The sequence below is a fragment of the Sphingomonas sp. LC-1 genome (assembly GCF_025371035.1).
GTDB classification, from domain to species: Bacteria; Pseudomonadota; Alphaproteobacteria; order Sphingomonadales; family Sphingomonadaceae; genus Sphingomonas; species Sphingomonas sanguinis_E.
On the sequence record NZ_JANZXB010000014.1, the window covers coordinates 1 to 54,575 of the forward strand.

Sequence of the window (54,575 nt, forward strand, 5' to 3'; positions counted from 1 at the left end):
TTCGGTCGCCTCAAGGACTGGCGCCGCGTCGCAACCCGATACGATCGCTGCCCTACCGCCTTCTTTTCCGCCATCACCCTCGCTGCCACCGTCATCTTCTGGCTGTGATCAACGAGTCCTGACCCTAGCAAATTGTAACTTACAACTAGGTAAAGCGATAAATATTGTAGTAATCTTTTGCACTCGAGTTTATAAGATGAGCCATGGCATATCATAACTATGCTTCGGACTCGCTTGTGCAAAAGCTGAGTGCCGGAGGCGCTAAGCTTTCCGGCGCTCAATATATCTATAATGAGAATGAAGCGGTCCAGAAATTTGAAGGAATAGTTTCTCAAGTAAATGAGATAATTAACGGACTTTTTACATTCGCAGAAATTCGCGGTAATGTAAAATTTGCTGTTGCTGGCAAAAACTACTCGCCTTTTCAGGTTTCTTGCCTTGGTAATGATGATTTTGTTATTCTTATTGATCACGACGCATTTTGCTATCTTGCGAATTTATGCGCGCGAGTTCAAACGCTTGAGCCTCTGGCAAAATTCGTAAACGCTGAACAGAAAGTAATTAATCGCGATTATAAGGGGAAGTATCTTCTTGATATTGCGAAAGATATTGCTTTTTATCCTGAAAATATCTCAGAAGTGATATCGGGATATGTTCATATGACCATATTCCAAGCCGCACTTATGCATATCATAGCACATGAGTATGCTCATATCTTGCATGGCCATTTTGATTTTTTAAACTCTACGGAATTTCTAAAATTTGCAGAGAATGATGAAGACAAGGCGCTGACGAGGCGAGCGTTGGAGATGGACGCTGACAGTTCGGCTGCTTCTGCTGTCTTCGACATGTTCGAATCTTTTATACATGGTAGGATAATTAGAGGTGATTGGATTGACGGTGTCGACGATAAATTGATTAGATCGCATTATCTGACCGGATCATTTCTTTCTGTGATATATCTGGAATGTTTATCGTCAAATCTAAATCCCAAATATCATCCAATTGGATTTGCGAGATTTCTTACGATTTCAGACGTTTTGCCGTTCATATCAGTGGGATGTCCTTTGAGCACGTCAAATTAATTGAGGGTGCTCGTAGTCATATCGCGGAATCTTTTGCAATCTTAAGTGGGGGGCTGGAACATCTCTGGCATCCTATGGCGGCAGATACTATCATTTATGAGGATGGGAAAACGCCTGTTGCCCTTTATACGGGCATGGGCATTGCGGAGGGGTATTCGCACATTGATCCCTTGCTTCGGCGCTGGTCACGCATAAGACCCGAACTTGCAATCTTTCAACGTGGCGGAACGCTGGCTCCGGCTCAGGCTGAACCGATTTAGCAACATGCAAAATGTGATCGGAAATACTGCCGGGAAGGATTCGGTGTTTCTATGTCGACGAACATTTAGACGGGTGTAAAGCGGGACACTCGCTGGGAGCCCCGAATAGAAAACGGCCCGTTCTTCCCATCGGAAGAACGAGCCGTTTCTCTCAAGCCGTAAGGCAGATCAGCGAGCGCTGGTCTCGACGCCCGCGCCCAGTGCGCCACGGGCTTCGTCGGTCGTGAAGGCGACCTGGGTGTTGCCGGTCGTGCCGGTCACGCGGTGGCCCTTCACGACGAAGCGGAACGGCTCGGCGCCGGGATAGCGGCGGCCTTCGATGACGGCATGGCCGTTCTCGGTCGAACGGGTGTAGACATAGGTGCTGCCCTCATGGACGAAGCGCTGTTCGCCTTCGGAGGCGATTGCGCCAACGGCGGGGACGGCGGCAACGGCAGCGGCCAGGATCAGGATGGTCTTGCGCATGATCGAAACTCTCTCGCTATAGGGCGTGGAGCCGGATCAGGTCCTCTCGCGCGTTTTCGCGCTTAACTTTCGTATACCGAATTATTGCATCGCAGCATGAGCCGCAACTGCAAAGGGTTTCAGGGCAATTGCATTCGGCGCAATCGCTGCGTGCGGCGGCCAAGGCATGATTTGAAGCGAGGCTCCGATTTCGCTAGAGCGCAACGCTTTGCTACCCCGATCGGACGATGTGATGACCCTCTACACCCGCTTTGCCGCGCATATTGATGCGGCGCTGGACACGCTGGTCGCCGCCGGCACGCTGCCCGGCGGGCTGGATCGCCGCAATGTGACGGTCGAGCCGCCGCGCGATGCGTCGCATGGCGATCTCGCCACCAACGCGGCGATGGTGCTGGCCAAGCCCGCCGGCACGAACCCGCGCGCACTGGCCGAGGCGATCGCCGCCGAACTGGGCAAGCTGGACGAAGTGGACAGCGTGTCGGTCGCGGGGCCAGGCTTCCTCAACATGCGGCTGACCGATGCGGCATGGCGCGACGAGCTGGCCGCGATCCCGCAGGCTGCGGGCGATTATGGCCGCTCGACGCGCGGGAATGGCGTGACGGTCAATATCGAATATGTCTCGGCCAATCCGACGGGCCCGATGCATATGGGCCATTGCCGCGGTGCGGTGGTGGGCGATGCGCTTGCCACGTTGCTGGAGTTTGCCGGTCACAAGGTGATCCGCGAATATTATGTCAACGATGCGGGCGGCCAGGTCGACGTGCTCGCCCGCTCGGCGCATCTCCGCTACCGCGAGGCGCTGGGTGAGACGATCGAAATTCCCGAAGGCCTGTATCCGGGCGAGTATCTGAAGCCGGTGGGCGCGGCGCTGGCCGCCGAGTTCGGCGACCGTTACGTGTCGGCGCCTGAGAGCGAATGGCTGATCCTGTTCCGCACCCGCGCGGTGGCGGCGATGATGGCGATGATCCGCGAGGATCTGGCGCTGCTGGGCATCCATCACGACCTGTTTTCCTCCGAGGCCGAGTTGCAGGCGGCGGGCAAGCCCGAAGCCGCCGAGGCGGAGTTGCGCTCGCGCGGTCTGGTCTATGACGGCGTGCTGGAGGCCCCCAAGGGCGAGACGCCCGAGGATTGGGAGCCGGTCGAGTTGCCGCTGTTCCGCTCCAGCCAGTTCGGCGACGATCAGGATCGCCCGATCAAGAAGTCGAACGGCGCCTGGACCTATTTCGGTGCCGACCTGGCCTATCACTATCAGAAGGCGCAGACCGCCGATCAGCTGATTGACATCTGGGGCGCCGACCATGCGGGCACCGTCAAGCGGATCGTCGCGGCCGTCGAGGCGCTGACCGGCGGCAAGACCAAGTTCGACGTCAAGTTGGTCCAGATGGTCCGCCTGCTGCGTGGCGGCGAGCCGGTGAAGATGTCCAAGCGCGCGGGCAATTTCGTGACGCTGGCCGATGTCGTGCGCGAAGTCGGCAAGGATGTGGTGCGCTTCACCATGCTGACCCGCCGCGCCGACGCGCAGATGGACTTCGACTTCGCCAAGGTGGTCGAGGCGTCGAAGGACAATCCCGTCTTCTACGTGCAATACGCCCATGCCCGCATCGCCTCGCTCAAGCGCCGCGCGGCCGAGGCGGGGATCAGCCTTGAGAATGGCGGTGCCGCCGATCTGTCGCTGCTCGATGCGGAAGATCTGGGTCTGGTGAAGCTGGCGGCGCAATTCCCGCGCATCGTCGAGACGGCGGCGGCGGCGCGCGAACCGCACCGAATCGCCTTTTACCTTTACGACTTGGCCGCTGCCTTCCACGCGGCGTGGAATGTCGGCAACGATCGCCCCGATCGCCGCTTCCTGATCGCGGAGAATCCCGACGTCACGCGTGCGCGTCTTTTCCTCAGCGATGGGATCGGGCAAATCATTCGTAACGGTTTGGCGCTCATGGGTGTCGAAGCGGTTTCGGAGATGAAGTGATGGCGAACGAGATGGACCTGCGCGGCTATGACCAGGACGAGGATCGTCTTCCCTGGCTGGAAACGGTCGAGCCGGACGAGCCGGAGGGGGTTGCCATCGGCAAGGTCGTGGCGCTGGTCATATTGGGCCTGGCGTTTCTCGCCGCCATCGGCTTCGGCCTGTACAAGTGGCAGGCCAATCGCGCGGCGGCGGATGGCGGTGGCGCGCTGATCACGGCGCCCGAAGGCGATTACAAGGTCCGTCCGTCCGATCCGGGCGGTCTGAAGGTCAAGGGCGAGGGCAATACGGCCATCGCCACCAGCGCGGGCAAGCCCGGTGGCAATGGCGCGATCGATCTGCGCGCGGTGCCCGAAGCGCCGATGAACGGCACGCGCGTCGTCCAGAAGCCTGCCGAGCCCAATGGCGGCCGCAACGCGGTGGCGCAGGTACCCGAATCGGGCGGCAAGCTGGTCGCTCCCGCGCCCGTCACAGCCGCCCGTGCCCCCGCCGCCACTCCGACCGGCAGCGGCGCGATGGTGCAGCTTGGCGCCTATCCCAGCGAGTCCTCGGCCAATGCGGCCTGGGATCGCTTCTCCAAGCGCTTTTCCTATGTCGCGGCGCTGGGCAAGGTGGTTCAGCCGGTCGCGTCGAACGGCAAGACCCTGTACCGCCTGCGCGTGAACGCCGGGTCGGCCAACCAGGCCGCCGACATTTGCGGTCGCCTGCGCGTGGCGGGCGAAAGCTGCTTCGTCGCGAGCTGATCGATCACGCCCCCCGGTCCGCATCGGCGGGCGGGGGGCCGGAGTGTGCATCCATGATCCCCGTCATTTTCGGCCTGTCGGGCCCCGTGCTCACCCCCGACGAGCGCGCCTTTTTCGCGTCGGTCGAACCGGCGGGCTATATCCTGTTCAAGCGCAACATCGTCGATCGCGTGCAGTTGCGGGCGCTGACCGACGCATTGCGCGCGCTGGCGGGGCGCGACGATCTGGCGATCCTGATTGATCAGGAAGGGGGCCCCGTCGCCCGCATGAAGCCGCCCCACTGGCCCGCTTTTCCCGCCGGTCCGGTCTTCGCCAGACTGTACGAGGCCGCACCCATGTCGGCGATCCAGGCGATGCGCGCCAATGGACAGGCACTGGGCCTGATGCTGCGCGAGGTGGGTATCACCGTCGATTGCGCGCCGCTGCTCGATGTCGCGCAGGCCGATACGACCGAGGCAATCGCCTGTCGGACCTATGGGGCCGAGCCGATGCAGGTCGCCGCGCTGGGTCGCGCGATGCTGGAGGGGCTGGCGGCGGCGGGTGTGGTCGGGGTGGTCAAGCACATGCCCGGCCATGGACGCGCGCTGGTCGATTCGCACCATCTCCTCCCCACCGTCACCGCGAGCGAGGCAGAGTTGGAGGTCGATCTCGAACCCTTCCGTACGCTGGCCAGCGCACCGATGGGCATGACCAGCCATATCGTGTTCGAGGCCTGGGATGCCGATCGTCCCGCGACCCTGTCGCCGGTGGTGATCGATCGCGTCATCCGGGGGCGGATCGGCTTTGACGGCCTGCTGATGAGCGACGACATCGACATGAAGGCGCTGAGCGGCACGGCGGGCGAAAAGGCGGCGGGAGCGCTGGCGGCCGGGTGCGATGTGGTTCTCGATTGCTGGGCGCGGATGGACGAGATGGTCGAGATTGCGGGCCGCGTCCCGGCGATCGGCGACGCGGCCCGCATGCGCCTGGACCGCGCCATGGCGAGCGTCGGCGCGGGCGAGGGGGATTTTGCCGAATTGATCGCCCGTCGCGACGCCCTGCTGGCGCTGGCGGGGTAAGCCGCCGATCCTTCCGCCGACGCGGGGGGCGGCGCTCCATCGTCATCGCCTCGCGATGCCACCTTCCAGCGGCGACAGAGGGGATTTTGTCGGTCGCCCCCATCTCGCGTTCCACCCATATCGCCGCTAGGGTCCCGCATCATGACGGGGGAACAGCTGACGCTCGATCTGGAGGGGTGGGAAGGGCCGCTGGACCTGCTGCTGTCGCTGGCCCGCTCGCAAAAGGTCGATCTGCGACAGATTTCGATCCTCGCTCTGGTCGAACAATATTTGCGCTTCGTCGATCGGGCGGGGCGGATGCAGTTGGAACTGGCCGCCGATTATCTCGTAATGGCGGCGTGGCTGGCCTATCTCAAATCCTCGCTGCTGCTTCCGCGCCAGCCGGAGGAAGAGCCTGATCCGGAAGACATGGCGCTGCGCCTGCAACTCCGCCTCGAACGGCTGGCGGCGATGCGCGAAGCGGGGGCGCGGCTGATGGCGCGGGACCGGCTGGGCCGCGACGTCTTCCCGCGCGGCGCGCCCGAGGGGCTGGCGGTACAGCGCAAGGCGATGTGGCAGGCGGAGCTTTATGATCTGATTGCCGCCTATGGCCGGATCAATGCCCGGACGCGCCCGGTGATGCATGTCGTGGCGGATCGGCAGGTCATGACGCTGGAGGCCGCGCTGGAACGGGTCTCGATGCTGGTCGGCAGCCGGGTGGAGTGGTCCGCGATCGAAACCTTCCTGCCCGATGGCAGCGAGAGGTTGAGGCGATCCGCGCTCGCCTCCAGCTTCCTCGCGGTGCTCGAACTCGCACGACAGGGCAAAGTCGAGTTGCGCCAGGCCGCACCCTTTGCCCCGCTGATGATCCGGCAACCGGCATGAGCGGGATCGACCCGACCGTTCGGGCGGTGGAGGCGGTGCTGTTCGCCTCGCCCGAGCCGATGGGGATCGATTCGATCCGCGCGCATGTCGGCGTCGGCCAGCGCGGCGGCGACATACGATCGGCACTCGAGACGCTGGAAGCGCAATATCGCGGGCGCGGCATCGTGCTGGTCCGGCGGGCTGATCGCTGGCATTTCCAGACCGCGCCCGATCTGGCGCATCTGCTTCGGCGCGACCGGGAGGAGACGCGTCGCCTGTCGCGCGCCGCGATCGAGACGCTGGCGATCATCGCCTATCACGAACCGGTCAGCCGCGCGGAGATCGAGGCCATTCGCGGTGTCGCCATTTCCAAGGGGACGTTGGACGTTCTGATGGAGGCGGGCTGGGTCCGTCCGGCGGGTCGACGCGAGGTGCCGGGGCGGCCGCTCATCTATGCGACGACGCCCGCCTTCCTTCAGCATTTCGGGCTGACCAGTCGGCGCGACCTGCCGGGGATCGAGGATTTGCGGGCTGCGGGCCTGCTCGATCCTGTCGATCTGGCGCTGGAGCGAATGGGCGACGACGACCTGCCCGACAACCCGGCGGAGTCGCAAGGCGAAGCCCGGAAGGCCGATTGATCGCTTTCCTTTGCGTCATGGCCGCGTCACAATGCCTTGCCACGGCTTTGGCATGTCCGCTGACGGCCGTTCGCATCGCTCAACCATTGCCGCTGGCGATGCCAAGGCCTAGATAGACTATAGATTCCTAGGAGACGCGCCATGGGCAGCTTCAGCCCGATTCACCTTCTCGTCCTCGCGGTCGTCGCGATCCTTCTGCTCGGCGGTGGCCGGTTCTCCAACCTGATGGGCGATGTCGCCAAGGGTGTGAAGAATTTCAAGAAGGGCATGGCCGAGGAAGACGAGACGCACGCCAAGCCGTCCGCCCGCATCGAGGCGCAGAAGTCGGCTGAGCCCGCCTTCGACCGCGATGGCGAGCGCGTGCGCGACGATCGCTGATCCGGTTCGCCTTCTAACACCGGATCTCCATGTTCAACATCGACTCGAGTGAGTTCCTGCTGGTCGCCATCGTGGCGCTGGTCGTGATCGGTCCCAAGGATTTGCCCAAGGCGATGCGGGTCGTCGGCTATTGGGTGGGCAAGGCGCGTGGCGTCTCGCGGCAGTTCCGGCAGGGCTTCGACAATATGGTGCGCGAGGCCGAGCTGGAAGAAATGGAAAAGCGCTGGGCGGCGGAAAATGAGCGCATCATGCGTGAACATGCCGCCGACGCGCCGCCCACTTCCCCGCTCGTCGACACGCCTTCCGCTTCCGAGGCCACCGTCCAGGACGGGGCAAGGACGGAGCATGGGGACCATAGCGACCAACCGGTCATGGTCGAAAAGCCCGTGGTCGCCGCTGCGCCGGTCGAGACCGCACCTCATGCCCCGCGTCCCAATGAGGGGGCGGCGTCGTGAGCGACGATCATGACGAGATCGACGCCAGCCGCGCGCCCTTGCTCGACCATCTGATCGAGCTGCGCCGGCGCCTGCTCTATTGCATCGTCGCGATCGCCCTGGGCTTCGGCGTATCGATGTATTTCTCGGAGTCCATCTTCGGCTTCCTTGCCAAGCCGCTGCTCGCGGCGGGGCAGGGCAAGCTGGTCTATACCGAGATTTTCGAGGCCTTTTTCGTTCAGGTGAAGGTGGCGTTCTTCGCCTCGGTGATGATCGCCTTCCCAGTCATCGCCAACCAACTGTGGCAATTCGTCGCGCCGGGGCTGTATCGCAAGGAAAAGCGGGCCCTGCTGCCCTTCCTGCTGGCGACGCCGGTGCTGTTCCTGATGGGCGCGGCGATGGCCTATTATATTGCCATTCCGATGGCGCTGCACTTCCTGCTGGGCTTTGACGGCGTGGTCGGCGGCGTGCGGCGCGAGGCGCTGCCCGCCATCGGCAACTATCTGTCGTTCATCATGCAGTTCCTCTTCGCCTTCGGTCTGGCGTTCCTGCTGCCGGTGCTGCTGATGCTGCTGGAGCGGGCGGGGATCGTCACGCGCAAGCAGCTGATCGGCGCGCGGCGTTACGCGATCGTGGCGGCGACGGCGATCGCGGCCGTGTTGACGCCGCCGGACCTGATGTCGCAGGTGCTGCTCGCGGTGCCGCTGATCATCCTGTACGAGCTGGCGATCATCGGCATCTGGTTTACCGAGCGCTCGCGGGCAAAGCAGCTGCCGGACGAGGAAGCCGACGCGACGGCTTGATCGCCTCGGTTTTTTTTGAAAAGGGGCTCGACAAACGTCGGGGCCCTTTTTCTTTGTGATGAGAGCGGGGCTTGGCCTTCGACGTCGCTCGGGCTGAACGACTTTTGGGGGCATGAGCGCTCCGCGTCGCGCTGTTCCGCCTGAGCGACGTCGAAAGACATGGGAAGAGCCCTCGAACATCGCCCACCCCCGAAGGCTCCCGAAAAAGGAAAAGGGCCCCGACGCTGTCCGTCGAGACCCTTTGCCGTTCAGCCGGGTGAGTGGCTTATTTGGCGTCGTCCGCCGTCTTGGCGACGGTGTTGCCCGCCGAGCTGACGTCGCGGCCCACGCCCTCTACGGTGTTGCAGGCGCTGACCAACAACGCACCGGCGACGATCGCCAGACCCATGAGCTTACGCATTCTCTGTCTCCTCTACGAAATCCGTCTCGGCCCAATGCCTCAACACGGCATTCGTTCCGGTGCTGTCACGGACGACGGAGGCTGTCGCTTAAAAAAGATTAAGGCCTGGAAGCGTCACCGGGGGGGGAGGGTGGACGCTTCCAGGCCTATGGCTTGGACAGCGAGAGCGGGGGGGCATAAGTTCGCTATCCGAAGAGCAGAACCCATCGCCGGGCGGTCGGTTCCCGGCATTTTCCCGCAATCGCGAATCTTTTTCGAAAAAATTCAGTCGCGCCCGACGATCGGTACGGCAATCTCATAAGCGCCGGTCAACGGATCGTGATGCAGCGGTGCGCGAAGCTGCCGAGCCAACCCTTCCATCACCCGGCCATAGCGCTTGCCGATCAGGTGACGAAGCTCGTCGGTTTCCACCAGCGCGCGCGAGACGACCCGGACGACCGCGCGCCCTTCCTGCTCGGCCGGCTTGATCGCGACGCGGATCTGGGCCGCAGGGTCGCAGTTCATCGCCAGTTCGATCGTCTCGGTCACCAGAAAGGCGACCGCGACCGCCACGTCCTGATTGACCAGCAAGGGCGCGACGTCGAGCGAGATGCCGATCCCGGCGGCATTCTCCGGCGCGGTGGCGCGAATATTGGCCGCCAGCTCGCCTATCATGGTCCGCAGGTTCAACCCGCGATTTTCCTCCAGTTCGGCAAAGTGATGGCGATGTACCACGGCCAGCGCGTCGACTCGCCGCTGGATCGAGGAATAGGCGGCCATCGCCTCCGGCCCGGTCGCGCCGCGCGCATGGAAGTTGATCAGGCTGGAGATGACCTGAAGGTTGTTCTTGACGCGGTGATGGACCTCGCGTGTCAGCTTGGTCTGGCGGACCAGCCCTTCGGCCAGCCCTGCCTCATGGGTGGCCACGGTCCGGGTGATCGCCTCGAAGGTATCGGCCAGATCGCGGATTTCCTGCGCCGGTGCGGCCTCGACCCGGCTGATGTCGAGAACCTCGCCGGGTTGATAGGCGGCGACGATCCCCCGCAACTGGCGCAACGGGCGGATCAGCAGACGGTCGACGACGAACCACCCGATCAATACTGCCGCCAGCCACATCAGCAGCGGAAGGGCGAGGGCGACGATCAGCGAGGAGGTGATGGGCGCACTGGGGGCCGATGTGCGCAGGACGAGACCGGCAATGCCCAACTCGGTGCGTATCGACTTCACCCGTTCCAGCGGCCCGCGCTTCTCGCCCTGTTCCAGCAGCAGCGATTCGCCGTCCAGCTCCAGGGCGGAGACGATCGGGTCGCTGTGATTATTCTGTTCGATCAGCGACTGAAGGAACGGCAATGGGAAGAAGGCACGCGCCTGGGCCCGGCCACCCTGATGCGCGACCGACAGGACCAATCCGTTGCCGGGCAAAATGTCGGCGCCGATCGGGGAGCCGTCGACAGGCATCGGCACGGCGGAGGGCAGGGGCACGCCGCACAGCGTCCGTCCCGAGCGATCGGTGATCAGGAATCGCGCGCCGGTCAGCGATTGCTGGGCGAAGACGCCCTGCGCCCGCGCACAACTGGGCATGTCGAGCGGGTCCTGGCCCATGGCGCGCACCGCGACGCGCAGCGCGGTCATGTCGCCCATCAATTCGGCAGCGATGGCGCGCGCATCCTCATTAGCGGCGATCCGCAACCGGCCGCTGGCCTCGCTATCGGCAAGTCTTGTCGTCTGGAGCGTGGCGAAGACCGCGATGGCGGCCAGGATCAGCAGGGTGCCGCCGAGCACGAGCACCAGCTTGGCACCCGTCGTCAGGCGGGGCGGGGCGGGGCGGAGGCGTTCGACAGCCTCGGTCTCTTGGGGAGGGGCACTGGCCATGCGGCCGGACGTCAATCCAGCTTGCTGAGAAGGTCAAGCATCTCGTCAGGAATCTTTTCGTTGACGGTCTTTTGATACGCCTGGCGAAGTGCCGAGCCCGCATCCTTCTCGCCACCCTTTTGGGGTGCGGATGACGGCGTCTGCTTCGTCTTGTTGCCCAAACTCAAAATATCCCCCTGAAACGACCCACCAAGCGGGGCAACCGACATGTCGACGCAGTATGGCGCCGCCGGTCGGCGTTACGCCAAGAGCCATAGTTGATGTGGCGATGAAACCAAATTCGATCTTGTTGGTTCCCGATGCGATACGAAAAAACCGACGGCCGGTTCGATCCGGCTCGGCCATAGGGGATTTCGGGAAACGGCATTGAAAACCGGCGCGGGGGCCAGCACATGAGTCACCGCGAATACCTCAGGGAGTGATTATTACCCATGTCGCTTGGACAGCAGCTTGCGCCCCATCTTCCCTTTCTGCGGCGCTATGGCCGGGCCCTGACGGGCAGCCAGATGCACGGCGACAAATATGTTCGCGCCACGCTGGAAGCGATCGTCGCGGCCCCCGACCAGTTTCCGCGCGAAGTCGATCCGCGCCTCGGCCTTTACCGTATGTTCCAGGGCATCTGGTCGTCGGCCAATTATGACGAACTGGACCGAGAAGGCATCGATGCCGAAGGCAATGAGGGCGTCGCCCGCGCGCGTCTGGCCCGGATGACGCCGCTGTCGCGTCAGGCGCTGCTTCTGACCGCGATGGAAGGCTTCACGCCCGAAGACGCGGCCTATCTGATCGATGTCGAGCCGAGCGAGGTCGAGGCGCTGGTGTCCGAGGCGCTGGCCGAGATCGAGAAGCAGACCCGCGCCCGCGTCCTGATCATCGAGGACGAGCCGATCATCGCGATGGATATCGAGACGATCGTGCGCGATCTGGGTCATGAAGTGACCGGCGTCGCCGTGACCCGCGACGAGGCCGTGGCGCTCGCCATGGAAGATCGTCCGGGTCTGGTCCTGGCGGACATCCAGCTCGCCGACGACAGCTCGGGCATCGATGCGGTCAAGGACATTCTGGCCGAGTTCGAGGTGCCGGTGATCTTCATCACCGCCTTCCCCGAGCGCCTGCTGACCGGCGAGCGGCCCGAGCCGACCTTCCTGATCACCAAGCCGTTCCAGCGTTCGACCGTGAAGGCGGCGATCAGCCAGGCTCTGTTCTTCGATCAGACCACCATTCCCGCCGAATAAGGTCTCTAACGGCAACGCGTTTCGGTTACGGACCCAAAACGGTTTACAGGCGTTGAGGTTGACATGGCTGATCCCAATGAACCCATTCATGTCGCCAAAGAGGATGCCCGGGCAGGATCGACGCCGCATGTCACGCGGTACATCCTGCCCATATCGCTGGTCCTCGTGATCGTGATCTTCGCCTTTCTGGTGTTGCGCTGACGCGAGGTCGCCCGATCAGGGCTCTGACACGACTGGCTATTTCTGGGCCGGTACCTTATATTTCGAAGCGGTCGTGTGTTCGGCCGCTTCCGACGATCGGATTTTCATGACGCAGCCACTGACTCGGGACGAAATCGAGGACGACGCACCCGTCGAACACGTCGCGTTGCCCGACTCCGAATTCAAGGCGGAACTGGCTCGCGTGATTCCGCATCTTCGCGCCTTTGGCCGCTCGCTATCGGGCAGCCGCGATCTGGCCGACGATCTGGTGCAGGAAACGCTGCTCAAGGCGTGGGCCGCGCGCAAGCGGTTCCAGGCGGGCACCAATATGCGTGCCTGGACCTTCATCATCCTGCGCAACCTCTATCTGTCGCAGATGCGCCGCGCGCGCTTCAAGGGCGAGTGGGACGATCTGGTCGCCGACCGCATCCTCGCCGCGCCTGCCAGCCAGGATCGCCATGTCGAACTGGGCGATATGCAGCGCGCGTTGATGCACTTGCCTCAGCCGCAGCGCGAGGCGCTGATCCTCGTCGGCGCGGGTGGCTTCGCCTATGAGGAGGCGGCGGAAATCTGCAATGTCGCTGTCGGCACGATCAAGAGCCGCGTCGCGCGGGGCCGCGTCGCGCTGGAGGCGATCCTGACCGAAGGCTCGTTGCCCTCGCGTCGCGAGCATGAAACCGACAGCAGCAAGACCGCGCTCGACAGCATCATGGGCGATGTCGATCAGTTGAGCGGCGGGCGGTAAATTCTGCCGGCCATGGTGTTCCGACCGCCTCGGCCACCGGGTTGGGGCGGTCTTTTTGTGTCCGGCCGTGGCGATGAATGATCCGTCCTTCGGTTGGGAAGGCGCGGCAGGGCGGTTCGCCGCGCTCCGCTCCGATATAGGCCGCAACGTCGTCCTCCACTGGGCGACGCATATCCCAACCGGCGGTGCGATTCTCGATGTCGGCTGTGGGACCGGCCTTCCGGTCGCACGAGCGCTCAGCGATGCCGGGTTTTCCGTTCATGGCGTCGATCCCTCGCCGACGTTGCTCGCAGCCTTCCGTCGCAACGTGCCGGGAGCTTTTGCCGCCGAGGAACCGGCCGAGACCAGCCGGTTCTTCGATCGCAAGTTCGAGGGGATCGCCGCGATCGGCCTTCTGTTCCTTCTACCCGAGGACCGACAAGGCGAAGTGCTGCTGCGGATCGCAAAGGCCATGAAAGCGGGAGGCCATCTGCTGTTCAGCGCACCGGAAATACCCTGCCATTGGGATGATAGCCTGACGGGGCGCCGATCTTGTTCGCTGGGCAAAGCAGAATATAGCCGCATACTGACAAATGCGGGCTGTTCGGTTCTAGGCAGCTATCGCGATGAGGGCGGCAATCATTATTGCCATGCCACCCGATCCGAGGATCAACCGTTCTCCGGCGAATAGGCTTTCGCCACGCCGCACACACGATCCAGCCGTGCGAGCAACCGAACCCAGGGATCGGGCAGCCGCGAAGGCTCCGAAAAGGCGGAGCGCAACGCGAAGCCAATATCGTCCACGCGGCGCGGCGCGGGAACGAAGCGGATGTCGCTGGTCCAAGGCTCTGTACTCGTCATACGATCATAACGATCTATGGCTTGACAGGTTCAAATTATTATGAAGCGATCTTCGTAATGATTTGGAAAGGCTTGGTCCATTCTATGCCGTTGGGATAGACGGTGGGAATGAATATGCCCCCGGTGACCGACCCATTCGCGACCCTGCCCGACGCTGTCGGTCGTGCCCGACGCCATTCGCCATTCCTCGCCATGCTTCTGGATCGGGAACCCGAAATTGCGCGGCTGGCGGAGCAAGGGCGGTTGCCGACAGCCATTCCCGTCGACCCGGATCTTCCGGTCGCCACGGCGCTGCGTCGGGAGCGGCGGGCGCTCGCGCTGACGGTGGCGCTGGGCGATCTGGCGGGGTTGTACGACCTGACACAGGTCACGCACCGGCTGACCGACTTTGCCGACCGAGCGCTGACCCGCGCGATCCGCGCGGCGATCGAGGAGCGGACGCCGGGCGCGGAGCCGGTTGGATTCGCCGCCATCGCGCTTGGCAAGCAGGGCAGTCGGGAACTCAACTATTCCTCCGATATCGATCCGATCCTGATCTTCGACCCCCAGACATTGCCGCGTCGCGCGCGCGAGGAGCCCGAAGAGGCGGCGGTGCGAATCGGCAAGCGGGTCGTCGAACTGCTCCAGGCGCGCGATGGCGATGGCTATGTGCTTCGCGTCGACCTTCGCCTGCGACCTTCGCCGGAGGCGACCCCGATCGCGATCCCGGTCGAGGGCGCGATCGCCTATTATGAAAGCCAAGCGCTGACCTGGGAGCGGGCTGCGTTCATCCGGGCGCGAGCGGCGGCGGGGGACGTGGCGTTGGGCCAGCGCTTTCTCGACGCGATTCGTCCGTTCGTGTGGCGGCGCGCGCTCGACTTCGGGGCGGTGGGAGAGATTCGCGATCTTACCCGGCGCATCCGCGATCACCATGCCCAGGGGCAGGCCATGGGGCCCGGCTATGATCTGAAGCGCGGGCGCGGCGGCATCCGCGAGATCGAGTTTTTCGCGCAAATCCATCAACTGATCCATGGCGGACGCGATCCCGCGCTTCGTGCGCCTGCCACCCGCGATGCGCTGGCCCGCCTGGCCGAGGCGGGGCGGATCGATGCGGGGGAGGCGGCGGCATTGTCCGACGCCTATGTCCTGCTCCGCACGATCGAACATCGCGTGCAGATGATCGACGATCGCCAGACGCATCAACTGCCGCTGGGTGATGGTCTGACCCGTGTGGCGCAGCTTCACGGCTTGGCGGATGGGGATGCGCTGGTCGCGATGCTGGCGCCGGTAACGGCGCAGGTCGGGCGGTTCTACGACGCGCTCGACGCCGATGAGCGACCGCGCTTGCCGCATGATCCGGTGTTGCTCCACGAACGGCTGATTGCGGCGGGGCTTCGCGATACGGAGGCAGCGGCGCGGCGGATCGCGGCGTGGCGTGGCGGCGACTATGCCGCGCTGCGCAGTCCGGCCGCTCGCGAAGCGCTGGACGCCGTGCTGCCGACTCTGGTCGAGGCGCTGGGCGAGGCCCCGGACCCCGACGCGGCGTTGCTGAAGCTCGATTCGCTGTTCGAGCGGATGACGAGCGCGATCAACATCTTCCGCCTGCTGGAGGCGCGGCCCGGACTCGCCAGCCTGACGGTCGCGATCCTCAGCCATGCGGCCCCCCTGTCCGCCGAGCTGGCGCGTCGTCCGGCGTTGCTCGACGGATTGATCGACGCCTCCGCCTTCGATCCGGTGCCGGCGGTCCCGTTGCTTGAACGGGCGATGCGCGGGGGTGAGGCGCGGCAGGACTATCAGGATCGTTTGGACCATGTCCGGCGCGTGGTGGGCGAATTGCGCTTCGCCCTGGGCGCGCAGATCGTGGCGGGCCGCGCCGATCCGCTGGAGGTCGCGGGCGGCTATGCCCGCGTGGCCGAGGCGGCGGTGGGAGTGCTGACCCAGGCGACGGTGGACGAATTCGTCGCCGCGCATGGCCGGGTGCCCGACAGCGAACTCGTCATCCTGGCGCTGGGGCGGATGGGGGGAGCGGCGCTGACCCATGCGTCGGACCTGGATCTGGTCTATCTCTTCACTGGCGAGTTTTCCGCCGAGTCCGACGGGCCCAAGCCATTGGGCGCGACGCTATATTATAACCGGCTGGCGCAGCGGGTGACGGCGGCGTTGTCGGTGCCGACACAGGCGGGGCCGCTCTATCCGGTGGACACGCGGCTCCGGCCATCGGGAACGCAGGGGCCTTTGGTCGTCTCGGTCGCGAGCTTCGCCGGCTATCAGCGTCGGGATGCATGGACCTGGGAGCATATGGCGCTGACCCGCGCCCGGCCCATCTTCGGTTCGGTCGAGGCGCGCCAGGCGGTCGCGGCCGTCATTGCCGATGTGCTGAACGGCAACCGACCCGAGCGGGACGTAGTGGCGGAGGCGGGGGAGATGCGGGCCGAAATGGCGCGGCACAAACCGCCGCAGGGGCCGCTCGACGTCAAGCTGGTGCCGGGCGGACTGGTCGATCTGGAGTTCGCGGTGCACCGCACGCAACTGGCCCATCGGGCCGGGTTCGACCCCGATCTGGGCCGAGCGATCGCGGCGCTGGTGGGGCAGGGGCTGATGCCGCCGGGCATGGCGCGGGCGCATGACGTGCTGACCCGTGCGCTGGTCGCCTTTCGATTGCTGGTGCCCGATGGCCAGGAACCGCCCGAGCCGACCCGCCCGCTGATCGCGCGGGCTATGGGGTTGCCCGATTGGGACGCGGTGGTTGCCACGCTGGAGGCGACGCGGCAGGAGGTCTCGCAAGTCTGGCAAGGAGGATAGGGCGATGGAACAGGGCGATGCGATCCCGGCGGTGACGGTCACGACGGCGGCGGGTGAGCCATTGGCATTGAGAGAATTGGCCGGGCCGCTGGTCGTCTATTTCTATCCCAAGGACGACACTAGCGGCTGCACCCGCGAGGCGCAGGACTTCACCGCACTCGCCCCCGCTTTTGCGGATGCGGGCGTGCGGGTGATCGGCATGTCTAAGGACAGTCCCGCTAAGCACCGCAGATTCGCCGAGAAGCATGCGTTGACCGTCGAACTGGCAAGCGACGAGGACGGTGCGGCGTGCGAGGCGTTCGGCGTGTGGGGCGAGAAAATGCTCTACGGCAAGACCTATATGGGGATCGAGCGCGCGACCTTCCTGTTCGGCCGCGATGGGCGACTGGTGCAAAGCTGGCGCAAGGTGAAGGTACCCGGTCATGCCGAGGCGGTGCTGGAGGCGGCGCGCGCGCTTTCATGACGGGATCGATCGCCACGGCCTGCGCGGCGGTGCTGCGCGAGAGCGATCCGCTCGCCAAGGTCCGGCTGGCGCGTGCGACCGCGCGGGCCTGGCGGCGGGGGGCGCTGGCCCATCGGTTCGACGCCGCCATGCCCGATTCGCCGGGGCGCCCCGATCGGCCCGAGCTTCTGCCCCCCAACCGCATGCCAAAGCGGGGGCGAGGGGGATCGGAAAAGGGACGGATCGCGCTGCTCCATGCGCTGGCGCATATCGAATTTTCGGCGATCGACCTGGCCTTTGACGCCGCGGGGCGGTTCGGCGAACAGTTTCCGCGTAGCTTCGTCGACGACTGGATTTCGGTGGGCGCGGATGAGGCGATGCACTTCGCGGTTCTCCACCGACGCCTGCGGACCCTGGGGTCGGGCTATGGCGAACTGCCCGCCCATGCCGGCTTGTGGGAGGCTGCCGAGGAGACCGCGCACGATGCGATGGCGCGGCTGGCCATCGTGCCGATGGTGCTGGAGGCGCGCGGGCTGGACGTGACGCCGGAGACGGTGGCCCGCTTTCGCGGCGGTGGCGACGAGGCCTCGGCGCGTATCCTGCACCGCATCTATACCGACGAGATTCGCCATGTCGGTTTCGGCGCGAAATGGTTCGGCTATCTGGCCGCCGGGCATGATATCGAACCCGCCGCGCATTGGCAGATGCTGGTCCGCCGCCATTTCCGCGGGGCGGTTAAGCCACCGTTCAACGTTTCGGCGCGCGAGTCAGCCGGTTTGACGCGCGATTTCTACGAACCCCTTGCGGACATGGAACCCGGACAGGCACAAGCTGAGCGTCTGTAACGCGGTGGGGCTGCGAAACAGGATTGGATGGGACAAAGCCGGCAAACCCGACTGCGGGGGCGCTCGGCGTAAGCATGTCGGGGTTCGATGAAGCAGCTTCAGTTCTCGGGGAAATCGATTGCCTCGTGCGCCCGATCCGTCCTTGCCACCGCCGCCGTCATCGCGCTGACCGGCAACGCCGCGCTCGCGGCTTCCTCGGCCCCCATAGGCCCCAAGGCACCGCACCATGCCCCGACCGCTGTCGGCGGTGAGTTCATTCCGGCCAATAGCAGCGAGGCTTCGGCCGACCTTCGCACCGACCAGCAGTTCCGCACCCTGTTCCAGACCTGGAAGAAGATGGACACGCTGCAAAAGGGCGTGATTGCGATCCCATCGGTCCATCCGGTCGAGAAGCTTCAGTTCACCAGCAATTTCGGCATCCGTTCGGACCCGTTCCGGGGCACCGCCGCGATGCATGCCGGGGTCGATATTCCCGGCCCGGTCGGCACCCCCATCTATGCCACCGCCGACGGCATCGTCGATCATGCGGGCTGGCAGGGCGGCTATGGCAATCTGGTCGAGGTCAATCATGGCAAGGGCATTGCGACCCGCTATGGCCATCTCTCCAAAATCCTGGTTGCCGACGGCACGCGGGTGAAGCGCGGCCAATTGATCGCGCTGATGGGCTCGACCGGGCGTTCGACCGGCCCGCACCTCCATTATGAAGTCCGTATGGACGGCCATGCGGTCAATCCGGTCCCCTTCCTGACCACTGGCGACTATCTCACCGCGTCGCAGGATCATGCGATCCACCAAATTCCCGTTTCCACCGATGGCCCCGCCGCGCAGGACTGACGGATAATTCTCTCCCGAAAGGGGGCAGCGAAGCTTGAATAAGGGGTGTCGATGCTCGCGAGGGGAAACTCGCGGGCGTTGACACCCCTTATCCGTTCAGCGAGGTGCGACTTCCGTCTGGCAAGGGGAGGAATAGTGCGACCGGGATTGCCCCTCTCGCCACCCGCGCCTATCTGAACCCTATGGCCACCAGCATTTCCGAAATCGCGCTGACCCCGGCCGCCGCGGCGCGCGTCGCGACGATCGCCGAGCGGCAGAACAAGCCCGCCATTCTTCGCCTGTCGGTCGAGGGCGGCGGTTGCTCCGGCTTCCAGTATAAATTCGGCCTGGCCGATGCCCCCGCCGATGACGATGCGATCGCCCGGACCGATGGCGTCACGCTGGTCGTCGACAGCATCAGTCTGGACCTCGTGCGGGGCGCACAGGTCGATTATGTCGAATCGCTCGGCGGCGCGGCGTTTCAGGTGAAGAACCCCAACGCGGCTTCGGGTTGCGGCTGCGGCACCAGCTTCTCGGTCTGACGTGAAGATCACCACCTATAACGTCAACGGGATCAAGGCCCGTCTGCCTCGCTTGCTGGAATATCTGGCAGAGGCGGACGCCGATATCGTCTGTCTTCAGGAGTTGAAGGCCAGCGACGAGACCTTTCCCGCCGCCGAGATCGAGGCGGCAGGCTATGGCGCTGTCTGGCACGGGCAGAAGAGCTGGAACGGCGTCGCCGTTCTGGCGCGCGGCACCCAGCCGGTGGAGCGGCAGCGCGGTCTGGCGGGCGAGGATGAGGACGAGCATAGCCGTTACCTCGAATGCGAGGTGAACGGGCTGGTCGTCGCCTCGCTCTATCTGCCCAACGGCAACCCGCAGCCGGGGCCGAAATTCGATTACAAGCTGCGCTGGATGGAGCGGCTGGCCACGCGCGCACGCGAATTGCTGGCGGAGGAAGTGCCCGCCGTGCTCGCGGGCGACTATAATGTCATTCCCAATGACGACGATACTTTCTCGGTCCCCGCCATGGCCAGCGATGCGCTGATGCAGCCGGAAAGCCGGGCCGCCTATCGCCGCTTGCTGGCGCAAGGATGGACGGACTCGTTGCGAACGCGCGCGCCCAAGGGCGGTGTGTGGACCTTCTGGGACTATCAGGCCGGATCGTGGCAGCGCGATGCCGGGTTCCGGATCGACCATCTGCTGCTCAGTCCGCAGGCCGCCGACAGGCTGGTCGATGCCGGTGTCGACAAAAGCTATCGCGGCCGGGAAAAGGCCAGCGACCATGCCCCGACCTGGGTGAGATTGCGGGACCAATAGTTCTTCCCTTGCAAGGGGAGGTGGCAGGCCGGAGGGGTGCCACGGCCGGTGGCGTGATCCATCGCAGGCGGTTACATCCCTCCACCACCGCTTCGCGGTAGTTCCCCTTCCCTTGCAGGGAAGGAATTTCCCAAATCCGAGAACGCCGATGCGCTGTGCTGCCGCCCTGATCCTTGTCACCCTAACCCTCACCGGCTGCGGACAACGCAGCCCCGACGCGCGTCTCGCCGATGCCGACGCGCAGGATCGGGCACGCCAGGAAAAACAGGCGAGGGAAATGGTCGAGCAGACCGAGGATCAGGTGCGGGTCAAGATGCTGGAACAGCGCGTCGCGACATTGGAGGCGCAGGTCGCAGCAATGCAGGGCGATCGCAAGCTGCTGGATGCGCAACTGGTCGAGCAGCGGCTCAACCAGATCGAGGCGGGGCGGGTGAGCGCTGTGGATGCGCCGGCTCCGGCACCCTCGGCGACGGCGACGCCGTCCGCGACGCGCGGCCGGGCGAAAATGCCGGCTCCGGCCGCTACGCCCGCCGCGCGCAAGCCGCTGGTTCTGGACCTGCGATAACGGCGCGGCGGGCAAAGGCGCCCCGGTGCGAACGACCGAGGCGTCTGCTAAGGCTTACTTCTTCAGATGCGCCGAGATGAACTTGTTCATCTCGAACATGGTGCACTTGTCCTTGCCGAACACCTTCTTCAGCTTGTCGTCGGCCAGGATCTCGCGCTTGTTCTCCGGGTTCTGCAGGTTGTTGGACTTGATGTAATCCCACACCTTGCTGATGACCTGGCTGCGCGGCAGCTTGTCGTTGCCGACGATCGCGCCGAGTTCCTCGGACGGCTGAACCGGCGCGTGGATGCCGGTGCCCGTGGTTGCGGTGGCCATGTGTTTCCTTCCCTTAATCCTTCTGCGGCCCAGCCGTCGGGCGGGCCGCGCGTGAATCACGCCTTTTTGAGCGCGTCCGCCTTGTGCGCCGCCTTTCCGCCATTGTCACTCTCTACTATGTATTGCGGCTCATCCTTGGAAGCGCGGACGGTGTGGCCCTTGATCTGCGTGTCGCTGGTCTGCTTTTTCAGGACCTTGCCCTCGGCGGTGCCGCCATGGCTGTTCCAAGTGACGCGATCGTCCTTTTTAAATTCGGTCATCTCTGCTCTCCCATCGGGCTGATGCGTATCAATCCACCGGGGCTTTCGTTGGTTGCACGCGAGCCCATGACACGGCATCAGGACGCCATCCAAGGAGACAGGAATTCATGAAGACCCGCGCCGCCGTCGCCTTCGAAGCGAAGAAGCCGCTCGAAATCGTCGAACTCGATCTGGAAGGACCCAAGGCCGGAGAGGTCCTGGTCGAGATCATGGCGACCGGCATCTGCCATACCGACGCCTATACGCTGGACGGCCTGGACAGCGAAGGCATCTTCCCCAGCGTGCTCGGCCATGAAGGCTGCGGCATCGTGCGTGAGGTGGGTGCGGGCGTGACCAGCGTCGTGCCCGGCGACCATGTCATCCCGCTCTACACGCCCGAATGCCGCCAGTGTAAGTCGTGCCTGTCGGGCAAGACCAACCTGTGCACCGCGATCCGCGCGACGCAAGGCAAGGGCCTGATGCCCGACGGCACGACCCGGTTCAGCTACAAGGGCCAGCCGATCTTCCATTATATGGGCTGCTCGACCTTCTCGAACTTCACCGTCCTGCCCGAAATCGCGGCCGCCAAGATCCGCGAGGACGCGCCGTTCGACACCAGCTGCTATATCGGGTGCGGCGTGACGACGGGCGTGGGCGCGGTGGTCAACACCGCCAAGGTCCAGCCGGGCGAGAATATCGTCGTCTTCGGCCTGGGCGGCATCGGCCTGAACGTCATCCAGGGCGCCAAGCTGGCGGGTGCGGGCCGGATCATCGGCGTCGACCTCAACCCCGACCGTGAGGAATGGGGCCGCCGCTTCGGCATGACCCACTTCCTCAATTCCAAGGGCCTGTCGCGCGAGGAGACGATCGCGAAGATCCTCGAGCTGACCGATGGCGGCGCGGACTATAGCTTCGACGCGACCGGCAATACCGAGGTGATGCGCACCGCGCTGGAGGCGTGCCATCGCGGCTGGGGCACCTCGATCATCATCGGCGTGGCCGAGGCGGGCAAGGAGATCAGCACGCGGCCGTTCCAGCTGGTCACGGGCCGCAACTGGCGCGGCACCGCATTCGGCGGCGCGCGCGGGCGGACCGACACGCCCAAGATCGTCGACTGGTATATGAACGGCAAGATCGAGATCGATCCGATGATCACCCACCGGCTGACGCTGGAGGAGATCAACAAGGGCTTCGACCTGATGCACAAGGGCGAAAGCATCCGCAGCGTGGTGATCTTCTGATGTTCAGCCATGTCGTGCTGGGCGCGAACGATATCGCGGAGGCCAAGCGCTTCTACGACGCGATCCTGGGCGTGCTCGGCGCGCCCGAGGGGGTGATCGATCCCTGGGGGCGGCTGGTCTATAGCCATGAAGGCTCGCGCTTCCTGCTCACCCGGCCGCTGAACGGCGAGCCTGCGACCCATGCCAATGGCGGGACGCTGGGCTTCGCGGCGACGTCGATCGAGCAGGCGGACGCTTGGCATGCCGCCGGGCTGGCGCATGGCGGCACCGCGATCGAGGACCCGCCCGGCTATCGCTATCCGCCGGTCGGCAAGATCTATCTGGCGTATTTGCGCGATCCGACCGGCAACAAGCTGTGCGCGCGCTATCTGGTGCCCGCCGCCTGACGGTTCCAAGGGGGGAATGGACATGTACACCCATATCATGGTCGGATCGAACGACATCGCGCGGTCCAAGGCTTTTTATGACGGGCTGTTCGCCGCGCTGGGCGGCAAGCCCGGCATGCAGGACCCGAAGGTCGAGCGTGTCCTGTATCTGCACCATGGTGCGGTGTTCATCGTGACCCGGCCGATCGATGGCCAGCCCGCCACCCACGCCAATGGCGGCACGATCGGGCTGGGCGCGGTCGATCCGGCGCAGGTCGATGCGGCACATGCCGCCGGGATCGCCCATGGCGGCACCGCGATCGAGGGGCCGCTCGGCGAGCGGGACACCGGGCTGGGCAAGGCCTATCTCGGCTATTTGCGCGATCCGGACGGCAACAAGCTCTGTCTCGGCTGCCGCCTGCCCACCGCATGAGCGAGGCTGACTATATCCTGACCCTGGCGTGCCAGGACCGGGTCGGCATCGTCGCCGCCGTGTCGGGCACGCTGGCGGGGATTGACGGGTTCATCCTCGACAGCCAGCAATATGCCGATTTGGAGACGGGGCGCTTCTTCCTGCGCATCGTCTTCACCGGCCAGGGGGCGCGTTTTCCCGCCTCGGTCGAGGGGGTGAGGGACGCGCTGAACGAACCGGCGGCGCGGTTCGGCTTCGACTGGCATGTCGCGCCCGCCAGCGAACGCCCCCGGATGCTGATCGCGGTGTCGAAGGGCTCGCACTGCCTGAACGACCTGCTCCATCGCTGGCGGACCAACACGCTGCCGGTCGAGATCGCCGGCGTGGTGTCCAACCATGACAGCCTTCGCCCGCTGGTCGAGTGGCATGGCCTGCCCTGGCATCACCTGCCCGTCAGCGACGCCAATCGCGCAGAGCAGGAGGCGGCGATGCTCGCCCTGATGGACGAAAGCCGGGCCGATTACCTCGTCCTCGCCCGCTATATGCAGGTGCTGGGCGAGCGGCTGGTCGCGGCGCTGCCGGGGCGGTGCATCAATATCCATCACAGCTTCCTGCCCGGCTTCAAGGGTGCGCAGCCCTATCACCGGGCGCATGCGCGCGGCGTGAAGCTGATCGGCGCGACCGCGCATTTCGTGACCGCGGACCTCGACGAAGGGCCGATCATCGAACAGGCGGTCGAACGCGTCGATCACCGTGCCAGCGTCGACGACCTGATCCGCATCGGCCGCGATATCGAGGCGCAGGTGCTGGCCCGCGCGGTGGCCTGGGTGGGCGAGCGGCGCGTTTTCCTCAATGACAACCGGACGGTGGTGTTCCGATGACGATCGAGACGATTTCGACCTCCAAAGCCCATGGCGGCATTCAGGGCGTCTATGCCCATGACAGCGCGGTAACGGGGACGCGGATGACCTTCTCGGTCTTCGTACCCGCGCATGAGGAAGGGGAGAAACTTCCCGTCCTTTGGTATCTGTCGGGCCTGACCTGCACCCATGCCAATGTCACCGACAAGGGCGAGTTCCGGGGGCCATGCGCCGAGCACCGGGTGATCTTCATCGCGCCCGACACCTCGCCGCGCGGCGAAGGCGTGGCGAATGACGACGCCTATGACATGGGGCAGGGCGCGGGGTTCTATGTCGACGCGACGCAGGAGCCCTGGGCAAAGCACTTCAAGATGCGGAGCTATATCGAACAGGAACTGCCCGCGCTGATCGCCGCGCATTTCCCGGTTGCCGACATGGAGGCGCAAGCCATTACCGGCCATTCGATGGGCGGCCACGGCGCGCTGACCATCGGCCTGCGCAATCCGGATCGGTTCCGCAGCGTGTCGGCCTTCGCGCCGATCGCTGCGCCGGGCCAGGTGCCATGGGGCGAGAAGGCGCTCGGCGGTTATCTGGGCCCCGATCGTGCGGCATGGCGACAGGCTGACGCGGTCGCGTTGATCGAGGACGGTGCGCGGCTGCCCGACCTGCTGGTCGATCAAGGCGATGCGGACCAGTTCCTGACCGAGCAGCTTCGCCCCGAATTGCTGGCCGAAGCGTGCGAGAAGGCCGGGATCGCCCTGACGCTGCGGATGCAGCCGGGATACGATCACAGCTATAACTTCATCTCGACCTTCATGGCCGACCATGTCGCCTGGGCGGCGGAGCGACTGCGCGGCTAAATTCCTGCCCGCTGAGCCAAGCATCCCTCCCTCCCTTCAGCCCGAGCATAGTCGAAGGCCAGGCTGTAACGCCTGAACCCTGGGCGGATACCCTTGGCCTTCGGCTTCGCTCAGGCTGAACGGGCGTGGGGATCAACAGGCAATTTTGCACCGCCGCAATCGATGCGCTATCGCACCGGCTTTGGTATGAAGGACGTGATATGAGCTGCGCCCATGGCGACCCGGAGGATGGCGACCTGATCGGCGAGGACGGCAAGATCGCCGTGCCGCCCCAAGTCGCCGACGCCATCCGCACGCTAATCGCCTGGGCGGGCGACGATCCCACGCGCGAGGGGCTGGTCGATACCCCCAAGCGGGTCGCGCGGGCGTGGCGCGAATATTGCGCAGGCTATGGCGACGATCCGGCCGTCCACCTGTCGCGCGTGTTCGAGGAGGTCGGCGGCTATGACGAGATCGTGCTGCTGAAGGACATCCCCTTCCAGTCGCATTGCGAGCATCACATGGCCCCGATCATCGGCCGCGCGCATATCGCCTATCTGCCGCGCAATCATGTCGTCGGCATTTCCAAGCTCGCCCGCGTCCTGCACGGCTTCGCACGGCGCTTGCAGGTGCAGGAGCGGCTGACGGCGGAAGTCGCCGATTGTATCTGGCAAAACCTGAAGCCGCTGGGTGTCGCGGTGGTGATTGAGGCGACCCATGCCTGCATGACCGCGCGTGGGGTGCGCACGCCCGGTGTGGCGATGGTGACCAGCCGGATGATGGGCGTGTTCCGCGACGACGACCGTAGCCGCAAGGAAGTGCTGTCGTTGATGGGCCTGGGCGGATGACGATCCGCACCGTTCTGGTGACCGGAGCGGCCAAGCGGCTGGGCGCGGTGATCGCGCGCCGGCTGGCGGCGGACGGGCACAGGGCGGTGCTCCATTATCACGGTTCGCAGGACGAGGCGGAAGCGCTTGCCGAGGAACTGGATGCGCCGACGGTGCAGGGGGACCTCGCCGATCTTGATGGCATTGACGCGCTCTTCGCCCGTGCGCGCGACGCGGCGGGCGGGCCGATCGATGGGCTGGTCAACAGTGCATCGGCCTTTGTCTTCGACCGTCCGCCACAGGTGGATGCGGCACTGATGGCAAGGCTCCACGCGATCAATGCCGCCGCGCCTGCGCTGCTGACCTCGGCATTGGCTCGGCAGGACGAGGTGACAGACGGGGCGGTGGTCGATCTCCTCGACCAAAAGCTCGCCAATCCCAACCCCGATTTCTTCGCCTATAGCTGTGCCAAGTTTGCGCTCGCGGGGGCGAACATGATGCTGGCCCAGGCGCTGGGGCCGCGTATCGCGGTCAATGCGATCGCGCCCGGCCTGACCCTGCAAAGCGGCGACCAGTCGGATGCGGAATTCGCCACGGCCTCGGTCAAGAACCTGCTTGGCCGCCCGATCGGTGCGGCGGCGGTGGCGGAGGCCGTGTCCTTCCTGTTGACCGCGCGTGGAATCAGAGGACAGGTCCTCCATGTCGATTGCGGACAGCGCTTCTGCCGCCGCGACGGCGATGTGATGTTCGAGGGGCGGGGATGAGCGCGACCTACACCATCCTGCTCGACGAACTCCGCGTCGCGATGCGCCTGGGCATCCACCCGCACGAGATCGAGCCGCAGCCGGTCACCCTGTCGGTCGCGATGACCGTCGCCTATCCCGCCCCGCCCAGCGCCGACCGGATCGAGGAGGTGCTCGACTATGATTTCCTGCGCCAGGGCATCGTGGCAATGGCGCAGGGCCCCGGTTTCGCCTTGCAGGAAAGCTTGTGCGAAGCGGTCGCGGCGCTCTGCCTGGCCGATCCTCGCGTGGTCGCGGTCCGGGTGCGATCGATGAAGACGGGCATCTATCCCGATGCGCAGGTGGGGTGCGAGATCGAACGGACGCGGTGACGGCGCGTCGTTGTCACGAAAATATCACCGGACTGTCATCAATCTGTTGCGAACGGGGCTGGAGCAGGCCTAAGCCGCCGCCGGAAACAGGGCGGAACGAGCATGGCGATCAAGGCAAAACCTCTCCCGGCGCGCTACCGGGTTGTCGCTGCCATGCTGCTGGCAACCTGCCCGGTTCCTGCGGCAGCGCAGACGGTGCAGGAACTACAGCGTCAGATCGATGAACTGAAGGCGCAGATCAAGGCGCTGACCGACGCGCAGAAAGGGGCGACGGCAGCGGCGCCGCCGCCGACCGCCGCCGCGCCCGCACCCACACCCGCGCCGCAACTGGCGGCATCCACCCCCGCGACTCCCAGCCCGAGCCCACGCGTCGTCGCGGTCGCCAAGCCGCCATCGGCCCGCGCCCCGTGGTATGAGCGGATGCGGCTGCGCGGCTATACGCAGCTTCGTTATAATGCGGTGCTGGACGACGACGAGCCACTGTCCGCCACGGGCTCGCGGCTTCGCTCGGTCCACGACACGTCGATCAACGACGATGGCGGCTTCCTGCTTCGTCGCGTGCGGTTGGTGCTTCAGGGCGACATTACCGACCGGCTGCAACTCTATTTCCAGCATGACTTTGGTGCGGCGGTGAACAACCAGTCGAGCACCGAGCGGCGCGAGAATTTCGGGCAGCTGCGCGACGTCTATGTCGACTGGTTCCTGGATCCCGAACGCCGTCTGCGGTTGCGCTTCGGCCAGTCCAAGGTGCCGTTCGGTTGGGAGAATCTTCAATCCTCATCCAACCGGGTGCCGCTCGACCGATCGGACGCGATCAACAGCGGAGTGCCGGGCGAGCGCGACGTCGGCGTCAATGCCTATTATACCCCCGATGCCGTCCAGGCGATCTGGGACCGGTTGACCAAGAACAAGCAGAAGCTGTTCGGCAATTACGGCGCGTTCGGCGTGGCGCTGTACAACGGGCAGGGGACCAACCGGACCGAGCGCAACGGCAGTTTGATGAAGGTCGCGATGGCGACCTGGCCCTTTGCGCTCGATGGGCTGGGTTCGCTGTTCCAGGGACAGGTGCTGGAACTGGGGGGCTCGGCGATGTTCAACCGCTTCCGCCCGGAGATTCGCAGCGGCGGCGTCAGCCCGATCGACTATCGCGACGACCGGGTGGCGTTCCACGCCATCCTCTATCCGCAGCCCTTCGGCATCCAGACCGAATGGACGACCGGCTGGGCCCCCCAATATGACGGGGATCTGCGGACGATCCGGTCCAGCCGGGCGGGCGGCGGCTATGTCCAGCTGATGGCGGATATGGGGCGGACCCCGCTTGGCCGGATGATCCCCTATGCGCGCTGGCAACGCTATCGCGGCGGTTGGAAGGCCAATGTCGATGCGCCCCGCATGGAAACCGATGAATGGGAACTCGGCACCGAAATCCAGTTGATCGATGCGCTGGAGCTGACGCTGGCCTATGCCCGGATGGAACGGCGAGAGGCGGATGCCCGGCGGACCGGCCGTGCGACGGGCGACCTGATCCGCACGCAGTTGCAGTTCACCTACTGAGGCGCACGGCACGATCACCATCCGTCGCCGGATAGCTACTTTTGCTGGGGTAGAGCGTGAACGGCCTCAGTCACCGCCCTTGGTGGTGAAGTCGATGCGGATGCGCACCCATTCGCCGACCATCTCCTTGCCGTTGATGCGGGGCGCGCGAACGCGGAATTGCCAGGCGGCCTCGCGCATCGCTCGCGCCAGCCCCGATCCGACGGGGGATTCGTCCAGCATCCGGCAATTCTCGACCCGATAGTCCGGGACGGTCTGGCACGCGATCAGCGCCCAGCCGCCCGGTGGTGGCGGGCTGCGCAGATAGCCGTTGAGTTCGGCATTGGTCGGACGGCGGGGGAACCATTCGGCATTGTAGAGCCGCTTGCCGCCCGGCCCTTCGCCGGGACCATAGGCCGAGGCGCTGTCCTCGCCGCGATCGTCGCCCTTGCTCGACCCGACACCCTTGCCCTCGCCCTTGGGCAGGGCGCCGATGTCACCCGCCGCGAACAGCGACTTGTCCCCCCATTGCCACGGCGTCGGCGCGGAGGTGTCGGCCTGTTTCTCTGCGGGCGGCGTGGGGGTGTCGGGCTGTTTGGGCGGGGCGGGGGCCTTGGATCCCCCCGCCGCCGCTGGCTTGCGGGTGACGGTCCGCGTCTTCGGCACCGGCGCACCGGCATCCTGATCGGAAGGCGACACCGAAAAGGTGCTGAGCGACGAGGGTGTTTCCGGGTCGATCAGCTTGGGCGCGATATGGAAGAGCAGCCATGCGAGCAGCAGATGCGCCAGCACAGTCAGCGTGATCGATGCCCCCCGCTCCCGCAGCGTCTCGCGATAGCGTTCGGGAATGAACGCCCATTTGTCTCTGGCGGCGGGGGAGGGCGGCGATCCGATGGATGGTGGAGGGGAATCGCCGCTCATGATCGCCTCATCACCAGCCGGGATACCCCTCCGTCAATCCTTCGGCCTGCTACCTCCCCATGCAGGGGAGGGAGAGGCGACAGGCCGATCGCGTCCACCGGTCGCCGTCTTAGTCGAGTTGGGCGTGGAACACCGGATCAGGCCCGGTTGGCGGCGGACAGGACCGCCCGGACGCTGGCGGTGGCGATGTCGGTGTCGAGGCCGACACCGAACACGATCCGGCCATCGGCGGTTCGCGCCTCGACATAGGCTGCGGCCTGCGCATCGGCACCATGGCCGATGGCATGTTCGTTATAGTCGATCACTTCCAGGTTCGGCCCGGTCGTGTCGGCCAGTGCCGCGATCACGCTGGAGATCAGGCCGTTGCCGCGCCCCGAAATCGACTTTTCCTCGCCATCCACCTGGACGCGACCGATAAAGGTCCGCTGGCCCGTGGAGCCGCTTTCCTCATAATCGCGCAGGACGAAGCGGTCGCCTTCGCGCGGCAGATAGGTCGCCTCAAACCCGCCCCAAATGTCGGCGGCGTTGAGTTCGCGGCTGGTCGCATCGGCCATCGCCTGGACATGGCGGCTGAAATCGGCCTGGAGCCGCTTGGGCAGCTTCAGGCCCTTGTCCTGCTCGATCACCCAGGCGACACCGCCCTTGCCCGATTGCGAATTGACGCGGATGACCGCTTCGTAGCTGCGGCCGAGATCGGCGGGGTCGATGGGGAGGTAGGGGACTTCCCACAGATCGTCGTTGCGCGCCGATTGCGCCGCGAAGCCCTTCTTGATCGCGTCCTGATGGCTGCCCGAAAAGGCGGTGAAGACCAGGTCGCCCGCATAGGGTGTGCGTGGATGGACGGGCAGGTTGGTGCAGTACTGCACCGTGTTCACCACCTCGTCGATGTCGGACAGGTTCAGGCCCGGATCGACCCCTTGGGTGTACATGTTGAGCGCGACGGTCACGAGGTCGCAATTGCCGGTCCGCTCGCCATTGCCCAGCAGACAGCCCTCGACCCGGTCGGCCCCCGCCATCACGCCCAGCTCGGCGGCGGCGACGCCGGTACCGCGGTCGTTATGGGTGTGGAGCGAGATGACTACCGAATCGCGGTTGGGGATGTTGCGCCCGAACCATTCGATCTGGTCGGCATAGACATTGGGCGTCGCACACTCGACGGTGGCGGGCAGGTTCAGGATCAGCGGATGGTCGGGCGTGGGCTTCAGCACGTCCATGACGGCGGCGCAGACCTCGACCGAGAAATCCAGCTCGGCGGTCGAGAAGGTTTCGGGGCTGTATTCGAAGAACCAGTCGGTGTTTGGACGCTTGGCCGCCTCGTCGCGCAGGATCTTGGCGCCCTCGACGGCGATCTGGCGGACCTCGTCGCGGGTCATGCCGAACACGATCTTGCGCCACGCCGGGCTGACCGCGTTGTAGAGATGGACGATCGCGGTGCGCGCGCCATCCAGGCTTTCGAAGCTGCGCTCGATCAGGTCGCGGCGCGACTGGGTCAGCACTTGGATCGTCACATCCTCGGGGATGCGGTCGTTCTTGATCAGGCCGGAGATGAAGTCGAACTCGGTCGCGCCCGCGCTGGGGAAGCCGACCTCGATCTCCTTCAGCCCGACCTTGACCAGCAGGTCGAACATCCGCGTCTTCTTCTCGGCGTCCATCGGGTCGATCAGCGCCTGGTTGCCGTCGCGCAGATCGGTCGACAGCCAGCGCGGCGCCTGGGTGATCGTGCGGTTCGGCCATTGCCGGTCGGGCAGGGCGATTGCGGGGAAGGGGCGGTATTTGGTCGAAGGATCGCGCAACATGATCGGGTCTTCCAGCATTCTCGGCCGCGTCTGGCCAGAGGCACGGCGGGGACAGGCTTATCGGTTCATTCAGCCCTTAGGGAAGTCGCGCATGGCCACGCCGATCCTCCCCTAAGGGCGGATAAGTCGAAGCGAACGAAGCGGCAGCACGGCGATCATGATGGCGGGGTCATGCCGTGTCGCCGCGCACTTGTCCATATCGAGAATGATGACGGCCGCCTGACGCCGATCATCATCGGACATGAAAAAGGCGAGGCCGCCGGGGAATGCGACCTCGCCTTTCGGGTGTGAACGGGTGAATTACTGCGCGGTGAAGGCGGCGTTGATCGTCAGGTCGACCGTGTCGCCGACGACCGGCACATAGGCGCCAACGCCGAAGTCCGAACGCTTGATCTTGCCGGTCGCGCGGAAGCCGATGTTCAGCTTCTTCGACATCGGGTTCGTCCCAGCACCGAAGAAGGTCGCGTTCAGCGTGACCGGCTTGGTCTGGTCCTTGATGGTCAGGTTGCCGGTGATGACTGCCTTGTTGCCCATCACCTTAACGCCCGTCGAGACGAAGCGCGCGGTCGGATAGGTTGCGGCGTCGAAGAAATCCTTCGACTTCAGGTGATTGGCGAACGGGGCGGCGGTGACCGACAGATCATCGATCTTGAAGGTGACATCGACCTTGGCGGCCTGCGGACGGGCCGGGTCGAGGGTCAGCGTGCCTTCGGACGCGCCGAACTGCCCCTCCAGCATCGAGAAGCCCATATGGTTCAGCGACCAGGTGACCTGGGTATGGGCAGGATCGACCGCATAGGTGCCCGCGACGACGCGCGAGGCAACCGGCGCGCCCGGCGTACCCGTCGGCGCGGTCTGGGCAATGGCGGGGGCAGCGAAGGCGAGCGCCAGGGCGGCGGGAAGGACGAAACGCATGGGTAAACTCCCTGTTGGACCGTGACTGTGTGGCCGGTGCGCATAACGCACGTCAAAGGCCAAGGTCGCAACGATGCGTTTCCGTTGGGGTCAGATCCGAGAGGCTCTGACGCCTTCATTTCCTCCCCTGCAAGGGGAGGTGTCAGGCCGAAGGCCTGACGGAGGGGTGTCGCCCTCTCGAGAGCGGGACACCCCTCCACCATGCGGGACGACTTAGTTCTTTTCCTTGTCCACCAGCTTGTTCGCGCCGATCCACGGCATCATCGCGCGCAGTTCGCTGCCGACCTGTTCGATCTGGTGGCGCTTGGCGGCGATGCGGCTGGCCTTCAGTTCGGGCTGGCCGGCGCGGTTGTCGAGGACGAAGTCCTTAACGAAGCGGCCCGACTGGATGTCGGCCAGGACGCGCTTCATTTCCTTCTTGGTCTCTTCGGTGATGATGCGCGGGCCGGTCTTGATGTCGCCGTACTCGGCGGTGTTCGAGATCGAGTAGCGCATGTTGGCGATGCCGCCCTCATACATCAGGTCGACGATCAGCTTCAGCTCGTGCAGGCACTCGAAATAGGCCATTTCGGGGGCATAGCCCGCCTCGACCAGCGTCTCGAAGCCCGCCTGGACCAGCGCGGTCGCGCCGCCGCACAGCACGGCCTGCTCGCCGAACAGATCGGTTTCGCACTCTTCGCGGAAGTTGGTTTCGATGATGCCCGAGCGACCGCCACCGACGCCCGAGGCGTAAGCGAGCGCGACGTCATGCGCGTTGCCGCTGGCGTCCTGATGGATCGCGATCAGGCAGGGCACGCCGCCGCCGCGCACATATTCGCTGCGCACCGTGTGGCCGGGGCCCTTGGGCGCGATCATGATGACGTCGATGTCCGCGGGCGGCTCGATCAGGCCGAAATGCACGTTCAGGCCGTGCGCGAAGGCGAGCGCGGCGCCGGGCTTCATCTTGCCCTTGATATCGGCGTCATAGATCGCGGCCTGATGCTCGTCGGGGGCCAGGATCATCAGGATGTCGGCCCAGGCCGCCGCTTCCTGGTTCGACAGGACCTTGAAGCCCGCAGCTTCCGCCTTGGCGGCCGAGGCCGAACCAGGGCGCAGCGCGATCGCGACATTCTTGACGCCCGAATCGCGCAGGTTCTGCGCATGGGCATGGCCCTGCGAGCCGTAGCCCAGAATGGCGATGTTCTTTTCGGAGATCAGGTTCAGATCGGCGTCGCGATCGTAATACACACGCATTGGTTTCTTCCCTTTCGATGAGGTCCGTCATGCCAGCGCAGGCTGGCATCTCTTGCGGTCAGGGCCAGCGCCCGGCCAGGAGACCCCAGCCTTCGCTGGGGTGACGATAGTGGTTGTGATGATATTTTAGGCCGCGTCCTTGCCCCGCGAAATGGCGGCGATGCCGGTGCGGGCGACCTCGACCAGGCCGACTTCGCCCATCAGCTCGACGAACTTGTCGATCTTGCTGATCGTGCCGGTCACCTCGAATACGAAGCTGGAGATGGTCGCATCGACCACGCGGGCGCGGTAAACTTCGGCGAGGCGCAGCGCTTCGATCCGGCGTTCGCCGGTGCCCGCCACCTTCACCAGCGCCAATTCGCGCTCGACATGGTCGCCCTGCACGGTCAGGTCGGTGACCTTGTGGACGGGGACCAGCCGGTCGAGCTGTGCCAGGATCTGCTCCATCACCGGCGGCGAGGCGCTGGTGACGATGGTGATGCGGCTGACCGCCTTGTCGGCGGTGATCTCCGACACGGTCAGGCTTTCGATATTATAGCCGCGCGCGGTGAACAGACCCGCGATCCGCGCCAGGATGCCCGGTTCGTTGTCGACGATCACCGCCAGCGTGTGGCGTTCCACCTTCTCGGTCTTGATGTGCATTTCCACCCTGTCACCCCGGCCAAGGCCGGGGTCTTCCCTATCATGCTGTTCAGGCTATCGGCGAATGCCGGATCAGACGAGCGCCTTGGCCTCGTCGTCCATGGTGCCCGATACCTCATTGGCCTGCAGGATCATGTCGGTATGGGCCGCGCCGCTCGGGATCATCGGGAAGCAGTTGGCGAGCTTGGCGACGCGGCAGTCGACGACCACCGGCCCGTCATGGTCCAGCATCGCGGCGATGCCGTCCTCTAGCTGGTCGCGATGCTCGATGAGGATGCCCTTCCAGCCATAGGCCTCGCCCAGCTTCACGAAGTCGGGCAGCGAGTCCGAATAGCTTTCGGCATAGCGGCTCTCATAGGTCAGCTCCTGCCACTGGCGGACCATGCCCATATATTCGTTGTTCAGGATGAAGATCTTGACCGGCAGGCGATATTGCGTCGCCGTCGCCAGTTCCTGAATGTTCATCTGGATCGAGGCTTCGCCGGCGATGTCGATGACGAGCGCACCCGGATTACCGAGCTGCGCCCCGATCGCGGCGGGCAGGCCGTAACCCATGGTGCCCAGACCGCCCGAGGTGAGCCACTTATTGGGCTTTTCGAAGCCGAAATGCTGCGCGGCCCACATCTGGTGCTGGCCGACCTCGGTGGTGATGATCGGCTGGCGGGCCTGGGTCGCTTCGTACAGCGCACGGATCGCCCGCTGCGGCATGATCGCGTCGCCATTCTCCGGGAAGGAGAGGCACCCGACCGCACGCCAGCCCGCGATGCGGCGCTGCCATTCGGTGGTGTCGGGCTTGGGATGCTGGCGCGACTTCCAGATGCGCACCGCATCCTCCAGCGCATGGCCGACATCGGCGATGATGGCCAGGTCGACGCGGACATTCTTGTTCACACTCGACCGGTCGATATCGACATGGACCTTGCGGCTGTTCGGGCTGAACGCGTCGAGACGACCCGTCACGCGGTCGTCGAACCGGCTGCCCAGCGCGACCACCAGATCGGCCTGGTTCATCGCCATATTGGCTTCATAGGTGCCGTGCATGCCCAGCATGCCCAGCCATTGCGGGTCGCTCGCCGGGAAGGCCCCCAGACCCATCAGGGTCGAGGTGACGGGCGCGCCGGTGATGCGGGCCAGTTCGCGCAGCAACTGCGACGCGGCCGGACCCGAATTGATGATGCCGCCGCCGGTATAGAGGATCGGACGCTCGGCCGCCGCCAGCATGTCGACCAGCTGCTCGACTTGGGCTTGGTCGGCCTTCACCTGCGGGCGATAGGTCTTGTGACGGATCGGACCCGGCTTCTGATAGCGGGCGGTGGCGACCTGCACGTCCTTGGGGATGTCGATCACGACCGGGCCGGGGCGGCCCGAGGTCGCGATGTGGAATGCCTCATGCACCACCTCGCCCAGACGCGCGGGGTCCTTCACCAGATAATTGTGCTTGGAGCAGTGGCGCGTGATGCCGACGGTGTCGGCTTCCTGGAACGCGTCGGTGCCGATCAGCGCGGTCGGCACCTGGCCGGTGATGACCACCATCGGGATCGAATCGAGCAGCGCGTCGGTGATGCCGGTGACCGCATTGGTCGCGCCGGGGCCGGAGGTGACGAGCACCACGCCGGGCTTGCCGGTCGAGCGGGCATAGCCCTCCGCCGCGTGAGTCGCCGCCTGTTCGTGGCGGACCAGAATGTGGCGGATGCGCTTCGATCGGAACATGGCGTCATAGATCGGCAGCACCGCACCACCCGGATAGCCGAAGACGACCTCCACGCCGAGATCGCACAGCGCCTCGACCAGGATATCGGCTCCGCTTTTCTCGGTCATCGTCTTCGTCCTTCTGCGTCCGTGCCCACTGACGGGGCTTGTCGGGAAAGGCGCGGCTACAAGTTTAAAAAGTGCGCGTCAACCGTCAACGGCGCAATAAAGTTTCTATTATGTTGCGACGCACATCGGTGTCCGGGTCCGGAATCACGGTCCAGTCGGGCCCGGGCTGGTGGCGGAACCAGGTAAATTGCCTTTTGGCATAACGCCTTGTCGCCAGCGCGCCGGCCGCCTCCGCCTCGGCACGGGTCATGCGGCCTTCGAGGAGCGCGGCGGCCTCCGGCACGCCGATCGCGCGCCGGATCGGGGCGTCGGCGGGCAGGTCGGGACGGGCGAGCAGCGCGGCGGCCTCGTCCAGCCCCTCGTCCAGCATTTCCCCGAAGCGTCGGTCGATGCGGGCGTTCAGCCAGTCGCGGTCGGGCAGCAGGATGACGGCGGACAGCGCGATGCGATCGCCGATCCCGCCTTCCTTATGCGCCTGCCATGCGTGCAGCGGACGCCCGGTCGCGCGCACCACCTCCAGCGCGCGGGCGACGCGGGTGGTGTCTGCCGCATTGAGCCGGGCGGCGGCGGTCGGGTCCTCGCGGGACAGGGCGGCATGGGCGTCGGCGACGGGCAGCGCCCGGACCTCGGCGCGGATGGCGGGATCGATCTCGGGCACCGGCGCGATGCCGTCGAGCAGCGTGCGCATATAAAGGCCGGTGCCGCCGACCAGGATCGGCAGCGAACCCGCCGCCACGCAATCTTCGATCGCCCCACGCGCCTCCGCCGCCCAGCGTGCCGCCGAATAGCCGGTGTCCGCGCCGTCGACATGGCCGAACAGCCGGTGCGGCGCCTGCGCCATCTCTTCGGGGGAGGGGCGGGCAGTCAGGACAGAGAGGTCGCGGTACACCTGCGCCGAATCGGCATTGATGATCGTACCGTCGGTCGCCTTCGCCAGATCGAGCGCCAATGCGGACTTGCCGCTGGCGGTCGGCCCTGCGATGAGCGCGACCCTGGGTCGGTCAGAGGAGTTCGCCATGTTCATCGCCACGCTGATAGCAGCCAAGGGCCAACTGGCCGATCAGGATTTGTCGACCGCGCGGGAGAAACTGGAAGCGGCGGGTTGCACCGTCTCCGCCACCCGCTGGATCGATGCGGGCGTGGCCGCGGATCTCGACTTCACCGGCGATCCGCTGGCGGCGCGCGAGGCGCTGGAGGGGCGGTTCGATGCGACCGATGTGGTCGTTCAGCCTGCCGCCAATCGCGAGAAGCGCCTGCTGGTCGCCGACATGGACTCGACCATGATCACCGTCGAGTGCATCGACGAACTCGCCGATTATGCCGGGATCAAGGAGCAGGTCGCCGAGGTCACCGAACGCGCGATGCGCGGCGAGCTGGACTTCGCTGCCGCGCTCGACGCGCGGGTCGCGCTGCTGGAGGGCCTGGACGAGGCGGTCATCGAACGCTGCCTGGCCGAGCGGGTGACGCTGATGGCCGGGGCCCGGACGCTGATCCGCACGATGAAGGCACGCGGCGGCCATGCCATCCTGGTGTCGGGCGGCTTTACCCGTTTCGCCGAGCCGGTCGCCGCCGAGATCGGTTTCGACCGCGCCATCGCCAATTATCTGGAGATCGCGCACGGCAAGCTGACCGGCACGGTGCGCAAGCCGATCGTCGGGTCGGACACCAAAGAAAAGACGCTGGTCGAGGCGCTGGCCGAACTGGGGCTGGATGCATCGGCCAGCATGGCGGTGGGCGATGGCGCCAACGACCTGGCGATGATCCGTCGGGCCGGGCTGGGCATCGCCTATCGCGCCAAGCCGATCGTCGCGGGCGCGGCGGCGGCGCGGGTCGATTATGGTGACCTGACCGCGCTTCTCTATGCGCAGGGCATCCCCAGCGCCGAGTGGGTTGCCGCCTGATCCGCGTCCGGCGGACGATCAGGGTGCGCCCGTGTTCCTCCCCTGCGATGGGGAGGATCGGATGGCGGTCGGCCCTGGTTTACGGAACGACCACGACGCAGGGCTGGCCCGAACGGCTGCACGCCGCCTGTGCCTCGCCACGATTGGCATAGCCGCCCGCCTGCAACCGCGTGACCCCGCCCGCCGTGACGTAGAAGGGTTGCGCCCCGCCTAAGCGGGTACGGACACGTTGCCACAGGGCATTGGCATTCTCCCGGTCCCGGAACGCGCCGAGTTGGATACGCCATGCGCCCCCGGTCGTGCGGACAGGCGCGGCCTTGGCCGGAGCCTTGGCGACGACACGCGGGGGCGCGGCGCGCGGGGCGCGTGGGGTGGGGGTCGGTTCGATCGCCTCCAGCCTGTCCGGGCCGCGATCTTCGGTCGCGGTCTTCACGGACGTACCGGGCGCGGGATAGCTGGCCCCCGACGCGGCGGGGCGGGAGGGGGCGACGGGGACCGGCTGGATCGCCGGGCGGGGGGTGACCGATGCCGTGGCGGCCATGGCGGTGCCGGTCGAACGCGGGGGCTCGCCACCGACCATGACCCGTGTCGCACTGCCAGCGGGCGGGGCGGGGGGCGCGGCCAGCCTGGCGCCATATTGCTGGACGAGCGCGGTCCCCTGCTGCCGGTCGGCGGGGGTGATATACTGGTCCATCTGGGCAAGCGTTTCCGACGCGGCCTGCAAACCCGCCTGCGATGCCATCGTCATCAGCGCATAGGCGCGCGGATAGTCGCGTGGGACGCCGTCGCCGTTGAACAACATCGTGCCCAATACGAGTTCGGCACGCGGTTCGCCCCGCGCCACCGACTTTTCCAGCCAGGGCAAGGCCTCTGCCCGTTTGCCCGCCTGAAACAGCGCGAGCCCATAATTGTCGGCCGCCGGGATATGGCCCTGCGTCGCTGCCTTGCGGAACCAACTTTCGGCCAGCGCCGGGTCGAGCGGGACGCCGCGACCCAGCTTATACGCCTGCGCCAGATTGAACTGCGCATCGGCCTCGCCCGCCACGGCGGGGCCGCGCCATTCGTCCACGGCCTTGCGATAATCGCCGCGCGCCCAGGCATCGACCCCGGCCTTTACATCGGCAAGGGCGGGGCTGGCGGTGAGGCAGGTGGCGATGGCGACCAAGCCTGCGCCGATGATCGGCAATCTGCGCATCATCCTTCGTCCTTCCCCGAATATGCTGTCTGTCATCCATGCCCCGGCCCCGGTCGTGGGTAAAGCGGTCGCGACCATTTAACATTTCCTTAGACGGTTAACGGATAGCATCTGCCCAATTTGGGGAGATGGGGGTCATGCGCGCTCGGCTTCCTCCTGCCTGCCATTATCGGATGACCATCATGACGACGATCCGCACCCTCATCACCTGCAGCGTCGGCGCGCTGATCGTCGGCGGCGGCCTGGTGGGATGTACGGCCAGCGGACCCCGCACCGCGCGTCTGACCGAGGGAACGGGCGGTCCGCGCGCGACCGCTGCGCTGGCGGACCGGACCCGGCGCGTGCTGGCGCAGCATGACGGCATCGGTGCGGTGGCGCTGGCCGAGCGACTGGTGGCCGCCGATCCGCATCAGGCCGCCTATCGCGCGCTGCTGGGGCAAAGCTATCTTCGGGCGGGGCGCTTCGCCTCGGCGCGGCAGGCCTTTACCGATGCGCTGCAACTCGACCCCGCTGATGGCAGGTCGGCGCTGAACCTGGCGCTGGCGATGATCGCGGGTGGCAATGGCGCGGGGGCGCGGGCCTTGCTGGCGGATCATGCCGCGCACATCCCGGCGGCCGATCTGGGGCTGGCCATGGCGCTGGCCGGGGCACCGGCGGATGGCGTGCGCATCCTGACCGCCGCCGCGCGCGAGCAGGGGGCGACGGTCAAGACCCGCCAGAATCTGGCGCTGTCACTGGCGCTGTCGGGCCAGTGGGACATGGCCCGCATGGCGGCGTCCGCCGATATGGCACCGGCCGAAGTCGAGACGCGGATGCAGGAATGGGCGGGTTTCGCCGCCGCCACCAGTCCGGCGGATCAGGTCGCATCACTATTAGGGATTCAGCGCGCCGCCGATGGCGGCCAGCCGCTGCTGTTGGCGCTGAACGCCGCGCCTTCCGCTGCCATGGTGCAGGACATGGTTCAGGCCCTGCCGCAGCCGGTTGCAGCCGCCGTCCCGACGGAAGTCACCCGGCAGCCCGATCGGCCCGCCGCCTCCGATCCGGCGGCGCACATCCTGTTCGCGGCCCGGCAGGAAGTCGTTCAGCCCTTGCCGATGGTTCTCGCGCGGCCGGCTCCTGCATCGGGCTCCGGCACGGTGCCGTCCCGTCGCGACGCAGGGGCGGAGGAATACGCTGCCCAGGCGGTGCGGGTCGCGCAAATGGCCCCCGGCCTCGTCACCACGCCCGCGCTGCTGCGACGCGCGGAGCAGCGTCGCGAGTTGGCTCGTCCCAAGGGCGATTGGAATGTCCAGATCGGTGCATTCGGCAAAGAGGATGCCGCGCAAAAGGCCTGGGCGGAGATCACCCGCCGTTTCACCGGCCTGTCGAACTATGTCCCCCAGTCCGGGACGGTGCAGGGCGAAGGAGGGCATCTCTATCGCCTGTCGGTCGGCGGCCTGGTACGGGCGGAGGCTGATGCCTTGTGCCACCGCTATCGTGATGCGGGCGGATCGTGCTTCGTGCGGCGGCAGGCGGATGATCGCATGGCGCATTGGGCGCGGCCGGGCATGGGGCTGGCCGCGCTCTGACCGGTCAAACCGCCTCGCCGGCGGTGCGTCCGCTGGCCCAGGCCCATTGGAAATTATAGCCGCCCAGCCAGCCGGTCACGTCCACCGCCTCGCCGACGAAGTGAAGGCCGGGCACCGCCTTGGCCTCCATGGTGCGCGACGACAGCCCGGCCGTGGAGACGCCGCCGACCGTCACCTCGGCCTTGGCATAGCCTTCGCTGCCATTGGGATGGAAAGGCCAGTCCGCCAGCCGGGCCTGCGCCGCCACCAGCGCCTTGTCGGTCGCCGCGCCCAGTTCGGGCGGTAGCGCCAGCCGCTCGGCCAGCGTTTCCGCAAGCCGGTCGGGCAGATGTTGCCCCAAGGCGCGACGCAGCGATGCGCGCGGCGTCGCGCGCTTCGTCGCGATCAACCAGTCCGCCGCGCAATCGGGCAGGAAGTCGATCCCGATCGCTTCGCCGTGACGCCAATAGGAGGAAATCTGCAGGATCGCGGGACCTGACAGCCCGCGATGGGTGAACAGCGCCGCCTCGCGAAACCGGGTCTTGCCGGTCCGTGCGACGACCTCCGATGCGACGCCCGACAGCGAGCGGAACAGCGTCTCTTCGCCGCCCAGGGTCAGGGGAACGAGGGCGGGGCGCGGCTCGATGACCTTCAGCCCGAATTGCCGGGCGAGGTCATAGGCATAGCCGGTCGCGCCCATTTTCGGGATGCTGGGGCCGCCCGTCGCGACGATCAGCCTTGGGGCCTCGCCCACCTGTCCGCCATGGGCGACACGAAAGACGGAGCCGTCATGCGCGACCGCCTCAACGCTCTTTCCGAGCGCGATGTCGACCAGACCGCCGTTGCGAACCGCCTTGTCGCATTCGTCGAGCAGCATCGCGACGATCTGCCGCGCCGATCCGTCGCAGAAGAGTTGGCCCAGGGTCTTTTCATGCCAGGCGATACCATGCGCCTCGACCAGCGCGAGGAAGTCGGCCGGGGTGTAGCGACCAAGTGCCGACTTGGCGAAATGCGGATTGGCCGACAGGAAGCGATCGGGCGCGGTGCCGATATTGGTGAAGTTGCACCGACCGCCGCCCGAGATCAGGATCTTCTTGCCCGGCGCGTCGGCATGATCGAGCACCAACACCCGTCGCCCCCGTTGCCCGGCGGTCGCCGCCGCCATCAGGCCCGCCGCGCCCGCGCCCAGGATGATCACGTCATAATGTTGCATGATCGGGCTTTAGGGCGATTTGGCGAAGGGGGATAGGGCCGATGGTCCGGGCTGCCCTCCTGCGGGCAGGCCGGGATAGCAGGGGTTCAGGAGGTCGCCACGTCCAGGATTTCCACCGCGTCCGCCTTGCCCCCGAATGCCACCGTCTCCCCCGCCATCGCCCCCATCAGCGCGCGGGCCAGCGGCGCGGCATAGGCGATGCGGTCCTGCGCCGGATCGGCCTCGTCATGGCCGACAATGGTCAGCGATCTCGTCTGGCCGTTGAGACGGATCGTCACTGTGCTCCCTATCCCCACCTCATCTTCGGCAGGCGCGGGGGCGAGTTCGGCGGTGGCGGCGCGGGTGTTCCAGTATCGCAATTCGCGTTGGAGACGGGTGCGCTCCTCCTCCGTCGCCGCCGCCACGACGGCGGCCTCGACCTCGGCGACTTTTGCGCGGGTCAGTTCCAATCCGCGCGGCGTGACCAGATTGGGGCCGGGCGGGATCGGCAATTCGAACTTGGGTTCGAGATGCTCTTCATCGGATTCGCGGCGAAAGGCGACACTCATCGGGGATCAACGCAGCAGGGCATGGCGCGGCTCCATGGCGGCCCCATCGCTTTACCGCAAGCGCGCGATGGCCGGTTGAGTTTTCCGTCAATGGGTGTATAGGGTCCCGCTTTCACGGAACGCAAACATTCACCCGTGCCGCATGGGTGTATCCGCCAACCGAGTGGGATGGGTCCCTTGGTTCGGCGGTACGCGCTCCTTTTTCTGTTGGAGTCCCCATGCCTTTCTCTGCTTTGCCGCCGGTATTGTCGGCTGCTCTCTCCGCGCGTGGCTATACCGCGCCCACGCCCGTCCAGGCTGCCGTCATCGAGGCTGACGCCGCTGGTCGCGACCTGATCGTTTCCGCCCAGACCGGGTCGGGCAAGACCGTCGCCTTCGGCCTGGCCATGGCGAACGACCTGCTGGTCGATGGCGAGAATTTGCCCCATGCCGGTGCGCCGATGGCGCTGGTCATCGCGCCGACCCGCGAGCTGGCGCTGCAGGTCAGTCGCGAGCTGGAATGGCTCTATGCCGGTGCACGCGCGCGCATCGCTACCTGCGTCGGCGGCATGGACGCCTCGCGCGAGCGGCGGGCGCTGAACCACGGCGCCCATATCGTCGTCGGCACCCCCGGCCGTCTGCGCGACCATCTGGAGCGCGGCGCGCTCGACCTGTCCTCGCTCAAGGCGGTGGTGCTCGACGAGGCCGACGAGATGCTCGACATGGGCTTCCGCGAGGATCTGGAGCAGATCCTCGACGGCACGCCGTCCGAGCGTCGCACGCTGCTGTTTTCGGCCACCATGCCGCGCCCGATCGTCCAGCTCGCCAAGCGCTATCAGAACAACGCCAAGCGGATCGAGACGATCAGCGAGGAAAAGGGCCATAGCGACATCGAATATCAGGCGGTGACGGTCGCGCCCGCCGATATCGAGGCGGCGGTGGTCAACCTGCTGCGCCTGCATGAGGCCGAGGTCGCGATCCTGTTCTGCGCCACGCGCGACAATGTCCGCCACCTGCATTCCAGCCTGGTCGAGCGCGGTTTCTCGGCGGTCGCGCTGTCGGGTGAGCATTCGCAGAACGAGCGCAACCATGCGCTCCAGGCGCTGCGCGACGGTCGCGCCCGTGTCTGCGTCGCGACCGACGTCGCGGCGCGCGGCATCGACCTTCCCGGCCTGACGCTGGTGATCCATGTCGAGATTCCCCGCGATGCCGAGGCGCTTCAGCACCGTTCGGGCCGCACCGGCCGCGCGGGCCGCAAGGGCACCGCGATCCTGATCGTCCCCTATCCGCGTCGCCGCCGGGTCGAGGGCATGCTACGCGGTGCGCGGATCGATGCCCAGTGGCGGCGCGCGCCGACGCTGGAGGAAATCCGGGCGCAGGACCGCGAGCGCCTGCTGACCGCGCTGCTCGCGCCGGTCGAGGTGGATGAGGCCGATCGCGAATTGGCGACCCGCCTGCTCGCCGAGAAGTCGGCCGAGGACATCGCCGCCGCGCTGGTCCGCGCGCACCGCGCCGCGCTGCCCCAGGCCGAGGAACTGATCGAGGGCGATGCGCCCGCCCCGCGCGAGCGTCGCGAAGGCTTTGACGATACCGTCTGGTTCCGGATGAGCGTCGGGCGCAGCCAGAATGCCGATCCGCGCTGGCTCCTGCCGCTGATCTGCCGTCGCGGGCACATCACCCGCAACGAGATCGGCGCGATCCGCATCCAGCCCAACGAGACGCTGTTCGAGATCCCGGCCGCGCTGGCGTCGCGCTTCGTCGCCGCGCTGAAGCGGACCGAGGCGGATCATGCCGAAGACGATATCGCGATCGAGCAGGCCGACGGCCCGCCCGCCGGTGGTTCGGGTCATGGCGGCCCGCGTCGCGGTCCGGGCGGCAACCGTCCGATGGGTGGCCGTCCCGCTGGCGGCCCCGGCGGCCCGCGCCGCTACTCGCCGCGCCCCACCCAGGGCGGACCGCGCGGTCCCCGTCGCGGCTAAGCCAGGCACGGTTCAGCAAAAAGCCCTCCCCGACACGTCTCGGGGAGGGCTTTTTTGTTGGACGTCGCCCCAGCGCAGGCGAGGGCCTTTCTCGGCTCTCCGGAAATATTCGCCAGAGGCCTCAGCCTGCGCTGGGGCGACGGGCCTCGCAAAAGTTAAAGGATTTCCCGTCCCGCCTTCCATAGCCGCTGCGCGCGGCCCTGGACGGGGAAGCCGTCGAACGGCGTATTGCCCGCCGAGGCGAAGGCATCGCCCGAGATCATCCACGGCGTTTCGGCATCGAACAGCATCAGGTCGGCGGGCTTGCCCGGCTCCAGCGTGCCGGTGTCGAGGCCCAGCACCCTGGCCGGATTGGCGGCCAGCAGCGCGAACAGCCGGGGCAGGGTGATCCGCTCGTCGCGTACCAGCATCAGCGCCAGCGGCAACAGCGTCTCCGCCCCCGCCATGCCTGCCTCGGCATCGACGAAGGGCAGGCGCTTTGCCTCGGGGCCATGCGGGTCATGGCCCGATCCGATGACATCGACCGTCCCGTCCGCGACCGCCGCCAGCGCCGTCTGCCGGTCGCTCTCGTCGCGCAAGGGGGGTGAGAGGCGGGCGAAGGTGCGGAAATCGGTGATTGCGATGTCCGACAGGTGGAGATGCGCCGGGGTGATCCCACACGTCACCTTTACGCCCCGCCGCTTGGCCGCGCGGATCAGGTCGAAGCCCGCCGCCGTCGTCACCTGCCGGATATGCAGCTTGGCCCCGGTTTCCTCCGCGAGCATCAGGTCGCGCGCGATGGCGAGCGACTCGGCGATGGCGGGGGCGGAGGGCAGGCCCAGGCGGCTCGCCGTCTCGCCCTCGGTCGCGACCGCGTCGGCGGCCAGGCCACCATCCTCGGCATGGGCGATGACGGTCAGGCCCAGATCGCCGGCATAGGCGAGAACCCGGTGCATCACGCCCGAATCGGCGATCCAGCCGCGCCCGGTGCCGACGGCCATCGCCCCAGCCGAGACGCACACTGCCATCTCGGCAAGGTCGGTGCCCGCCAGCGAGCGGGTCGCCGCCGCGATGGGGTGGATCCACAGGTCCGGCCGCCCGATCAGCGCCGCGCGCTGCACCACGCCCGGGTCATCGAGCACCGGCGACTGGTCGGGCATCAGGCCGATGCGCACGATCCCGCCCGCGCGGAAGGCGGCATTGTCGACCTTGAACACGCCCAGATCGACGATGCCGGGGGCGAGCATCTTGCCGCCGCAGTCGATCGCGGTCGCGGCCTCCGGCACGTTGCCGGTGCCGGTGATGACGCCGTCCTCGACCAGCAGGGTCTGGCCCCTGATCTCGCCGCCGACCGGGCAGACCAGCACGGCGTTGGTGAAGGCGGTGATGCTCATGCCCAGCCCTCCAGCTTGCGGGCTCGGCGGGTCAGCACGTCCAGACAGGCCATGCGGACCGCGACGCCCATCGCCACCTGCTCGGTGATCGCCGATTGCGGGCCGTCCGCCACCTCCGAGTCGATCTCGACGCCCCGGTTCATCGGGCCGGGGTGCATGACCAGCGCACCGGGCTTGGCGCGCTTGAGGCGTTCAGGCGTAAGGCCGTAGCGCAGGCGATATTCGCGGGTGGAGGGGATATAGCCGCCCGCCATCCGCTCGTTCTGGACGCGCAGCATCATGACCACGTCCGCATCCTCGATGGCTTCGTCGAAATCGGTGAAGGGGGTGACGAACATGCGCTCGATCCCCTTGGGCATCAGCGTCGAGGGCGCGCAGACCCGCACCTCGGCCGCCAGCGCGGTCAGCGCGAGGATGTCCGAGCGCGCGACCCGGCTGTGCAATATGTCGCCGCAGATCACGACCTTCTGCCCCGCGACGCCGCCGCGACGGCGACGGATGGTCAGCATGTCGAGCAGCGCCTGGGTCGGATGCTCGTGCCGTCCGTCGCCCGCGTTCAGCACCGGGCAGTCGACCTTGTCGGCGATCAGGCGGACGGCACCGCTCGCCATGTGGCGGATCACGATGACGTCGGCCCGCATCGCATTCAGCGTCATCGCCGTATCGATCAGCGTCTCGCCCTTCTTCACGCTCGACTGGGCGGCGTGCATGTTGACGACGTCCGCGCCCAGCCGCTTCCCCGCGATCTCGAAGGACAGCAGGGTCCGGGTCGAGTTCTCGAAAAAGGCGTTGATCTGGGTGAGGCCCGCCAGCCGCGTGTCGGGCGTATCGGTCGCGCCGCGATCGAGCCAATGTTCCGCTTCGTCGAGCAGGAACATGATCTCATGCGGTTGAAGGCCGTCGATTCCGGTCAGATGCCGGTGCGGGAAAACGGCGCCACCCTGAATGAGCGTGCCGGGGCGATGATCCGAGGTCTGCATTAAAGCCGCCGGGTAGCGAGCGGCGGCGCGATGGGCAAGCGGGCAGTTGGCCCCGGCCCCGATAATCCGGGGCCGGGGCGGGACCATCGGCGTCAGAACGCGCCCGACAGGGTGATGAAGCCCATGCGCGGCGGCTGGGCATAGCTGTTCCAGGTCTTGGACGCGGCACCCACGACCAGTTCGTAAATGCCCTTGCGGTTGGTCACGTTGGTGACGTTGACCGACAATTTCAGGTCCTTGACGCCGAACCCGTCGATCTGCGGCAGCGTATAGCTCGCCTGAAGGTTCAGCAGATAGCGCCCGCCGATTCCCTGATCGTTGGTATAGGTCGCGAAGCGCGGGCCGACATAGTCGCCGATCGCCTGGATCTCGAACGGGCCGTCATTGATCGTGACCACCGTCTTGTTCAGCCACTTGGCGGTGTTGGGCACATATTTGCCCGCGGTCAGGATGGTGTTGGTCCCGCTGACATAATTGTCGCGATATTTCGAGCTGTTGTACGACAGCGCGTTGTAGACTGACAGGTGCGGACCGAAGCGCAGCGTGGCGGCGGCGTCGACACCGTTGGTCCGGACCCGACCGACATTCTGCAGGATCGACACGCCGCCGATGACCGAGGCGATGACCGGCGTCGCGCTGATCTGAAGCAGGCGATTGTCGAAATCGACATGATAGGCGCTCACCTGACCCTCGATCGCGGTCAGCGGGCCGAGATCGAGCGCATGGCGCGAGCGCAGGCCCGCTTCATAGGTCCAGGAGGTTTCGGGCGAGGTGTTCGCCTTGATCTGCTCGAACGCCTGCTGGCTGCCCACCGCGAAGGGCGACAGGCCCGCCGCGACCGAGGCCTGGAACTGGCGGACATTCTTCTGGATATGGCCGAACAGCTGGTCGTTGGTGGTGATGTCCCAGATCGCGCCGATGGCAGGCAGGAACCACTTCCTCGTGTTCAGCCGCCCCTCGGGATAGCCGGTCGAGGTACCGGGCAGCGCGCCGGGCAACGGCTGGGTCGGTACGCGGCCATCGGCGAATTGCAGGCTGGACTTGAAACCCGCCTCGATCGTCACCGTCGGGGTGACGTGCCAGCGATCCTGGATATGCGTCTGGATCAGGTCGTACTTCGTGATCGCGGCATATTGGGTCAGGCGGCGCTTGGCGGGATCGGCCCATTCATAGGGCGAGGGCGGGTTGTCGATGGGGGCCGCATACCAGCGGCGGAAGATGGTGTTGCGGTTATGCTCATACCATCCGCCCAATTCGATCTCGTGATCGCCCGCCCGGATCGCCAGCGTCGAGATCGCGCCCTTGCGGTCGATGCCATATTCGGTGGTGCGCAGCGCATAGCCCGATCCGCCGAAGACCTGCTTCAGATTCTGTCCGGGATAATAGATGCGGAACAGGCCGGGCAGGCCCGCCGCGGCGATCGGGCCGGTGATCTGCCCCTGGCCTTCGTCATGATGATAATAGACCTGATTGGTCCATGTCACCGCATCCCCGAAGCGGTGTTCGTACTTGATATAGCCCAGATAGTCGGTGCGCTGCGCATCGCCGAAATAGTTCATGTAATTGTTGGGATTGTTCGACGGCGGCGCGCCGTTGGCGTCGACATAGGCGAGCGCGGCCTGCCAGTTCGGATAGAGCAGCGAGCGGTAATAGGGCTCGATCCCGCCCGCATTGTGCGCGACCGAATCCTGATTGGGCTCGGCCTTATCGGAAATATTGAAATAGCCGGTCAGCGTACCGTTCTCGCCCTTGTGAACGAACTTGGCATTGCCCTGCCACCCGCCCTGCTTGGCATTGAATTCCCAGGCGCGTGCCTTTTGCCGGACGACCGAGAGGTATCCGCTATTCGTGCCGCCCAGCCCCTCTACCTCGCCGCTGTCGATGCGCAGGAAGGTACGGCTGGCGTCGTAGCTGCCCAGCGTCTGGGCGAAGCGCACGCCCATGGTCGCGGTCGGATTGCTCGAATAGGTCTCGATCCCGCCGCCCAAATTGCTGGCCGACGCGGTGCCCAGATCGGCGGCGCCTGCGGTCAGGCGGACGCGCGCGACGTTTTCGGAAATGACCGCGCGCTGCGGGCTCAGGCCGTTGTAATTCCCATAGGACTGGTCGCCCAGCGGCACGCCATCGAGCGTGAAGCCCAGCTGGTTCTGGTTGAAGCCATGGACGAACAGCGCGATATTCTGTTCGTTATTGCCCCAGGGATCGGCCGTCTCGAACTGCACGCCGGGCAGCGTCTGGATCGCCTTTACCGGGTTGGCGCCGGGCAGCACCTTCTGGATCTCCGCCGCGCCCAGCTCCACCGAGGAACGGGTGGTGCGGGTCGCAGTGACGACGATCTGGTCGCCATTGGTCGCAGCGTCGGGCGACGGCGAATCGGACTGCTGCTGCGCCCAGGCGGGCATGGCGATGACGGCGGCGCCGATCATCAGCATCGAACGGGAAAGAACGGAAAAACGCTGCACGGCTAGGCCCCCCAAAGGCTTCGAAAGAAGCGGCGCAGCTACGGGGCTCCCGTGACGGGTTAACGACTGCTTAAAGACCAATATATGACATTTTTGCCGAAACTGGTCGTTTTGCGGTCAGCGGTCTGTCCCTTGTTCAGGGGTAATCTTTCCTCCCCTTCCAGGGGGAAGAAGGCATGGATTACGCCATCACCAGTGCATCGATCGCCGCTTGCAGGATATGCGCGGCGGCGAGGTTGTCGATCCGCTCGGCGCGCTTGGCGCGGCTCATATCCTGTTCGATCATCGTCCGCTCGACCGCGACCGTCGACCAGCGTTCGTCCCACAGCAGGATGGGGCCAAGGTCGGCGCAGTTGCGGGCAAAGGCGCGGGTCGATTGCGAGCGTGGACTCTCCGACCCATCGAGGTTCAGTGGCAGGCCGATGACAAGGCCCGTCACTCCCTGTTGCGCGATCATCGCGATCAGCTGTTCCTTGTCCTTGGTGAACTTGGTCCGGCGGACCAGGGTGGCGGGGCTGGCGAAGCTCCATCCGGCATCGCACAAGGCGGTTCCGATCGTCTTGGTGCCGACGTCCAGCCCGATCAGCCGCCCGCCCGAGGGGAGGGCGGCACGGAATTCGCTACGGTCGGTGGTGATCAGGCTCATCGAAAGGCTTTCAAACGGCGCTCCGCATCGGCGCGGACATTCGCCCAGAACAGGCTATAGTCATAGACGTGGTAATTGTTGCCCGGCAGCACATAGGGGCCGACATTGGGCCCTTCGCCGATGGTCAGGATGCCGCGTCCCTCGCATTTGGCGGGTACACGGCCCGCGATGATGTCGGCGGTCTTGAGGTCGGAGGAGGGGAAGAGAGTCCCCAGATTCGCGGTGGCGGGAGCCTCCGCGCCCGACGTGCCGGTCAGTGGATTGGTACACAGCATCGCGCTGTCCTTGCGCGGTGCGCCGGTATAGCCGTTCGTCCTGTCGAACACGTCGAGGATCAGCGACGGGTCGGCGGGCTGTCCGAAACTCTGCCAGCTCAGGATGCAACCGGTCTGGTCCGCGCGCTCGCAGGCGGGAAGGCCCATGGCGGGCAGGTCGGCGGTCAGCGAGATCGGCCAGCCCACGACATAGGCTGCGACGATCCGCCGCTTGAGCGCAGGATTCTGGGCCACCCGGTCGGTCAGCAGGCGCGACAGGTGCAGCGCACCCTGGCTATGTCCTGCCAGGATCAGGGGGCGCTTGGGATCGACCTGCGCCAGAAAGGCGGTGAAGGCGGCGTCCACGTCCCGGTAAGCGAGGCCGAGCGCGCGTTCGGCATCCTGGACGCTAGTCAGAAACGCCCCGAAGGTCGCCTGTCGATAGCGCGGGGCCCAGATGTCGCCCGCCGCATTGAACGCGCTGGCCTGTCCACGCAGGAACAGTTCGGCGCGGGCGTTGGTCTCCGGATCGTCGATCGGCGCGTTCCAGTGCGACTTGTTGATGTAAGACGTGGGGTGGATGAAGAAGATGGCGGCCCCGGTGCCGGGGCGACCGGGCTCATAGCCTGCCGGAACCCAGGATGCGGGATTGTTGGCGATGTCGGGCCGCGCCAGCCACAGGACCTTGCGCTCGTACAGATCGGCCGGGGGCGCCGCCTGAGCCTTGAACGATTCGGACGGGACCGTCGACCAGCGGAGCAGCTGATTGCCGAACAGCCGATAGGCGAAGGCGGCCGCGATCGTCAGCACGATGAGCGCCGCCACGACATAAAGGAATTTCCGCGCCAAATCGTCACTCCGTTGTGCGGTGCAGCAAAACTGGACGGCCTGCAATTGCTATCCATGATGCCCCACTTGTCCCCGTTGCAATCGCCGAGACGGCAAAAGCGTTGCGCGAAGCCGCGCGGCGATGCTAGCCGCAAGTCCATGTCCGTAGATACCGCAACCGTGAAGAAGATCGCGAGCCTAGCCCGCATCGCGATCACCGAGGAGGACGCGACGCGCCTCGCCCCCGAGCTTGGGAACATCCTGGGCTGGATCGAGCAACTGGGTGAGGTCGACACCCAAGGGGTCGAGCCGATGACCGCGGTGATCCCGAACCAGCTTCGCCTGCGCGACGACGTCGTCAATGACGGCGGCATCCGCGACCTCCTCATGCAGAATGCGCCGCAGGCCGAACATGGCTTCTTCACGGTGCCCAAGGTGATCGAATAATGACTGATCTCACCACACTCGGCATCGCCGCCATCCGCGACGGCGTGCGTGACGGCCAGTTCAAGGCGCGCGAAGTCGCCGAGGCTTTCAACGCCAAGGTTGCGGGCGCGCGGGCGCTCAACGCCTTCCTGGTCGAAACCCCCGATCACGCGCTTGCCGCCGCCGATGCGGCCGATGCGGCGCGCGCGGCAGGCGAGACGCTCAAGCCGCTGGCAGGCGTGCCGATCGGCATGAAGGACCTGTTCGCGACCAAGGGCGTCGCGACCACCGCCGCCAGCAAGATCCTGGAAGGCTTCGTGCCGCCGTACGAGTCGACGGTTTCGCAGAATCTGTGGAACGCCGGTGCGGGTATGCTCGGCAAGCTGAACCTCGACCAGTTCGCCATGGGCTCGTCCAACGAGACCAGCGCGTTCGGCAATGTCGTCTCGCCCTGGCGTCGCCCGAACGACACCGCCGCGCTCGCCCCCGGCGGGTCGTCGGGCGGGTCGTCGACGGCGGTGTCCGCTGGCCTCGCACCCGGCGCGACCGGCACCGACACCGGCGGATCGATCCGCCAGCCCGCCGCCTTCACCGGCATTTCGGGCATCAAGCCGACCTATGGCCGCTGCTCGCGCTGGGGCACGATCGCCTTCGCCTCCTCGCTCGACCAGGCGGGCCCCATGGCGCGCGACGTGCGCGACTGCGCGATCATGCTGGAGGCGATGGCGGGCTTCGACGCCAAGGACGCGACCTCGCTGAAGCTCGACGTGCCGAATTGGGAAGCCGCGCTGTCGGCGGACCTCAAGGGCAAGAAGGTCGGCGTGCCGAAGGAATATCGCGTCGACGGCATGCCCGCCGAGATCGAGGCGCTGTGGCAGCAGGGCATCGACTGGCTGCGCGATGCGGGGGCGGAGATCGTCGAGGTCTCGCTGCCGCACACCAAATACGCGCTGCCCGCTTACTATATCATCGCGCCGGCCGAGGCGTCGTCCAACCTCGCCCGCTATGACGGCGTGCGCTATGGCCTGCGCGACCTTCCCGAAGGGGCGGGGTTGCAGGACATGTACGCCGCGACCCGCGCCGCCGGTTTCGGCGACGAGGTCAAGCGCCGCATCCTGATCGGCACCTATGTCCTGTCGGCGGGCTTCTACGATGCCTACTATACGCAGGCGCAGAAGGTGCGCACGCTGATCGCGCGCGATTTCGAGCGGGCGTTCGAGCAATGCGACGTGCTCCTCACTCCGACCGCGCCGTCCGCGGCGTTCGCGCTGGGCGAAAAGCAGGCCGATCCGCTGGCCATGTACCTCAACGACGTGTTCACGGTGCCCGCCTCGCTGGCGGGGCTGCCCGCCATGTCGGTGCCGGGCGGTCTGGACAAGGACGGGTTGCCGCTCGGCCTCCAGATCATCGGCAAGCCGCTGGACGAGCAAGGCGTGCTGAACGCCGGGCTGGCCATCGAACAGCGCGCGGGCTTCACCGCCCGTCCGCAGGCCTGGTGGTAAGCGACCGCGCCTTCACGGCCCGCAACATCGCGGTGTTGCGGGAAGCACAGGGCGCCCTGAACGTCGCGTTCGGGGCGATCCTCAGCGCCTATGTTGGCGTGTCGCTGACCAACATCGACAACCACCCCTTCAACCACCACATGCTGGCGCGGTTCTTCCTTGGGGTGGCGGGCTTCATCCTGTGCCTGTGCGTGGGCAACAGCGTGATCCTGCGCGGTGAGTTTCGGCTGGGCATCGCGTTTTTGATGCTGGGCGCGGGGGCGGCCTATATGGGGTTGATGGAGGCGCGGCATCTCGGCTTCGAGACCGCGATCCTGCGCATCCTGTCGACCTGCTGGATCGTCGCCCTGCTGGGCAGCAACGCCGTCCTGACGGCGATCAACTATCTTCATCATCGAGATCGAACATGAGCGAATATCGCATCCAGGGCGCGAGCGGAGAATGGGAGGTCGTGATCGGCCTGGAAGTCCATGCCCAGGTCACCTCCAACGCCAAGCTGTTCTCCGGCGCGGCGACCGCGTTCGGCGCGGAGCCCAATACCCAGGTCTCGCTGGTCGATGCCGCGATGCCCGGCATGCTGCCCGTGCCCAATATGGAGTGCATCCGTCAGGCGGTGCGCACCGGCATGGCGATCGATGCGCAGATCAACAAATGGTCGCGCTTCGACCGGAAGAATTACTTCTACGCCGATCTGCCGCAGGGCTATCAGATCAGCCAGCTCTACCACCCGCTGGTGGGAGAGGGCGCGATCGAGATCAGCCTGGACGAGAAGAACCCCGACGGCCCGACCAAGTCGATCGGCGTCGAGCGCATCCATGTCGAGCAGGATGCGGGCAAGCTGATGCACGACCAGCATCCGACGCGCTCCTATGTCGACCTCAACCGCTCGGGCGTGGCGCTGATGGAGATCGTCAGCCGCCCCGACATGCGTTCGCCCGCCGAAGCAGGGGCATATCTGCGCAAGCTGCGCGCGATCCTGCGGTACGTGGGTAGCTGCGACGGCAATATGGAAGAGGGCTCGATGCGCGCCGACGTGAACGTGTCGGTCCGCAAAGTGGGCGACGAGTTCGGCACGCGTACCGAGACGAAGAACGTCAACTCGGTCCGCTTCGTCATGGCCGCGATCGAATATGAGGCGAAGCGCCAGGTCGCGGTGCTGGAGGATGGCGGTAAGATCGTCCAGGAAACCCGTCTGTTTAACGTTGAGAGCGGCACGACGCGCTCGATGCGGTCGAAGGAAGATGCGCATGATTACCGCTACTTCCCCGATCCAGACCTGCTGCCGCTGGAGCTGGCCGACGCGTTCGTCGAGGAATGCCGCGCCAGCCTGCCCGAACTGCCCGACGCCAAGCGTCGCCGTTACGAGGCGCTGGGCCTGACCCCGTATAATGCGGGCGTGCTGACCGCCGAGGTCGAGACGGCGCGCTGGTTCGACGGGCTGCTGGAGGCGCTGGAAGGCACGAGCGCCAAGCCCGCACAGGCGGCCAACTGGGTCGCGGCCGAACTATTCGGTGCGCTGAACCGGCTGGGCAAGGACATCACCGAAAGCCCGGTCTCGCCTGCGCAGGCTGCCGAACTGCTGGCGCTGGTCGCCGACGGTACGCTGTCGGGCAGCCTGTCCAAGCAGGTGTTCGAGATCATGCTGGAGACGGGTGACGGTCCCTCGAAGATCGTTGAGGAGCGGGGCCTCAAGCAGACCAGCGACACCGGCGCGATCGAGGCGGTGATCGCCGAGGTTCTGGAAAAGAACCCCAACCAGCTGGGTCAGTATCGCGCGGGCAAGGAGGCGCTGTTCGGCTTCTTCGTCGGTCAGACGATGAAGGCGATGGGCGGCAAGGCCAACCCGGCGGTGGTCAACGACTTGCTGAAGAAGGCGCTGGCGGGGTGATGTATTGCTCCCCCTCCCGCAAGCGGGAGGGGGCTGGGGGAGGGTTTGGTGTCTCGCAAAGGGCATCGCCTGCGGCTTT

58 protein-coding genes and 1 pseudogene are annotated in these 54,575 nt (G+C 66.0%); 37 read left to right on the top strand and 22 right to left on the bottom strand.

The window, feature by feature from the left end; all coding sequences use genetic code 11:
* Both NZL82_RS16915 and NZL82_RS16920 read left to right on the top strand, forming a co-directional pair.
* Positions 1 to 108, top strand: a pseudogene (locus tag NZL82_RS16915) (IS5/IS1182 family transposase); the annotation flags it as partial.
* 95 nt (positions 109 to 203) lie between these two features.
* Positions 204 to 1,085: a hypothetical protein gene (locus NZL82_RS16920; RefSeq protein ID WP_261270925.1), complete on the top strand. Its 882-nt coding sequence runs from the start codon at positions 204 to 206 to the stop codon at positions 1,083 to 1,085.
* Between the two features lie 428 nt (positions 1,086 to 1,513).
* Here NZL82_RS16920 and NZL82_RS16925 read toward each other — a convergent pair whose 3' ends face one another.
* Entirely contained in the window at positions 1,514 to 1,810 is a 297-nt protein-coding gene (locus NZL82_RS16925) for a hypothetical protein (RefSeq protein WP_261270926.1), read from the bottom strand.
* Between the two features lie 232 nt (positions 1,811 to 2,042).
* On the opposite strand from NZL82_RS16925, the gene argS reads away from it, so the two are divergent.
* The 8 genes from argS (at position 2,043) to tatC (ending at position 8,670) form a co-directional block, all read left to right on the top strand.
* Positions 2,043 to 3,776, top strand: a complete 1,734-nt coding sequence (gene argS, locus NZL82_RS16930) for an arginine--tRNA ligase (RefSeq protein WP_261270927.1) — start codon at positions 2,043 to 2,045, stop codon at positions 3,774 to 3,776.
* Entirely contained in the window at positions 3,776 to 4,516 is a 741-nt protein-coding gene (locus NZL82_RS16935) for an SPOR domain-containing protein (protein ID WP_261270928.1), read from the top strand. The genes argS and NZL82_RS16935 overlap by 1 nt, the downstream gene beginning before the upstream one ends.
* A gap of 53 nt (positions 4,517 to 4,569) precedes the next feature.
* Complete coding sequence (locus NZL82_RS16940; RefSeq protein WP_261270929.1) at positions 4,570 to 5,574, top strand: glycoside hydrolase family 3 N-terminal domain-containing protein; 1,005 nt, start codon at positions 4,570 to 4,572, stop codon at positions 5,572 to 5,574.
* Positions 5,575 to 5,715: 141 nt separating this feature from the next.
* Positions 5,716 to 6,438, top strand: a complete 723-nt coding sequence (locus NZL82_RS16945; protein ID WP_261270930.1) for a ScpA family protein — start codon at positions 5,716 to 5,718, stop codon at positions 6,436 to 6,438.
* Positions 6,435 to 7,055, top strand: coding sequence for an SMC-Scp complex subunit ScpB (gene scpB, locus NZL82_RS16950; RefSeq protein WP_261270931.1), 621 nt, complete (start codon positions 6,435 to 6,437; stop codon positions 7,053 to 7,055). The genes NZL82_RS16945 and scpB overlap by 4 nt, the downstream gene beginning before the upstream one ends.
* 141 nt (positions 7,056 to 7,196) lie before the next feature.
* Positions 7,197 to 7,433, top strand: a complete 237-nt coding sequence (locus NZL82_RS16955) for a Sec-independent protein translocase subunit TatA (protein ID WP_261270932.1) — start codon at positions 7,197 to 7,199, stop codon at positions 7,431 to 7,433.
* Positions 7,434 to 7,462: 29 nt separating this feature from the next.
* On the top strand, positions 7,463 to 7,888 hold the full coding sequence (gene tatB / locus NZL82_RS16960) for a Sec-independent protein translocase protein TatB (RefSeq protein WP_261270933.1): 426 nt from the start codon (positions 7,463 to 7,465) through the stop codon (positions 7,886 to 7,888).
* Positions 7,885 to 8,670, top strand: a complete 786-nt coding sequence (gene tatC / locus NZL82_RS16965) for a twin-arginine translocase subunit TatC (protein ID WP_261270934.1) — start codon at positions 7,885 to 7,887, stop codon at positions 8,668 to 8,670. The genes tatB and tatC overlap by 4 nt, the downstream gene beginning before the upstream one ends.
* Before the next feature lie 265 nt (positions 8,671 to 8,935).
* On the opposite strand, the gene NZL82_RS16970 is transcribed toward tatC, so the two are convergent.
* The 3 genes from NZL82_RS16970 to NZL82_RS16980 all read right to left on the bottom strand — a co-directional run bounded on the left by NZL82_RS16970 (position 8,936) and on the right by NZL82_RS16980 (position 11,130).
* On the bottom strand, positions 8,936 to 9,070 hold the full coding sequence (locus NZL82_RS16970) for an entericidin A/B family lipoprotein (protein ID WP_007405456.1): 135 nt from the start codon (positions 9,068 to 9,070) through the stop codon (positions 8,936 to 8,938).
* 264 nt (positions 9,071 to 9,334) lie between these two features.
* Complete coding sequence (locus NZL82_RS16975; protein ID WP_261270935.1) at positions 9,335 to 10,921, bottom strand: sensor histidine kinase; 1,587 nt, start codon at positions 10,919 to 10,921, stop codon at positions 9,335 to 9,337.
* Positions 10,922 to 10,932: 11 nt separating this feature from the next.
* Positions 10,933 to 11,130, bottom strand: a complete 198-nt coding sequence (locus tag NZL82_RS16980) for a NepR family anti-sigma factor (RefSeq protein WP_261270936.1) — start codon at positions 11,128 to 11,130, stop codon at positions 10,933 to 10,935.
* Between the two features lie 222 nt (positions 11,131 to 11,352).
* Here NZL82_RS16980 and NZL82_RS16985 point away from each other — a divergent pair, with 222 nt between their 5' ends.
* The 4 genes from NZL82_RS16985 (at position 11,353) to NZL82_RS17000 (ending at position 13,769) form a co-directional block, all read left to right on the top strand.
* Entirely contained in the window at positions 11,353 to 12,153 is an 801-nt protein-coding gene (locus tag NZL82_RS16985; RefSeq protein ID WP_261270937.1) for a response regulator, read from the top strand.
* Between the two features lie 63 nt (positions 12,154 to 12,216).
* Entirely contained in the window at positions 12,217 to 12,354 is a 138-nt protein-coding gene (locus NZL82_RS16990; protein ID WP_261270938.1) for a hypothetical protein, read from the top strand.
* A gap of 106 nt (positions 12,355 to 12,460) precedes the next feature.
* Positions 12,461 to 13,099 carry a sigma-70 family RNA polymerase sigma factor gene (locus NZL82_RS16995; protein WP_261270939.1) on the top strand — a complete coding sequence of 213 codons (639 nt, stop codon included), beginning with the start codon at positions 12,461 to 12,463 and terminating at the stop codon, positions 13,097 to 13,099.
* A gap of 73 nt (positions 13,100 to 13,172) precedes the next feature.
* Entirely contained in the window at positions 13,173 to 13,769 is a 597-nt protein-coding gene (locus NZL82_RS17000; RefSeq protein ID WP_261270996.1) for a bifunctional 2-polyprenyl-6-hydroxyphenol methylase/3-demethylubiquinol 3-O-methyltransferase UbiG, read from the top strand.
* Here NZL82_RS17000 and NZL82_RS17005 read toward each other — a convergent pair.
* Positions 13,748 to 13,939, bottom strand: coding sequence for a hypothetical protein (locus NZL82_RS17005; protein ID WP_261270940.1), 192 nt, complete (start codon positions 13,937 to 13,939; stop codon positions 13,748 to 13,750). The genes NZL82_RS17000 and NZL82_RS17005 overlap by 22 nt on opposite strands.
* A gap of 114 nt (positions 13,940 to 14,053) precedes the next feature.
* Here NZL82_RS17005 and NZL82_RS17010 point away from each other — a divergent pair, with 114 nt between their 5' ends.
* The 7 genes from NZL82_RS17010 to NZL82_RS17040 all read left to right on the top strand — a co-directional run bounded on the left by NZL82_RS17010 (position 14,054) and on the right by NZL82_RS17040 (position 20,705).
* Entirely contained in the window at positions 14,054 to 16,720 is a 2,667-nt protein-coding gene (locus NZL82_RS17010) for a bifunctional [glutamine synthetase] adenylyltransferase/[glutamine synthetase]-adenylyl-L-tyrosine phosphorylase (protein ID WP_261270997.1), read from the top strand.
* Between the two features lie 4 nt (positions 16,721 to 16,724).
* Positions 16,725 to 17,183 carry a peroxiredoxin gene (locus NZL82_RS17015; protein WP_261270941.1) on the top strand — a complete coding sequence of 153 codons (459 nt, stop codon included), beginning with the start codon at positions 16,725 to 16,727 and terminating at the stop codon, positions 17,181 to 17,183.
* Positions 17,180 to 18,007, top strand: a complete 828-nt coding sequence (locus NZL82_RS17020; protein ID WP_261270942.1) for a ferritin-like domain-containing protein — start codon at positions 17,180 to 17,182, stop codon at positions 18,005 to 18,007. The genes NZL82_RS17015 and NZL82_RS17020 overlap by 4 nt, the downstream gene beginning before the upstream one ends.
* 87 nt (positions 18,008 to 18,094) lie before the next feature.
* Entirely contained in the window at positions 18,095 to 18,841 is a 747-nt protein-coding gene (locus NZL82_RS17025; protein ID WP_261270943.1) for a M23 family metallopeptidase, read from the top strand.
* Between the two features lie 182 nt (positions 18,842 to 19,023).
* Entirely contained in the window at positions 19,024 to 19,362 is a 339-nt protein-coding gene (gene erpA / locus NZL82_RS17030) for an iron-sulfur cluster insertion protein ErpA (protein WP_261270944.1), read from the top strand.
* Between the two features lies 1 nt (position 19,363).
* A complete protein-coding gene (gene xth, locus NZL82_RS17035; protein WP_261270945.1) occupies positions 19,364 to 20,140 on the top strand; it encodes an exodeoxyribonuclease III in 777 nt (258 codons plus the stop codon).
* Positions 20,141 to 20,288: 148 nt separating this feature from the next.
* On the top strand, positions 20,289 to 20,705 hold the full coding sequence (locus tag NZL82_RS17040) for a hypothetical protein (protein ID WP_261270946.1): 417 nt from the start codon (positions 20,289 to 20,291) through the stop codon (positions 20,703 to 20,705).
* A gap of 54 nt (positions 20,706 to 20,759) precedes the next feature.
* On the opposite strand, the gene NZL82_RS17045 is transcribed toward NZL82_RS17040, so the two are convergent.
* A complete protein-coding gene (locus NZL82_RS17045) occupies positions 20,760 to 21,020 on the bottom strand; it encodes an SWIB/MDM2 domain-containing protein (protein WP_261270947.1) in 261 nt (86 codons plus the stop codon).
* Between the two features lie 56 nt (positions 21,021 to 21,076).
* Complete coding sequence (locus tag NZL82_RS17050) at positions 21,077 to 21,280, bottom strand: DUF2945 domain-containing protein (RefSeq protein ID WP_261270948.1); 204 nt, start codon at positions 21,278 to 21,280, stop codon at positions 21,077 to 21,079.
* 107 nt (positions 21,281 to 21,387) lie between these two features.
* Here NZL82_RS17050 and NZL82_RS17055 point away from each other — a divergent pair, with 107 nt between their 5' ends.
* The 9 genes from NZL82_RS17055 to NZL82_RS17095 all read left to right on the top strand — a co-directional run bounded on the left by NZL82_RS17055 (position 21,388) and on the right by NZL82_RS17095 (position 28,471).
* Positions 21,388 to 22,500 (top strand): S-(hydroxymethyl)glutathione dehydrogenase/class III alcohol dehydrogenase, encoded by a 1,113-nt coding sequence (locus NZL82_RS17055; RefSeq protein WP_261270949.1) that lies wholly within the window; start codon positions 21,388 to 21,390, stop codon positions 22,498 to 22,500.
* Positions 22,500 to 22,886, top strand: coding sequence for a VOC family protein (locus NZL82_RS17060; RefSeq protein WP_261270950.1), 387 nt, complete (start codon positions 22,500 to 22,502; stop codon positions 22,884 to 22,886). Before NZL82_RS17055 ends, NZL82_RS17060 begins: the two co-directional genes overlap by 1 nt.
* A 22-nt stretch (positions 22,887 to 22,908) precedes the next feature.
* Positions 22,909 to 23,298, top strand: coding sequence for a VOC family protein (locus NZL82_RS17065; RefSeq protein ID WP_261270951.1), 390 nt, complete (start codon positions 22,909 to 22,911; stop codon positions 23,296 to 23,298).
* A complete protein-coding gene (purU, locus tag NZL82_RS17070; RefSeq protein WP_261270952.1) occupies positions 23,295 to 24,158 on the top strand; it encodes a formyltetrahydrofolate deformylase in 864 nt (287 codons plus the stop codon). The genes NZL82_RS17065 and purU overlap by 4 nt, the downstream gene beginning before the upstream one ends.
* The gene (gene fghA, locus NZL82_RS17075) at positions 24,155 to 24,997 is read left to right on the top strand and encodes an S-formylglutathione hydrolase (protein ID WP_261270953.1); all 843 of its coding nucleotides are present in this window, start codon (positions 24,155 to 24,157) and stop codon (positions 24,995 to 24,997) included. The genes purU and fghA overlap by 4 nt, the downstream gene beginning before the upstream one ends.
* Positions 24,998 to 25,197: 200 nt before the next feature.
* The gene (gene folE / locus NZL82_RS17080) at positions 25,198 to 25,824 is read left to right on the top strand and encodes a GTP cyclohydrolase I FolE (protein WP_261270954.1); all 627 of its coding nucleotides are present in this window, start codon (positions 25,198 to 25,200) and stop codon (positions 25,822 to 25,824) included.
* Positions 25,821 to 26,567 (top strand): SDR family oxidoreductase, encoded by a 747-nt coding sequence (locus NZL82_RS17085; RefSeq protein WP_261270955.1) that lies wholly within the window; start codon positions 25,821 to 25,823, stop codon positions 26,565 to 26,567. The genes folE and NZL82_RS17085 overlap by 4 nt, the downstream gene beginning before the upstream one ends.
* Entirely contained in the window at positions 26,564 to 26,917 is a 354-nt protein-coding gene (locus tag NZL82_RS17090) for a dihydroneopterin aldolase (protein WP_261270956.1), read from the top strand. The genes NZL82_RS17085 and NZL82_RS17090 overlap by 4 nt, the downstream gene beginning before the upstream one ends.
* A gap of 102 nt (positions 26,918 to 27,019) precedes the next feature.
* The gene (locus NZL82_RS17095; RefSeq protein WP_261270957.1) at positions 27,020 to 28,471 is read left to right on the top strand and encodes an OprO/OprP family phosphate-selective porin; all 1,452 of its coding nucleotides are present in this window, start codon (positions 27,020 to 27,022) and stop codon (positions 28,469 to 28,471) included.
* 66 nt (positions 28,472 to 28,537) lie between these two features.
* On the opposite strand, the gene NZL82_RS17100 is transcribed toward NZL82_RS17095, so the two are convergent.
* The 7 genes from NZL82_RS17100 to miaA form a co-directional block, all read right to left on the bottom strand.
* Positions 28,538 to 29,371: a hypothetical protein gene (locus NZL82_RS17100; protein WP_261270958.1), complete on the bottom strand. Its 834-nt coding sequence runs from the start codon at positions 29,369 to 29,371 to the stop codon at positions 28,538 to 28,540.
* A 137-nt stretch (positions 29,372 to 29,508) separates the two neighbouring features.
* Entirely contained in the window at positions 29,509 to 31,167 is a 1,659-nt protein-coding gene (gene leuA / locus NZL82_RS17105) for a 2-isopropylmalate synthase (protein ID WP_261270959.1), read from the bottom strand.
* 300 nt (positions 31,168 to 31,467) lie between these two features.
* On the bottom strand, positions 31,468 to 32,082 hold the full coding sequence (locus NZL82_RS17110; protein ID WP_261270960.1) for a YceI family protein: 615 nt from the start codon (positions 32,080 to 32,082) through the stop codon (positions 31,468 to 31,470).
* A gap of 213 nt (positions 32,083 to 32,295) precedes the next feature.
* Complete coding sequence (gene ilvC, locus NZL82_RS17115) at positions 32,296 to 33,315, bottom strand: ketol-acid reductoisomerase (protein ID WP_261270961.1); 1,020 nt, start codon at positions 33,313 to 33,315, stop codon at positions 32,296 to 32,298.
* Positions 33,316 to 33,441: 126 nt separating this feature from the next.
* A complete protein-coding gene (ilvN, locus tag NZL82_RS17120; protein WP_261270962.1) occupies positions 33,442 to 33,957 on the bottom strand; it encodes an acetolactate synthase small subunit in 516 nt (171 codons plus the stop codon).
* Between the two features lie 72 nt (positions 33,958 to 34,029).
* On the bottom strand, positions 34,030 to 35,775 hold the full coding sequence (locus tag NZL82_RS17125) for an acetolactate synthase 3 large subunit (protein WP_261270963.1): 1,746 nt from the start codon (positions 35,773 to 35,775) through the stop codon (positions 34,030 to 34,032).
* An 85-nt stretch (positions 35,776 to 35,860) separates the two neighbouring features.
* Positions 35,861 to 36,793, bottom strand: coding sequence for a tRNA (adenosine(37)-N6)-dimethylallyltransferase MiaA (gene miaA, locus NZL82_RS17130; RefSeq protein WP_261270964.1), 933 nt, complete (start codon positions 36,791 to 36,793; stop codon positions 35,861 to 35,863).
* Here miaA and serB point away from each other — a divergent pair.
* The gene (serB, locus tag NZL82_RS17135; RefSeq protein ID WP_261270965.1) at positions 36,792 to 37,676 is read left to right on the top strand and encodes a phosphoserine phosphatase SerB; all 885 of its coding nucleotides are present in this window, start codon (positions 36,792 to 36,794) and stop codon (positions 37,674 to 37,676) included. The two genes, miaA and serB, sit on opposite strands and share 2 nt — an antisense overlap.
* 79 nt (positions 37,677 to 37,755) lie before the next feature.
* Here serB and NZL82_RS17140 read toward each other — a convergent pair whose 3' ends face one another.
* Positions 37,756 to 38,871: an SPOR domain-containing protein gene (locus tag NZL82_RS17140; protein WP_261270966.1), complete on the bottom strand. Its 1,116-nt coding sequence runs from the start codon at positions 38,869 to 38,871 to the stop codon at positions 37,756 to 37,758.
* Positions 38,872 to 39,044: 173 nt separating this feature from the next.
* Between NZL82_RS17140 and NZL82_RS17145 the strand changes: the two genes are divergently transcribed.
* A complete protein-coding gene (locus NZL82_RS17145; protein WP_261270967.1) occupies positions 39,045 to 40,439 on the top strand; it encodes an SPOR domain-containing protein in 1,395 nt (464 codons plus the stop codon).
* A 4-nt stretch (positions 40,440 to 40,443) separates the two neighbouring features.
* On the opposite strand, the gene NZL82_RS17150 is transcribed toward NZL82_RS17145, so the two are convergent.
* Together NZL82_RS17150 and NZL82_RS17155 are read right to left on the bottom strand one after the other, a co-directional pair.
* Positions 40,444 to 41,631: an NAD(P)/FAD-dependent oxidoreductase gene (locus NZL82_RS17150; RefSeq protein WP_261270968.1), complete on the bottom strand. Its 1,188-nt coding sequence runs from the start codon at positions 41,629 to 41,631 to the stop codon at positions 40,444 to 40,446.
* 86 nt (positions 41,632 to 41,717) lie between these two features.
* Entirely contained in the window at positions 41,718 to 42,179 is a 462-nt protein-coding gene (locus tag NZL82_RS17155) for a GreA/GreB family elongation factor (RefSeq protein WP_261270969.1), read from the bottom strand.
* A 218-nt stretch (positions 42,180 to 42,397) separates the two neighbouring features.
* On the opposite strand from NZL82_RS17155, the gene NZL82_RS17160 reads away from it, so the two are divergent.
* A complete protein-coding gene (locus NZL82_RS17160; protein ID WP_261270970.1) occupies positions 42,398 to 44,137 on the top strand; it encodes a DEAD/DEAH box helicase in 1,740 nt (579 codons plus the stop codon).
* 155 nt (positions 44,138 to 44,292) lie between these two features.
* Here NZL82_RS17160 and NZL82_RS17165 read toward each other — a convergent pair whose 3' ends face one another.
* From NZL82_RS17165 to NZL82_RS17185, 5 genes are all read right to left on the bottom strand, one after another.
* Positions 44,293 to 45,510: a dihydroorotase family protein gene (locus NZL82_RS17165; protein WP_261270971.1), complete on the bottom strand. Its 1,218-nt coding sequence runs from the start codon at positions 45,508 to 45,510 to the stop codon at positions 44,293 to 44,295.
* Positions 45,507 to 46,490 (bottom strand): aspartate carbamoyltransferase catalytic subunit, encoded by a 984-nt coding sequence (locus tag NZL82_RS17170; protein ID WP_261270972.1) that lies wholly within the window; start codon positions 46,488 to 46,490, stop codon positions 45,507 to 45,509. The genes NZL82_RS17165 and NZL82_RS17170 overlap by 4 nt, the downstream gene beginning before the upstream one ends.
* Positions 46,491 to 46,582: 92 nt before the next feature.
* Entirely contained in the window at positions 46,583 to 48,952 is a 2,370-nt protein-coding gene (locus tag NZL82_RS17175) for a TonB-dependent receptor (protein ID WP_261270973.1), read from the bottom strand.
* Positions 48,953 to 49,133: 181 nt separating this feature from the next.
* On the bottom strand, positions 49,134 to 49,598 hold the full coding sequence (ruvX, locus tag NZL82_RS17180; RefSeq protein WP_261270974.1) for a Holliday junction resolvase RuvX: 465 nt from the start codon (positions 49,596 to 49,598) through the stop codon (positions 49,134 to 49,136).
* Complete coding sequence (locus tag NZL82_RS17185) at positions 49,595 to 50,701, bottom strand: DUF3089 domain-containing protein (protein ID WP_261270975.1); 1,107 nt, start codon at positions 50,699 to 50,701, stop codon at positions 49,595 to 49,597. The genes ruvX and NZL82_RS17185 overlap by 4 nt, the downstream gene beginning before the upstream one ends.
* Before the next feature lie 138 nt (positions 50,702 to 50,839).
* Here NZL82_RS17185 and gatC point away from each other — a divergent pair, with 138 nt between their 5' ends.
* Genes gatC through gatB form a run of 4 tightly spaced genes read left to right on the top strand, consistent with a single transcriptional unit; the run spans position 50,840 to position 54,496 of the window.
* A complete protein-coding gene (gene gatC, locus NZL82_RS17190; protein WP_037568622.1) occupies positions 50,840 to 51,127 on the top strand; it encodes an Asp-tRNA(Asn)/Glu-tRNA(Gln) amidotransferase subunit GatC in 288 nt (95 codons plus the stop codon).
* Positions 51,127 to 52,608 carry an Asp-tRNA(Asn)/Glu-tRNA(Gln) amidotransferase subunit GatA gene (gene gatA / locus NZL82_RS17195; protein WP_261270976.1) on the top strand — a complete coding sequence of 494 codons (1,482 nt, stop codon included), beginning with the start codon at positions 51,127 to 51,129 and terminating at the stop codon, positions 52,606 to 52,608. Before gatC ends, gatA begins: the two co-directional genes overlap by 1 nt.
* The gene (locus NZL82_RS17200; RefSeq protein WP_261270977.1) at positions 52,602 to 53,018 is read left to right on the top strand and encodes a hypothetical protein; all 417 of its coding nucleotides are present in this window, start codon (positions 52,602 to 52,604) and stop codon (positions 53,016 to 53,018) included. Before gatA ends, NZL82_RS17200 begins: the two co-directional genes overlap by 7 nt.
* Complete coding sequence (gene gatB, locus NZL82_RS17205; RefSeq protein ID WP_261270978.1) at positions 53,015 to 54,496, top strand: Asp-tRNA(Asn)/Glu-tRNA(Gln) amidotransferase subunit GatB; 1,482 nt, start codon at positions 53,015 to 53,017, stop codon at positions 54,494 to 54,496. Before NZL82_RS17200 ends, gatB begins: the two co-directional genes overlap by 4 nt.
* Positions 54,497 to 54,575 lie beyond the last annotated feature (79 nt).

Bases quoted from the DNA above. Each gene is read 5' to 3' on its own strand.
- NZL82_RS16920 (WP_261270925.1), top strand. From the start codon at position 204: ATGGCATATCATAACTATGCTTCGGACTCGCTTGTGCAAAAGCTGAGT.
- NZL82_RS16925 (WP_261270926.1), bottom strand. From the start codon at position 1,810: ATGCGCAAGACCATCCTGATCCTGGCCGCTGCCGTTGCCGCCGTCCCC.
- argS (WP_261270927.1), top strand. From the start codon at position 2,043: ATGACCCTCTACACCCGCTTTGCCGCGCATATTGATGCGGCGCTGGAC.
- NZL82_RS16935 (WP_261270928.1), top strand. From the start codon at position 3,776: ATGGCGAACGAGATGGACCTGCGCGGCTATGACCAGGACGAGGATCGT.
- NZL82_RS16940 (WP_261270929.1), top strand. From the start codon at position 4,570: ATGATCCCCGTCATTTTCGGCCTGTCGGGCCCCGTGCTCACCCCCGAC.
- NZL82_RS16945 (WP_261270930.1), top strand. From the start codon at position 5,716: ATGACGGGGGAACAGCTGACGCTCGATCTGGAGGGGTGGGAAGGGCCG.
- scpB (WP_261270931.1), top strand. From the start codon at position 6,435: ATGAGCGGGATCGACCCGACCGTTCGGGCGGTGGAGGCGGTGCTGTTC.
- NZL82_RS16955 (WP_261270932.1), top strand. From the start codon at position 7,197: ATGGGCAGCTTCAGCCCGATTCACCTTCTCGTCCTCGCGGTCGTCGCG.
- tatB (WP_261270933.1), top strand. From the start codon at position 7,463: ATGTTCAACATCGACTCGAGTGAGTTCCTGCTGGTCGCCATCGTGGCG.
- NZL82_RS16970 (WP_007405456.1), bottom strand. From the start codon at position 9,070: ATGCGTAAGCTCATGGGTCTGGCGATCGTCGCCGGTGCGTTGTTGGTC.
- NZL82_RS16975 (WP_261270935.1), bottom strand. From the start codon at position 10,921: ATGGCCAGTGCCCCTCCCCAAGAGACCGAGGCTGTCGAACGCCTCCGC.
- NZL82_RS16980 (WP_261270936.1), bottom strand. From the start codon at position 11,130: ATGTCGGTTGCCCCGCTTGGTGGGTCGTTTCAGGGGGATATTTTGAGT.
- NZL82_RS16985 (WP_261270937.1), top strand. From the start codon at position 11,353: ATGTCGCTTGGACAGCAGCTTGCGCCCCATCTTCCCTTTCTGCGGCGC.
- NZL82_RS16990 (WP_261270938.1), top strand. From the start codon at position 12,217: ATGGCTGATCCCAATGAACCCATTCATGTCGCCAAAGAGGATGCCCGG.
- NZL82_RS16995 (WP_261270939.1), top strand. From the start codon at position 12,461: ATGACGCAGCCACTGACTCGGGACGAAATCGAGGACGACGCACCCGTC.
- NZL82_RS17000 (WP_261270996.1), top strand. From the start codon at position 13,173: ATGAATGATCCGTCCTTCGGTTGGGAAGGCGCGGCAGGGCGGTTCGCC.
- NZL82_RS17005 (WP_261270940.1), bottom strand. From the start codon at position 13,939: ATGACGAGTACAGAGCCTTGGACCAGCGACATCCGCTTCGTTCCCGCG.
- NZL82_RS17010 (WP_261270997.1), top strand. From the start codon at position 14,054: ATGCCCCCGGTGACCGACCCATTCGCGACCCTGCCCGACGCTGTCGGT.
- NZL82_RS17015 (WP_261270941.1), top strand. From the start codon at position 16,725: ATGGAACAGGGCGATGCGATCCCGGCGGTGACGGTCACGACGGCGGCG.
- NZL82_RS17020 (WP_261270942.1), top strand. From the start codon at position 17,180: ATGACGGGATCGATCGCCACGGCCTGCGCGGCGGTGCTGCGCGAGAGC.
- NZL82_RS17025 (WP_261270943.1), top strand. From the start codon at position 18,095: ATGAAGCAGCTTCAGTTCTCGGGGAAATCGATTGCCTCGTGCGCCCGA.
- erpA (WP_261270944.1), top strand. From the start codon at position 19,024: ATGGCCACCAGCATTTCCGAAATCGCGCTGACCCCGGCCGCCGCGGCG.
- NZL82_RS17040 (WP_261270946.1), top strand. From the start codon at position 20,289: ATGCGCTGTGCTGCCGCCCTGATCCTTGTCACCCTAACCCTCACCGGC.
- NZL82_RS17045 (WP_261270947.1), bottom strand. From the start codon at position 21,020: ATGGCCACCGCAACCACGGGCACCGGCATCCACGCGCCGGTTCAGCCG.
- NZL82_RS17050 (WP_261270948.1), bottom strand. From the start codon at position 21,280: ATGACCGAATTTAAAAAGGACGATCGCGTCACTTGGAACAGCCATGGC.
- NZL82_RS17055 (WP_261270949.1), top strand. From the start codon at position 21,388: ATGAAGACCCGCGCCGCCGTCGCCTTCGAAGCGAAGAAGCCGCTCGAA.
- NZL82_RS17060 (WP_261270950.1), top strand. From the start codon at position 22,500: ATGTTCAGCCATGTCGTGCTGGGCGCGAACGATATCGCGGAGGCCAAG.
- NZL82_RS17065 (WP_261270951.1), top strand. From the start codon at position 22,909: ATGTACACCCATATCATGGTCGGATCGAACGACATCGCGCGGTCCAAG.
- purU (WP_261270952.1), top strand. From the start codon at position 23,295: ATGAGCGAGGCTGACTATATCCTGACCCTGGCGTGCCAGGACCGGGTC.
- fghA (WP_261270953.1), top strand. From the start codon at position 24,155: ATGACGATCGAGACGATTTCGACCTCCAAAGCCCATGGCGGCATTCAG.
- folE (WP_261270954.1), top strand. From the start codon at position 25,198: ATGAGCTGCGCCCATGGCGACCCGGAGGATGGCGACCTGATCGGCGAG.
- NZL82_RS17085 (WP_261270955.1), top strand. From the start codon at position 25,821: ATGACGATCCGCACCGTTCTGGTGACCGGAGCGGCCAAGCGGCTGGGC.
- NZL82_RS17090 (WP_261270956.1), top strand. From the start codon at position 26,564: ATGAGCGCGACCTACACCATCCTGCTCGACGAACTCCGCGTCGCGATG.
- NZL82_RS17095 (WP_261270957.1), top strand. From the start codon at position 27,020: ATGGCGATCAAGGCAAAACCTCTCCCGGCGCGCTACCGGGTTGTCGCT.
- NZL82_RS17100 (WP_261270958.1), bottom strand. From the start codon at position 29,371: ATGAGCGGCGATTCCCCTCCACCATCCATCGGATCGCCGCCCTCCCCC.
- leuA (WP_261270959.1), bottom strand. From the start codon at position 31,167: ATGTTGCGCGATCCTTCGACCAAATACCGCCCCTTCCCCGCAATCGCC.
- NZL82_RS17110 (WP_261270960.1), bottom strand. From the start codon at position 32,082: ATGCGTTTCGTCCTTCCCGCCGCCCTGGCGCTCGCCTTCGCTGCCCCC.
- ilvC (WP_261270961.1), bottom strand. From the start codon at position 33,315: ATGCGTGTGTATTACGATCGCGACGCCGATCTGAACCTGATCTCCGAA.
- ilvN (WP_261270962.1), bottom strand. From the start codon at position 33,957: ATGCACATCAAGACCGAGAAGGTGGAACGCCACACGCTGGCGGTGATC.
- NZL82_RS17125 (WP_261270963.1), bottom strand. From the start codon at position 35,775: ATGACCGAGAAAAGCGGAGCCGATATCCTGGTCGAGGCGCTGTGCGAT.
- serB (WP_261270965.1), top strand. From the start codon at position 36,792: ATGTTCATCGCCACGCTGATAGCAGCCAAGGGCCAACTGGCCGATCAG.
- miaA (WP_261270964.1), bottom strand. From the start codon at position 36,793: ATGGCGAACTCCTCTGACCGACCCAGGGTCGCGCTCATCGCAGGGCCG.
- NZL82_RS17140 (WP_261270966.1), bottom strand. From the start codon at position 38,871: ATGCGCAGATTGCCGATCATCGGCGCAGGCTTGGTCGCCATCGCCACC.
- NZL82_RS17145 (WP_261270967.1), top strand. From the start codon at position 39,045: ATGACCATCATGACGACGATCCGCACCCTCATCACCTGCAGCGTCGGC.
- NZL82_RS17150 (WP_261270968.1), bottom strand. From the start codon at position 41,631: ATGCAACATTATGACGTGATCATCCTGGGCGCGGGCGCGGCGGGCCTG.
- NZL82_RS17155 (WP_261270969.1), bottom strand. From the start codon at position 42,179: ATGAGTGTCGCCTTTCGCCGCGAATCCGATGAAGAGCATCTCGAACCC.
- NZL82_RS17160 (WP_261270970.1), top strand. From the start codon at position 42,398: ATGCCTTTCTCTGCTTTGCCGCCGGTATTGTCGGCTGCTCTCTCCGCG.
- NZL82_RS17165 (WP_261270971.1), bottom strand. From the start codon at position 45,510: ATGAGCATCACCGCCTTCACCAACGCCGTGCTGGTCTGCCCGGTCGGC.
- NZL82_RS17170 (WP_261270972.1), bottom strand. From the start codon at position 46,490: ATGCAGACCTCGGATCATCGCCCCGGCACGCTCATTCAGGGTGGCGCC.
- ruvX (WP_261270974.1), bottom strand. From the start codon at position 49,598: ATGAGCCTGATCACCACCGACCGTAGCGAATTCCGTGCCGCCCTCCCC.
- gatC (WP_037568622.1), top strand. From the start codon at position 50,840: ATGTCCGTAGATACCGCAACCGTGAAGAAGATCGCGAGCCTAGCCCGC.
- gatA (WP_261270976.1), top strand. From the start codon at position 51,127: ATGACTGATCTCACCACACTCGGCATCGCCGCCATCCGCGACGGCGTG.
- gatB (WP_261270978.1), top strand. From the start codon at position 53,015: ATGAGCGAATATCGCATCCAGGGCGCGAGCGGAGAATGGGAGGTCGTG.